Genomic DNA, 54,507 nt, shown 5'->3' with positions numbered 1-54,507 from the left:
GAGCGAGGATTTCGAGGCCGGCTTCGAGCGGATCGTCGCTTTCGATCAGCTGCAATTCGGCCGTGCCGCCGTTGAACAGGTGGGTGAACAGGCGCTGGAACTGGGCGTTGACCACGTCGAAGGCGGCGAGCAGGCGCTCGCGGCCCTCGCGGTTGAGGCTCTGGATCGCGCCGCGCAGCTTCTTGATCGCATCGATGATGTCGTCGCGCTCCTTGATCAGCGCGGCCAGCCGTTCCGACAGCTCCTTCTGCTCTTCGTCGGCCCTGAGGTTGACGGCGCCGAGGCGCTCGCGCTCGATGCGCAGGCGGTCGAGATCGCGTTCGACCTCGCGCAGATCGGGGATCTCCGAGGGATCCTTGAGCCCCGTCAGCCGGAACGCTTCGTGCGGCGGAACGGAGAGCGCCTCGTGGATGCGGGTTTCGGCCTCCTTGCGCCAGTCGCGGGCCGAGACCAGACGTTCTTCGGCGCGGCCGCGCTTTTCGCGGCTTTCGGCGAGTTCGGCCAGGGCCGCGGCGGCCTTCTGGTCGGCATCACGCTGGCGCGTCTCGGCCTCGACCAGCCGGTCGGCTGCGGCGCGGCGTGCGGCTTCGGCCTTTTCCAGCTCGTTCATCAGGGCGCGGCGCTTTTCCTCGACCTCGTCGGGCGCCATTTCGAGCCCGATCATCTCGTCCTCGGCCTCCGCCACGCGGTCGCGCAAAGTGGCGATATGCTCTTCGGCGTTTCGCGCCCGCGCCTGCCAGGTCGAGCGCTCCTGACGGATGGCGAGAATGCGACGCCTGCGGCTTTCGTCCTCGCGCGCCAGCCCCTCGAAACGGGCGCGCGCCTCGGCGAGCCGACCGCGATCGGTCGCGACCTCGGCCTCGGCCTCGCGCAGTCTGACGTCGAGGGCGGAGAGGTCCGGCGTTTCCTCGATCTCGATACGGGCGTTTTCCTCCTGTTCGAGCGCTTCCTCGATCTGCGCCTTCAGGCCGTTCACCGCCTCCTCGATGACGACACGCCGGCGGATGAGATCGCCCGAGGCGCGTTCCGCCTGGGTCAGCGCCTCGCGCGCTTCGGCAAGATGGCGGATCGACAGGCGCTGCCTGTCGCGCGCCTCGGCAAGACGGGACTCTTCGCTGCGGATCGCGTCGACCGCCTCGGCCAGACGCTCCTCGGCGTCGGTGAGCGCATATTGCGCCTCTTCGACCTCCGTCTCGATCTCGGTCAGGCGGTTCTTCTGGGCAAGTCGCAAAGCGGCCGCGCTCGGGGCTTCGGAGCCGGCGACATGGCCGTCCCAGCGATAGACGGCGCCTTCGCGGGTAACGAGGCGCTGGCCGGGGCGAAGCTCCGGCATCAGGCGAAGCGCCGTCGCGGCGTCGGCGACGACGCCGATCTGGCGCAGGCGCCGGGTCAGCGCCGGCGGCGCGCGGACATGATCGACCAGGCAGGCAATGCCCGCCGGCAGGGCCGGATCGCCGGCACCGACGCCGTTCAGCATCCAGTGGGCCGGCGCGGCCGCATCGAGCGGGCTGTCGAGGTCGTCGCCAAGGGCTGCACCGAGCGCCGTCTCATAGCCACGCGTGACGGTCAGTTCTTCCGCCACGGGGGTGAAATCGCCCGAAACGGCCGAGGCCAGCATGCGGGAAATCGTGCGCGCCTCGGTTTCGAGCGCATTGAGTTTGGAACGGGCGGCCTCGAGCGGCGCGCGCGTCAGGCTTTCGGCCCGGCGGGCCTCGGCCAGGCTGTCTTCGATCTCGGCGGTTGCTCCCTCGCTGTCGGCCAGCGCCTGTTCGGCGGCCTCGACCATCTCGCGCTTTTCGTCCGGATCGGGAAGGGCTGCGATGCGGGCGGCGATCTGATCCAGCTCGCCATTCGCCTCCGCCACCTGACGCTCCAGCCGCTGGCGGCGGTCGGCAAGATCGCGGATCAGGCGCTCCAACTGATTGCGGCCGGCAGCAGCTTCGGCGCGCTCGGCGGTCAGCGCGGCAAAACGCTTCTCGCTGTCGGAAAGGGTCGCCGCGGCCGCCTCGAAGGCGATGCGTGCTTCTTCGCCGGTGCGGCCGGAATCGGCGAGGATGTCCTCGAGTTCCGCTTCCTCCGCCGTCAGCCGCTCCAGCACTTCGGCATTCTCGGCGACCAGGCGTTCCTCGCGGCGGATGTCCTCGGAGAGCTGGGCAAGCCGGCGGGTGAGTTCGTCGCGGCGGCGCAGAAGACGGCCGGCCTCCTCGTCGAGCTGGGTGCGGGCGATCTGCAGGCGCTGAAGCGCGGCGGCGCAGCGCGCCTCCTCCTCGCGCAGTTCCGGCATCTTCAGGCTGGCGATGCCTTGCGCCTTGGCCGCCTCCATCTGGCTCTGCGCCTTTTCGGCGACGATCGAGGTCGCCTGGTTCAGCGCGCTTTCCGCCTCGCCCTCGGCCTGCTTGGCCTGGCTCCAGCGGATATGCAGCAGCATGGCCTCATGCGCCCTGATGTCGGCGGAGAGCATCTTGAAGCGGTTGGCCTGGCGGGCCTGGCGCTTCAGGCTTTCGATCTGGGTCTCGAGCTGGGCCGTGATGTCTTCCAAGCGCTCGAGATTGGTCTCGGCGGCGCGCAATCTCAGCTCCGCCTCGTGGCGGCGCGAATGCAGCCCGGAAATGCCGGCCGCCTCTTCGAGCAGCTGGCGGCGGGCCTGGGGCTTGGCCTGGATCAGCTCGCCGATACGGCCCTGGCCAACCATGGAGGGCGAACGCGCGCCGGTCGAGGCGTCGGCGAACAGAAGCTGCACGTCCTTTGCGCGGGCTTCCTTGCCGTTGATGCGATAGACCGAACCCTCGCCGCGCTCGATGCGGCGGGTCACCTGGATCTCGTCGGCATCGTTGAAGGCGGCGGGCGCGGTGCGGTCGGAATTGTCGAGATAGAGGCCGACTTCGGCGGTGTTGCGGGCCGGCCGGTTGCCGGAACCGGAGAAGATCACGTCGTCCATGCCCGACGCGCGCATGTTCTTGTAGGAGTTCTCCCCCATCACCCAGCGCAGCGCCTCGACAAGGTTCGACTTGCCGCAGCCGTTCGGCCCGACGACGCCGGTCAGGCCCCGTTCGATGATGAATTCGGTCGGTTCGACGAAGGACTTGAAGCCGAGCAGGCGCAGGCGGTTGAACTTCATGACTCCACCCTCCCCTTGAGGGGGAGGGTCGGAGCAAAGCTCCGGGGTGGGGTGATCGTCACGAGTGTCACCCCCACCCGCGCATTCGCGCGACCTCCCCCCTCAAGGGGGAGGTAAGAAACGGGCGTGCGGGTTTGCCCGCCGCCCGCCAGAATGCCGGAGCGCCGATCAGAGCATGCTGTCGATGAGCGCCGACATGGTATCAACCGACATGTCCCCCGAATAGCTCTTGCCGTTGATCAGGAAGGTCGGCGTCGACTGAATGCCGAAATCCTTGGCCCCGCGATCCCGGACTGCCGTCACATCACCGGCAAGTTTCTGGTTCGTCAAGCAGGCGTCGAAGCTCTCCTGTGTAAAACCGCCGAGTTTCGACAATTGCAGCATGGCGCCGCGCACATCGTTGTCCGCCGGGGCGGCCCAGGTCATCTGCTGCTTCATGAACATCGAGACGAAGGGGAAGAAGCGCTCCTCCGGCGTGCAGCGCGCCAGCATGAAGGCGGCAAGCGACGCGGTGTCGCCCGGGAAGGGGAATTCGCGGACGATGAAGTAGGCCTTGCCGCTGTCGACATACTTGGCCTTGATCGCGTCGAAGGTCTTGGTGTGGAAGTTGGCGCAGTGCGAGCAGGTCATCGACATGTATTCGATGATCTTGACCGGAGCGTTCGGATCGCCGAGCGCCATTTCCTTCATCGGGCCGGGCTTCAGCGCCTCGGCCATGTCGATGTCGCGGTCGGAGGTCGGCAGTTCGACCTTGGCGGCCGGAGCGGCCGGTTCGGCTGCGGGCGCCGGTGCCTGGGCAGTTTCCGTGGCGGCCGGAGCCGGTGCGGCGGCCGGTGCAGTCGTGGCCGCAGGCGCCGTTGCTGTTTCGGCCGGAGCTGCGGGCGTGGCCGGAGCGGCAGGCGCCGCCGTGCTGGTTTCGGCCGGCTTCGGCGCCGCGTCGGCAGCCTTCTTTTCGGTGTCGTCGCTGCAGGACGCAAGTACGGCGGCCATGGCGATGACGGCGGCGCCACCGAGCAGGCGGCTCTTGGAGAGGATCGGATCGAGTTTCGGCATCAATGCACCCTGATGACTGTTTTTGACGTTGCCCAACCGTTATCGCGGCAATCGGCAGCAAACAAGGCGGGCATAGGCCCGATGCATCAAAGAATCGTGACTTCAGGAGGCTAACGCATTAAATCTTCTTCATGTTCGCGGCTGGGCGGCTATTTGCGCCGCGCCGACATGACGCCCGTGCCGAGACGCTCGATTGCCAGGCGAAGCTTGTCGTCGGTGATGCCTTCCATCATGCCGGCGAGCTTCTTGGCCTTTTCGCCCTCCAGCTTGCGCGGCCGCGGACGCTTCAGCGTCGCGGTCGAGACCGGCTTCTGGACGATGCGGATCTGGCCGATCGCCGGATAGCCGAAGAAGCCGTTGATGCGTGCGATCAGTTCGCCCTGGGCATGCGAGAGAAAGAGCGCGCGGGCGCCCTCGCAGGCGATGGTCAGTACGCCGGGTCTATGGCCGCCCTCGTCGCCCGGATCGCCATGGCGCGGCCAGGCGATCTTTTCCGGCCTCGTGCAATCGGCGAAATTCTCGCCGGCGATCTCGTCCCAGGAACCGAGCAGCGCCGTGTTGATGCCGGCGCGGCGGGCCAACATCGGATCGATGATGCCGTTCGCCACCTCGGAGATCTGGATCACGCCTTTTCTGGGAGCACGCATGGAAACCGTCTGAGCCTTTCACATCACCCCTTGAACGGCCGGGTGATTTAGCCAGATATAGGGCACTTCCCCCATGAGCAGCAAATGACGAGCGTGACAATCCAGAAGAAACCCGCGGCCGCGCCTCTGCTCTCCTGGTATGATCGCCACCACCGCGACCTGCCCTGGCGCATCTCGCCGGCAATGGCCAGACGCGGCGTGACGCCCGATCCCTATCACATCTGGCTGTCCGAGGTGATGCTGCAGCAGACCACGGTCGCGGCGGTGAAGGCCTATTTCGCCAAGTTCGTCGGGCTCTGGCCGACCGTCGCCGATCTGGCGGCCGCTCCTTCGGAGGACGTGATGGTCGCCTGGGCGGGGCTTGGCTATTACGCGCGGGCCCGCAACCTGAAAAAGTGCGCCGAGGCGGTGGCGTCGGCGCATGGCGGGCGGTTTCCCGACACGGAGGAAGGCCTGAAGGCGCTTCCGGGCATCGGCGACTATACGGCGGCGGCCGTCGCCGCGATCGCCTTCAACCGCCCGGCGGCGGTGATGGACAGCAATGTCGAGCGGGTGATCTCACGGCTCTTTGCCATCGACGCCCCCCTGCCCGGCTCGAAGCCGCAGATGAAGGCCCGCGTCGCGATGATTACGCCGCAGGACCGGCCGGGCGACTTCGCCCAGGCGATGATGGATCTCGGCGCGACGATCTGCACGCCGAAGCGGCCGGTCTGTGCGCTCTGCCCGTTCAACGATGTCTGCATCGCCTTGGCAAAGGACGAGCCGGAGCGGTTTCCCGTCAAGGCGGCGAAGAAGGAAAAGCCGGTGCGGCTCGGAGCGGCCTTCGTCGCGGTCGACACGGACGGGCACCTGCTCTTAAGACGCCGGCCCGACAGCGGCCTGCTCGGCGGCATGACCGAGGTGCCGACCACCGCCTGGACCTCGCGGGTGGACGGAGAGACGGGCATGAATGCCGCGCCCTTTGCCGCCGGCTGGCAGGCCTGCGGCACGGTCACCCATGTGTTTACCCATTTCGAGCTCCGGCTCGGCGTCTACCGGGTGCAGGTTTCCCGTTCGGATGCCGGCGCGGTTCACGGCTTCTGGGCGCCGGTCACAAATCTTGACGGCGAGGCGCTGCCGACTGTCATGAAAAAAGCAATTGCCGCCGCTATTCCGACCGCGTTTTCGATCGACAAAGGATAAGACATGCCAGAACCCATCCGCCATATCGTCTTCGACATCGGCAAGGTGCTGATCCACTACGATCCCAACCTGCCCTATTCCCGCATCATTCCCGACGAGGCGGAACGTCGCTGGTTCTTCGACAATGTCTGCACCCACGACTGGAACATGGAACAGGACCGCGGGCGCGGCTGGGCCGAGGCCGAGGCCGAGGTCATCGCCCGTTATCCCGAGCGAGAAGAGCAGATCCGCGCCTTCCGGCTGAACTGGCGCGAGATGGTGCCGCATGCCTATGAGGACAGCGTGGCGCTGATGACCGGGCTGATCGACGCCGGCCGTGACGTCACCATGCTGACCAATTTCGCCGCCGACACGTTCCAGGAGGCGCGGAAACTCTATCCCTTCCTCGACCTGCCGCGCGGCGTGACCGTGTCCGGCGAGGTCGGCCTGCTGAAGCCGGACGTGGCGATCTACCAGCGCCACGCCGCCGATTTCGACCTAGATCCGGCCGCCTGCCTGTTCATCGACGACGTGACCGTCAATGTCGAAGGCGCCCGCGCCGCCGGCTGGCAAGCGGTGCAGTTCCTCGGAGCGGACAAGCTGCGGGCGGACCTGAGGGATTTCGGCGTCGAGGTCTAAGGTCGGGCGCGGGTCATCGCGACAAAATGCCATTGAAATCATATGCGCTCCATGTCATATTTTCGCATGACCTGGAGCGTATTGCTGCATGAAGCCTTCGATCCGGAATTCGAGGCCCTGCCCGAGCCGGTCAGGGACGAAATCTTCGCGAGCCTGCCGCTGCTCAAGACCTATGGACCGCAGCTCGGGCGCCCATGGGCCGACACACTGAAAGGCTCTCGCCACCCGAACATGAAGGAACTGCGCTTCAAGGCCGATGACGGCGTCTGGCGGGTCGCCTATGCGTTCGACCCGAAGCGGCAGGCCGTGCTGCTTGTCGCTGCGGACAAGTCCGGCGGGAGCGAAAAGCGCTTCTACAAACAGCTGATCGACAAGGCGGACCGGCGCTTCACGCAGCATCTGAAGGATCTGGAAGGAAAAGACGATGGCAAGAACGCTTGACGAGGCTCTGGCGACCCTGCCCGAGGAAAAGCGCAGGGAACTGGAAAAGCGCGGCCAGGAGCGGCTGGATGAGTACAGGACCTTGCAGGACCTGCGCAAGGCACGCGACCTGACGCAGGAAAAGGTGGCCGAAATTCTCGGCGTCAATCAGGAAAACGTTTCGCGCATGGAGCGTCGCAGCGATCTGCTCCTGTCGACCCTGCGCGACTACATCACGGCGATGGGAGGCGACCTCGAGATCATCGCGCGCTTTCCGGACAGGAAACCCGCGGTTCTCACGAGCATCTTTGCTTCCGAAGACGGCGGCGAGGACAAGCCGAAACGAGCGGGCAACCGATAGGACCGATCAGCTCGCGGCGATCTCGAGGAACTTCTCCTCAAGCCGGCGGGTGAAGAGTTCCGTGTCGAACAGCGGCGCGGTCAGGCGCGCCTCGATGAGATTCTGGCGCAGGCGGAGATGGCGGTCCCCGTCCTGCGCCAGTTCGACCGCCAGGCGGACGAATTCTGAAAGGTTACCGGCAGCGAGCTGCGGCTGTCCGACGGCGGAAAGCAGGCTATCCGACACGCGGCTGGCAAAGCTCGTGCCCTTGACGGTCACCACCGGCACGCCGCACCACAGCGCGTCCGAGGTCGTGGTGTGGCCGTTATAGGGTGCGGTATCGAGGGCGATGTCGGCCTCGACGAGGCGGCGCAGATGCTCGGCCAGCGGCATTTTCGGCGCAAAGACCAGGCGGTCCGGGTCGATGCCGTGCGCTTTCGCCGCCTTTTGCAGGTTTGCCCTGATCAGCGGCGACGGGTCGGTCAGCCACAGCACCGAACCTTCGACGGCGGCCAGCACCTGCATCCAGGCGGCAAAGACATTGCCGCGAATCTTCTGCGGCTGGTTGAACGAGCAGAACACGATCCCGTCCACCGGCAGGCCATGGGCCCGGCGGGCGGCGGCGCGGTCAGGCGCGCGTTCCACCGCCTCGCGGCTGCGGTCGTTCGCCTGGTAGCTGCCGTCGAGACGGAGCAGCTTTTCCTGGTAGAAGGGGATCGAGCGATCGGGTGTGACGATGTGATCGGTGACGGCATAGTCGATGCCGACGCCGGAGACCGAGCCCGGAAAACCGAGATAGGTGACCTGCACCGGCACCGGACGGAGGCAGAAGATGCCGAGCCGATTGCCTTGGGTAAAGCCCTTGAGGTCGACGAGAATGTCGAGATCGAGCGAGCGCACCAGTTCGGCGGCGGCATCGTCGTCGAGGGCGAGGATGTCGATGTAGAAATCGATGGCCTCGAGGAAACGTTCGCGCACCGGGCCTTTGCGCTGGTCTTCCGCCGTGTGGCAGATGCCGTAGACGGCAAACCGGTCGCGGTCATGGGCTTCCAGCACACCGGCGAACAGCGCCATGGTGGCATGGTCGCAGAAATCGGACGAGAGATAGCCGATGCGGATCGGGCCGGGCGCACGCTCGGTGCGCGACCATTTTGGCGCAACCGAGGGAAAGACCGCTTCGGCCGTGCGGCGGGCGCAGCGGGCGTGATATTCCTCGTCGCCGGACCAGACCAGCGCGCGGAAGGCGTTTTCGCGGATGTCCGCGGTCGCGCCTTCGCGGGCATAGGCTGCCTGAAGTTCGGCCTGCAGGCGGTCGGCAAGGGGGAAATCGCAGAGGTTTCCGGCACACCAGAAGAGTTCGGACAGCGCCAGCCGCTCCTCGGGGGTCGCCGCATAGGCCTGAAGCAGCGGCGGATAGGCTTCCTCGTAAAGGCCGAGCCCGGACAGAACGATGCCGGCATTGAGGAAATTGCCAAAGTTCTGGCCCTTGACCGCCAGCGTGCGCGCATAGGGCAGCGCATCGGCATAACGGCCGGCTTCGCGATGAAGGCTGCAGATCGAATGGACGAGATCGAGATCGTCCGGCAGATGCTTTTCCAGCATCAGCATGGCGGAGAGCGCCGCATCGCCGTCGCCGACGGCGAGATAGTGGGAGGCGGCGCGGAAGGCGACTTCGCGCTTGAGGTTCGGGGTCAGATCGATGGCGCCGGCATAGAAGGTCGCGGCCATGGCCCGATCGCCCAGCCGCTCGTGAATGGTGGCGGCGAGGATCATCGGCTGCGGATCGCCGCGCTCGGTCTCGAACAGCGAATAGAGCGTCGCGAGAGCGGATTTGAGATCGCCCTCGTTGAACTGCTGCTTCGCCTGATCCAGCAATGCCGTCACGTCTTCGTCATCCCCATGTTTCGCCGCCATGGTTAGGCGGACCGACTTGTCCGAAACTGTCGGCTGGGCGAAGGTGGTGCCCAGCCGCGGCGATCCGCCACAAGCGCCAAAAATTTCCCCCGTGCCTCCTGGAGCCTTCATGACCTTCGACCCTGTCGCCGCCGCCAAGCGTTATCTCGACGCCGTCAACGATCTCGACTTCGCCGTGATCGAGGATTTCTACGCAGACGATGCGGTCTATGGCTCGGTGAAGGTCGGAGGGCTTCAGGGCCGCGACGCGATCCTGGCGGCGTTTCGCCAGTATTTCAAAACCTATCCCGACCAGCAGGCGGTTGACGAACTGATCGAGGCGGTCTCGCCGCTGGCCGCCCGGGCCGTCTGGCGGCTGAAGGCGACGAATGCCGAGACCGGCGAGCCGCTCATCCGCTTCGGCGAGGAGACCATCACCTTCAATGCCGACGGCAAGATCGTCTCGGTCGAGGTGACGGACTACAAGGTCTAGAAGAAGTCATTCCCGAAACGGATGACGCCCGGCGCTTTCGCACCGGGCGTCAAGGCTCTCCTGCCGGGACTAGAGGTACAAGACCGGCCGGAGAAACTCCGGACTGGCAAAGCTGGGCGGATCGTCAGTCCAGCTTTGCCAGCCCACTGCGGATGATCGTCCGGAGTTCATCGATCGGACGCAGGGATTGCCCGTCATCGATGTGCCAGAAGGTCCATCCGTTACACGCATCAACGCCCTGCACCTTCGCGCCCAGACGGTGAATGGAACCGGCATCGCTGCCCGAAGCGAGCGTGCCGTCGGCGCGCACCACGGCCGAGTGGCGGCGCCTGGCGCAGGTGAGAACCTGGCCCGGCTTGACCATGCCGCTCTCGACCAGCGTATTGAAGGCGACGCGCGGCTCGGCCTTCTTGCCGGTCAGCACGGTCAGTTCGGTCTTGCCGAGCGGGGTCACGGCCGCGATGCGGGCCGAGGCCGCGTCGATGTAATCCTGCTCGCGCTCGATGCCGACGAAGTTGCGGCCGAGGCGCTTGGCGACTGCTCCGGTGGTACCGGAGCCGAAGAACGGGTCGAGCACGATGTCGCCCGGCTTGGTGGAGGCCATGATGATGCGGGCGAGCAGGGCTTCCGGCTTCTGGGTCGGATGGACCTTCTTGCCGTCGTCGCCCTTCAGGCGTTCGCCACCCGAGCAGATGGGGAAGAGCCAGTCGGAGCGCATCTGCACATCGTCGTTCGAGGCCTTCAGCGCATCGTAGTTGAAGGTGTAGCCCTTGGACTTGGCGTCGGGCGAGGCCCAGATCATCGTCTCGTGGGCGTTCTGGAACCGCCGGCCCTTGAAGTTCGGCATCGGGTTGGTCTTGCGCCAGACGATGTCGTTGAGGATCCAGAAATTGAGATCCTGCAAGGTCGCACCGACGCGGAAGATGTTGTGGTAGGAGCCGATCACCCAGATCGTGCCGGTGGGCTTTAGCACGCGGCGGCAGGCCAGAAGCCAGGCGCGGGTGAAGGCGTCATAGGCCTCGAAGGAGGCGAACTGGTCCCATTCGTCATCGCACGCATCGACAAGGCTCTGGTCCGGGCGGTGCAGCGCGCCGCCGAGCTGAAGGTTGTACGGCGGATCGGCGAAGATCGCGTCGACGGACTTGTCGGGCAGCGCTTCCAGCGCCGCGACGCAGTCGCCCTTGATGATCGAATTGACCCAGGAGAAGGGATCAGTGGAACGGCGGAGATCGGCGAGCGGGAATACGGAAGCCATCGGTTACTCACTCTTACGCTGACGCAGCACGGGATAACGAGGCTTATGGTTACCGAACTTGGTTACCAAAGGCTGAAGGACGGCGGAGAATTTCCGTTGGGTGCCGGCCATGCGTGCCGAAAGAGGCCACCGAAGCGGGGACACGGCAAAGGGCGACCGCCCGTGAGGCACGCCCGTCCGGCCGGAGTTTTTCTGCGGCGTCTCGCTTGTCGCACGATGATCCCGCTGGATCCGACCGACGATCGCCGCGTCGGGAAAACAGGTCCAGAGTCCAAAAACAGTCAGCATTCGCTCGCAAGCCGCATATTTTAGAAAAACTTAATTTACAAATATGCCTGATGGTGGATCCGCCAAGCGCCACTGCCATGACGAAGTGAACCCGGATCCCAAGGGACGGGCCTGCGCCATCGCGGCGGCGTACCAACGACAAATATGAGTCTGCCAGATGTGCCTCGACTGCGATAACCAGCGCCTCAATCGCCGCAACCTGATGAAGCTCGCCGGCATCGGCCTTGTCGCCTCAACGGTCGCCCTCCCGGCCGTGGCCTCGGACAAGAAGGCTGCCCCCGCGGCGGCCGCGGAAGGACACGCTGCTGAAGCGCCGGTCGCCCATGCTTCAACCGCCGAAGCTCCTGCCACCGAAGCCCATGCCGCCGACCCGCATGCGGCAGAGGCGCCCGCTCTCTCGCCCAAGCAGGCGCTGGCCAAGCTCAAGGAAGGCAATCGCCGCTTTGTCGAGGATGCCAATGCCTGCGCCGCCGATCTCGCCCAGCGCCGCGAGGAACTGGCCGGTGGCCAGCACCCCTGGGCGATCGTGCTCACCTGTTCGGACAGCCGCGTGACGCCGGAGCTGATCTTCGGCGGCGTGACGCTCGGCGAACTCTTCGTCATCCGCAATGCCGGCAACGTGCTCGACACCGGCGCGCTCGGCACCATCGAATACGGCGCCGAACACCTGCATGCGCCCTTGATCGTCGTGATGGGGCACAAGAAATGCGGCGCGGTCTCGGCCGCCTGCGACGTGGTGAAAAAGGGCGTCGAGCTTGAAGGTTCGATCGGCAAGATGGTGCAACCGATCCTGCCCGTCGCGCTCGCCGCCCTGTTCAAGTCGGAGGATTTCGTCGGCCAGACGGTGCGCAACAACGCGGTGTCGGGCGCCAGGCGCATCGCCGAGGAAAGCCACATCGTGTCGCACCTCGTCGAAGAGGGCCACGTCAAGATCGTCGCCGCCGTCTATGACATCGCCACCGGCGAAGTGGAATTCATCGACAAGATCAGCTGAGGCGGACTGGCGCGCCGAATTGGGCGGCGCGCGGGTAGGTCTCGCGGCCAACACCTCACGTCTGCGTCTGGTGGAAGATTGACGCAGCGCCTTCCGCCGGGAGATCGCTTGCAGCTGCTCCTCAGGGAGCCCCTCCCCGGCACAGCACGAAGATCCCCTCCCCAACCCCTCCCCACAAGGGGGAGGGGCTTTCCTCCGTCTGCACAGGAGCCCGGGCGCCGCCACGCGTCGTCTCCCCCCTTGTGGGGGAGATGGCCGGCAGGCCAGAGGGGGTTTTCCGGATCCGACACCGGCCTCCGGCGCTGACATTTGGCCAGCTCGCCGAGCTTTCCCCGCCGCGAAACCTACTGCTCCGCATCCCAGGCCCTGACCGCAGCCTTCTTCGCCTGCGCGCGCCAGACGCGGGTGAGGTTGGCGCGGACCCATTCGATGGCGACGCGGTCCGGGCGGGCGAGCACCAGCGGATGGGGGCGGTGGTGGTCGGTGGTGAAAAAAGTGTCGGGATCGATGTCGATCAGATGGTCGCGCTCCTCGAAGGGAACCTTGAACACCGGGCAGTCATGCGTCGGGTTCCAGAAGACCATGGCCTTTCCGTTGACCTTGAAGGAGGGCGACCCCCAGGAGGTGGTCTCCTCGGTGCCCGGCAGGGCGAGAATGATGTCGCGCAGGGTGTCGAGCGTGATCATGACGGCGCCTCCTTTCGGCAGTCTGCCAGAGGTCGCGGGACGTGTCATCCGCTTCGGGCTATGCTCCTCATCCGGCGCTTTCGCGCCACCTCCCCCAGCCGGCGGGGAGAAGGACGGCCGCCTATGGCGCCACCCGCGCGCCGGCATAGCCGCCGTCCGCGACGCCGTCGCAGAGGTCGGACCATTCGCAGCCGGAACAGGCGGTGCGGATCTCGCCGGTCGCGAAGGTTTTTCGCAGGCGGGAAAGGAGACTGGCGCTCGGCGTGATGCGGGCGCCGGGGCCAAGGGGGCTGCCGAGCAGGCGGGCGACGGCCTCCACCGCCGCCCGATCCCGCTCCACGACGCTCTCGCCATGGCAATGGGCATCGGGGTTTGCGGTGAGCGGCCCGCAAATGTCGTCCGGCCCCGCCACCAGCTCGATCTCCTCACCGGCCGAAAGACGGGCGGCGATCGCCTCGTAGTTCTCGACGAAGGCGGGGGAATAGCCCTTGCCGACATAGGTCAGCATGCAGAGCAGATGGTGGGCACGGAGCCGGACGGTCACGGGTTCGGTGGTCCCTGTCTCAGAGGTCGAGCGGTTTGCCCGTCCGACGACCGAGCGCCATCAGCAGGGCGGCGGCGAGCGCGGACTTGATGACGGCGCCGAGGATGAAGGGCACGACACCGAGCGCAAGCCCCTTCTCCACGCCCAGCAGGTAGGCGAGCCATGCGCCGCCGATGGCCAGGCACAGCAGGTTGGACAGCAGATGCGCCGAGAAGCTCAGCACCACCCGCTCGCCGGTCCAGCCTTTTTCCGCCAGAAGACCGGCCAGGGCCGCGATGATCGGGAAGGAGACGAGATAGCCGGCGGTCGGACCGACGAAGGGCGTCAGGCCACCACCGCCGTTGGCGAGCACCGGCAGTCCCATCATCGCCTCGCCGAGCCAGGCGAGAACCGTCAGGACGCCGAGGCGCCAGCCGTAGAGCACGCCGATCATGGTCAACGCGAGGGTCTGCAGGGTGATCGGCACCGGCACCATGGGTACGCTCACCTGCGAGGCGAGCGCCAGTACGGCCGTGCCGAAGACCAGAAGCACGGACTGGGTGGCCAGCGAGCGGCGGCCGATGCCGAGCGGATCGAAGCCGCGAGCGGCGGTCGTGAGGACAGACATCATTGCAATCTCCATTTTATAGATAATTTGATGCACGACGAATCTTTTATCTATTATTTTGAGATCTGCCAAGGCGAGGTGAATTGAGACCGGCGAGAAATCCGTGGATCCAGGAGCCCGCCAGCGCGCGATGAGCGTAACAACACATGTCCTGCAGGCATTCCGCAGGATTCGCATTTAATCTATAAATTGGGAAAATTCAGCCGACGATGGCAAAACCTTCGGTCTCGGGGCGGCCGGGAAGCGGCACCGGCGCACGACCGATCCACTGGACGTGCCGCTCGAGAATGCGGCAGGCCTCGCCGACATCCCCTTCCCTCAGCGCCGTGAGGATGGCGCGATGGTCGTGGTCGGTGCGTGCCTCCCAGGTGGCGCGCCAGGCGACGAAGAGAAAGCGGGCGCTGACGGCATGCAAGTCGTCGATGACGGAGAGCAGGCGCGGCATGCCGCAGGTCGAGACGATCAGGCGATGGAAGCGACGGTTTGCTTCCTCCCAGGCGCGGACATCCTTGGCGTCGTCGGCATCGGTTGCCGCCTGCTCGGCCGCGTCGAGCACCTCGCCCGTCAGATGGGGCGCGGCATGGCGCAGCGCCAGCACCTCGAGGGCTGCGCGCATTTCGGCGACCTCCCGCACCTGCCTAAGGTCGAACGAGGCGACGCGCACGCCGCGGCGGGGAATGCTGACGACGAGACCCTGCGCTTCGAGCCGCCGGAAGGCCTCGCGGACCGGCACGTGGCTCGCCCCGAACTCCTCGGCGATATGGTCCTGGGCAAGGCGCGCGCCGGGCGTCAGTTCGCCATGGATGATGCGCTCCGCGAGGGCACGGCTGATGCGGCTGGCGATGGTGTCGTCGTGTTCTTTCTCCATGCCACCTGCATAGTCAGCAGCCGGGGGATTGTCGAGACGAACGCCCCATCGACCCGCCGGCGGGACGTCATCCATGGACGGCCCGGCTGTCGGGCGGCGCCTCCTCCCGCTCACGAAGACCGTAGTCGCGCAGCACGTGGGCGACGCGCAGGCGATAGTCGGCGAAGACACCGCCGCGTCCCACCTGTTGTGCCGCCCGGTGCTCCTCCGTCTCGCGCCAGCGGCGCACCGCCTCCTCGTCGCGCCAGAAGGACAGGGACAGAAGCTTGCCGCGCACCGTCAGGCTTTCGAAGCGCTCGACGGAGATGAAGCCGTCCATCGCCTCCAGTTTTGCCCGCAGCTCGCCGGCCAGGTCGAGATAGCGGTGTCGCTCGCCGACATAGGGCGTCACCTCGAAGATCACCGCGATCATGGCTGCACCATGTTGGCCGGGAGCCCGGACACACATTTGAGGAACAGCCGGTCCTCCTTGAGGATGAAGCGGGCATTGCGGGCGAACTCGTAATTGGCCTTGCCGAGCGGGTCTGCGGCGAGCCGGGCGCGATAGGCTTCGTAGGCCGCAAGGTCCTTGACGTGGTAGATGCCGTAAGCCGTGGTGGCGGAGCCTTCGTGCGGGGCGAAATAGCCCACGAGATCGGCGCCGCAACGCGGGATCGCCTCGCCCCAGTTGCGGGCATAGGTGGTGAAGGCGTCCTTCGCAAAGGGGTCGATCTCGTAGCGGATGACGCAGGTGATCATGGGTTTTCCTTTCATGCTGTAGCCATGTCGATGTCCCCTCCTCGCATATTGCCCGACGGCAATGCTTCGATTACGATCGAAGCATGAGTGAAGGACCCGACATTGCCCGCCTCGCCGCCCTGATCGGCGACCCCGCCCGCGCCAACATGCTGCTGGCGCTGATGGACGGGCGTGCGCTGACCGCCACCGAGCTTGCCGGCGCCGCCGGCATCGGTCTGCCGACGGCCAGCTCGCACCTTGCCAAGCTCGAGGAGGGCGGACTCTTGGCCCAGCGCAAGCAGGGGCGGCACCGATATTTCACGCTGGCCGACCTGGCGGTGGGCCGCATGATCGAGGGCCTGATGGGCTTTGCCGCCGCCCGCGGCCATGTGCGCCACAAGGCGGGGCCGAAGGAGCCGGCGCTGCGCAAGGCGCGGATCTGCTACGACCATCTCGCCGGCGACTACGGTGTGCGCATGCTCGACAGCCTGCGGATTATGGGTGCCATCGTCGGCGAGGAGGAACACCCGCAGCTGACGCCCGCCGGCGAAGCGCTGGTCTGCGACAACGGCATCGACCTGGCGGGCCTGAAAGCGCAGCGCCGTCCGCTCTGCCGCGCTTGCCTCGACTGGAGCGAGCGGCGCATCCACCTCTCCGGGGCGCTCGGCAAGGCGCTGCTCGACCACTTCCTCACACACGGCCATGCACGGCGCGCGCCCGGCAGCCGCGCGATCGTCTTTTCGCCCGAGGGCGAGCGGCGTTTTGCGGCAATGTTCCCGCTCGCCGGCTGAGCGTCCCCTGCCGGGAAGCCATCGGCCAGAGCCTCCCAGACAGCCCCTTCCCCGGCCCTTTGCCCATAATCGCCGGCCGCCTCATGATCCGGACAGCTCGCAGCATTCCGCAGGCTTGCAAAGAAACCGTCCAGACGGTATGTTTATGACCTGACCTTTCCCGATGTGAGATTTTCGATGAACCCTTTGTTTCTTGCCTATGGTTCGCTGGGCGGCGCCATTGTCTGCGAAGTGATCGCCACCACCCTGTTGCAGAAATCGGAGCAGTTTTCGAAGCCGCTGCCGACGGCGGCGATGGCCTTGTTCTACATCGTCTCGTTCTACCTTCTTTCCCAGGCGCTGAAGGGCGTGCCGCTCGGCATCGCCTATGCGGTCTGGGGCGGGCTCGGCATCGTGCTCACCGCGATGATCTCCGTGCTGCTGCTCAAGCAGTCGCTCGACCTGCCCGCCATGGCCGGTATCGGCATGATCGTCGCCGGCGTCATCGTCATGAATGTCTTCTCCAACTCGGTTTCGCACGGCTGATGACCAACGCCCATATGCGCAAGAAGGAGCCGGACAAGGTCCGCCGCTCGCTGCTCGACCGAACCGCCAAGATCGCGGTCGACCAGGGTCCGTCCGCGATCACCATCCAGGCGGTCGCCGAGGCGGCCGGCGTGACCAAGGGCGGCCTGCTACATCATTTTGCCAGCAAACAGGCGCTGATCGAGGCGGTATTCACGGATCTTTTGCAACAGTTCGGGGACGAGATCGATCGCTACATGGCTAAGGATCGAGAACCGGTCGGACGGTTCACCCGCGCCTATGTGCGGGCCGCCTTCGCCGACCACAAGCTCGGCATGAGGAGCCCCTGGGCCGCGCTTTCGGTGACGATGGTCGCCGATCCCGGCATGCGCCGGCTCTGGTCCGATTGGCTCGACGAACGGCTGGAGGCGCATCGGGAGACAGACGGCACGGCCCAGATGGAGATCGTCCGGCTCGCCGCCGACGGCGTGTGGATGGCCGACATGATGGGGCAGGACCGCGCAAGCCTCCGCGACCTGTCGGCTCTCGAGCCACAATTACTGGCGCTCGCCTCACCCGGGGCGGCCGGCTGAAGCGGGCCGCAACCAACTCGCGGATTGTCCTTTGCCGGATCATCGTGTAGGTGAGGCGCCTTCCCAAGACGATTAGACGGATCTCCCCCATGAGCGGCTTCGACCTCACCATCTTCGATTGCGACGGCGTGCTCGTCGATTCCGAAATCATCGCGGCCAAGGTCGAATCCAAGCTGCTCAACGAGGCCGGCTATCCGATCTCGGTCGAGGAAATGGGTGAACGCTTCGCCGGCATGACCTGGAAGAACATCCTGCTCGCCGTCGAGAAGGAAGTCGACATTCCGCTTTCGGCCAGCCTGCTCGACAAGTCGGAAAAGCTGCTCGACCAGCGGCTCGCGCGCGAGGTCAAGATCATCGAGGGCGTGCAGTTTGCGCTTGCGCGCCTCAAGGGCCCGCGCTGCATCTGCTCCAATTCCTCGCTGGCGCGGCTCGACATGATGCTGACCAAGGTCGGCCTGAAGGAGCTCTTCGCGCCGCATATCTATTCGGCCAAGGATCTCGGCGCCGACCGCGTCAAGCCGAAGCCGGACATCTTCCTGCATGGCGCCGCCCAGTTCGGCGTTTCGCCGGACAAGGTCGTGGTCATCGAGGACAGCGTGCACGGCGTGCATGCGGCGCGCGCCGCCGGCATGCGGGTGATCGGCTTTACCGGCGCCTCGCACACCTATCCGTCGCATGCCGACCGGCTGACCGATGCCGGCGCCGAAACGGTGATTTCCCGCATGGTGGACCTGCCGGCGGTGATCGCCGCCATGGAAGAATGGGCCGGCGCATTCTGAGCCGGTCGTCGGACCAAGGGCGACCGTCGAAAGCCCCCTTCCCTACAAGAGCAAAGCTCAGATCTTCAGGCTGAGGGCCGAAGGCATGACCTCGACGTGCAGACGGTCGAAGGGCAGCGTCTCGCCATCCGCCTCGATCGAAAGCGTCGCCCCGCCACACGGCTCGACGTCGACGACACGTCCGCGATGGAAGCTGATCAGCGGGTGGCCGATATGCGAGGCGGAATAGAGCCGCGCCAGGATGCCGAGCACGCCGGTCTTGCTCGCGCCGCGCAGGATGCCGATGTCGAGCAGGCCGTCGGCCAGATCGGCGAAGGGCACGACATGCATGCCGCCGCCGAACCAGGAGCCGTTTGCCACAGCCGCCACGGTCACCGGGCCGCTAAAGACCTCCTTGCCATCGATCACCACGCGCACGCCCTCGGGCCTGTAGCGGAGGATCTCGCGCACCGAGCACAAGAGGAAGCGCAGAGAGCCGCTCGCCACGCGCCGGCCACGGCCGTTCACCGCCTGGACGATGCGCCCGGAAACGCCGACGCTGGCAATGTTGGCGAAATGGCGTTCGAGCATCTTGCCGTCGGCCGACAGGCCACTGATGCGGGCGATGTCGATCTGGCGTACGGGCGCCTCGGCGATCCGGCGCACCAGGGCGTCCGGTTCGCTCGGCAGGGAAAAATTGCGGGCGAAGTCGCAGCCAGTGCCAGTTGACATGAAGGAAAAGGCGGTCTGCGGCCTGGCCGAGCGCATGATCCCGTCGACCACCTCGCCGATCGTGCCGTCGCCGCCGATGGCGATGATCAGGCCGCAGCCTGAGGCGATCAGTTCGATCGTCAGCCGCCCCGCATCGCCGACGCCCGCGGTTTCGCGAACGTCGCACTCGGGAAAGTGTTCGGCCAATACGTTGCTGATGACCCGCCACCGCGCGTGGCCTGACTGGCCACCCGAGACGGGATTTCTGACAATTCCGATTTTCACCCATGCCCCCCGGCATCTGGTGAGATCAACGACCGAGTGGCAACGTTCCAGGACAATCCTTGTGGAACGCGGCGCCCGGCGGCCGTCCCTTTGCTAATTTGCGCCGACCTGGCTGGTTACTTCTTCTTGACCGGCCCCTCGTCGAAACCGACATGAACCTTGGTGAGACCGCTGACATTGCCTGGAACCGGCACGTCCTTGGTGAAGACGAACTGGCTTGCCTGAGCGACGTCGGCCAGCGTCACGGGAAACTGCGTCAACTCGGAATAGACAACTGTCTCGCCGTCCGTCACCGCGACGCGGATCGGCAGCATGACCTGCCCGGCCTTGCCTTCGGGCCCGGCCACCAGCCGTCCCTGGACCATGGCGGTGATCGTCATGCCGGTTTCCGAGCGCGTGCACGAGCGTGTCGTGTCGGCGAGCGATGCCTGGTAGACGATCTTCGTCGCATCGTCCTTGGCGCCCTTGGCATAGGTGCGATGGTAGGCCGTGCCGTCTCTCAGCGTGATCGGCGGGCAGAAGCCCTGCACGGCGGCGGCCGCATCGGCGGCGGGGCTGGCAGCCGGGGCGGCGGTGGGCTTGTCTGCGGCCGAGCCGAGCACCCCTCCGGGATTGCCGGCATTGCAGCCTGAGAGAACCATCAACAAGGATGCGGCCAAGACCCCGCGCGATACCATTACAGACACGATACTCACACCTTCCGCATTGCTGGCTTCGAGGAAGCCAAAAGCCATTCGAATTGAGGCTTTTCATGCCCCTTGCCGATGGTCTATACCAGCGGCGCAGCGAAAAATCGATTGGGTCGCCGGTGTTTTGGTTTAATTTTCAACGCCTGCGGGGTGACGGTGCCCCGGTCTTGCCGGTCGGTGTCGATCCGCACCCGGCGCTGAGCCTGGACCAGCCCGTCACGACCGGAGCGAAAAGACGACCGACGGCGCCCTGAACGGCGTAGTCTCCGGCCCGACAAGCCCCTCCCTTCTTCAAGACCAAGGACAAGCATCGTGGACTACATCTCGACCCGCGGAGAGGCAAAGAGCCTCGGTTTCTGTGACGCTCTTCTCGCCGGGCTTGCCCGCGACGGCGGCCTCTACGTGCCGCGCAAGTGGCCGCATATGAGCAAGAAGGAAATCCGGGCGCTGCGCGGCAAGAGCTACCAGGACATCGCCTTCGAGGTGCTCTACCGGTTCACCGGCGGCGAGATCGAGGCCGACCTGTTCCGTGCCATGATCGACGAGGCCTATGCCACCTTCCGCCATCCGGCCGTCGCACCGCTCGTGCAGACCGGGCCGAATTCCTTCATCCTGGAGCTGTTCCACGGCACGACGCTCGCCTTCAAGGACGTCGCGATGCAGCTGCTCGCACGGCTGATGGACCACGCGCTCGCCCAGCGCGGCGAACGGGCGACGATCGTCGGCGCCACCTCGGGCGATACCGGCGGGGCGGCGATCGACGCCTTTGCCGGCCGGGCCCGCACCGACGTGTTCATCCTCTTCCCGCATGAGAAGGTTTCGCCCGTCCAGCAGCGGCAGATGACCACGTCCAAGGCCGAGAACGTGCACGCGCTGGCCATCAAGGGCAATTTCGACGACTGCCAGAACCTGGTGAAGGCGATGTTCAACGACATCGACTTCCGCGACCGGCTGAAGATCTCCGGCGTCAATTCGATCAACTGGGCGCGCATCATGGCGCAGGTGGTCTATTATTTCACCGCGGCGATTTCGCTCGGCAGCCCGGACCGCAAGGTCTCCTTCACCGTGCCGACCGGCAATTTCGGCGATATCTTCGCCGGCTACGTCGCCAAGAAGATGGGCCTGCCGATCGACAAGCTGGTGATCGCCACCAACGAGAACGACATTCTCGCCCGCACGCTGAAGACCGGCCGCTACGAGATGAAGGGCGTGTCGGCCACCACCTCGCCGTCGATGGACATCCAGATTTCGTCCAACTTCGAGCGCCTGCTGTTCGAGGCCTGTGACCGCGACGACAGCGCCATCCGCGCGGCGATGGAAAGCCTCAAGCAGTCCGGCGGTTTCGAGATCAAGCCCGGCGCGCTGAAGGCGATCCGCAAGGAGTTTCGCGCCGGCCGTGCCAGCGAGAAGCAGGTGGCCTCGACCATTCGCGACACGCTGGCTGAGACCGGCTATCTGCTCGATCCGCACACCGCCGTCGGCGTGTTCGTCGCGCAGAAGTTCGAGAAGCCGTCGACCCCCATGGTGACGCTCGCCACCGCCCATCCGGCGAAATTCCCGGCCGCGGTAAAATCGGCGAGCGGTATTGACCCCGCGCTTCCGGCGTGGCTTGCTGATCTGATGGACAGGGAGGAGCACTTCGATATCCTGGACGCCGAGCTTAAAGCCGTCGAAACCTTTATCGGCGAGCATGCCCGACGGGAAAATTAAGAAGTGCAGAAAGACAGATCTATGAATGTTGAGTGTACCCGGCTGCCCTCAGGGTTGACGGTCGTAACCGAGACCATGCCGCATCTGGAAAGCGTGGCGCTCGGGACCTGGATCAAGTCCGGAGCCCGCGACGAGACGGAGGGCGAGCATGGCATCGCCCACCTGCTCGAGCACATGGCCTTCAAGGGCACCAACCGCCGCAGCGCGCGCCAGATCGCCGAGGAAATCGAGAATGTCGGGGGCGAACTCAATGCCGCCACCTCGACCGAGACGACCTCCTACTATGCCCGCATCCTGAAGGACGACGTTCCGCTCGCCGTCGACATCCTGGCCGACATCCTGACCGATTCCGTCTTCGACGAAGAGGAACTGACGCGCGAGAAGCATGTCATCCTGCAGGAAATCGGCGCGGCGAACGACACGCCGGACGACGTGGTGTTCGATCGCTTTTCCGAACTCGCCTATGCCGGCCAGCCGCTCGGCCGGCCGATCCTCGGCACGCCGGACACGGTGCAGTCCTTCACCAGCGCGGAGATCCGCGCCTATCTCGACCGCAACTACACCACCGACCGCATGTTCGTCGTCGCGGCCGGCGCCGTCGATCACGACGCCTTCGTCAAGCAGGTCGAAGATCGCTTCTCGTCGCTCAGAACCCAGCCGGAAGTGAGCCCCGTCACGCAGGCGGCCCGCTATACCGGCGGCGAAGCCCGCGAGGAACGCGACCTGATGGACGCGCAGGTGCTGATCGGCTTCGAGGGCCGCGCCTATCATGCGCGCGACTTCTACGCCTCGCAGATCCTGGCCAACATCCTCGGCGGCGGCATGTCCTCGCGGCTGTTCCAGGAAGTGCGCGAGATCCGCGGCCTCTGCTATTCGATCTATGCCTTCCACTGGGGCTTCTCCGACAGCGGCATCTTCGGCATCCATGCCGCGACCGGCGGGGAAAACCTGCCGGAACTGGTGCCGGTCATCATCGACGAGCTGCGCAAGGCGTCGCAGTCGATCGACATGCAGGAGATCGACCGCTCGCGTGCGCAGGTGCGCGCGCAGCTTTTGATGGGCCAGGAAAGCCCGGCCGCCCGCGCCGGCCAGATCGCCCGCCAGATGATGCTTTACGGCCGCCCGATCTCCAATCCGGAAATGATGGAACGGCTCGCCGGGATCACGCCGCAGCGGCTGACCGACCTTGCCGGACGGCTGTTCTTCGAGACGGCGCCGACGATTTCGGCCATCGGTCCGCTCGAGCACCTGGCCCCGATGCACGAGATTTCCGGCGCGCTTTCGGCCGGTCGCACCGCGTCGTTCAAGGCCGCCGGCTGACGTCGCGCCGGAATTGAACTAGAATTATCGCCAGCGGGCGCGTTCCCGCCGGCTGAGGCTTCAGGGGGTTCGATGACACGTTCGGTCTTTCGGTTTCTGTCGCGGCAGCCGGAAACACCGGACCTCAACAGCGCATCGCATCGCCTGCGCCTGCCACGCTATGACGATTTCGAGCAATGGCACGCGTTGCGCCGCGACAGCCGGGCCTTCCTGCAGCCCTGGGAACCGACCTGGCGGTCGGACGAGCTGACCGAGCGCGCCTTTCGCGCCCGGGTGGTGCGCAACGGTCAGGAATACCATTCCGGTCTGGCCGTTCCGTTCTTCCTGTTTTCCCAGGCCGATCACGCCCTGCTCGGCGGCCTGACCATCGGGCTGATCCGCCGCGGCGCGTCACAGAGCTGCATGATCGGATACTGGATGGGCGAGCGGCATGCCGGCAAGGGCCATATGTTTGCCGCACTTCAAATGGCTATTCCCTATATCTTCGGGGGGCTTGAGTTGCACCGGATCGAAGCAGCCTGTATTCCAGACAACGAGAAAAGTATCCGGCTCCTCGAGAAAGCCGGCTTTGAGCGGGAAGGTCTCTTGCGGGAATATCTGAAAATCAACGGGCAGTGGCGCGACCACGCGATATTATCGCGCTTGAGCGACCGTGCCTCGGGGAACGGGAACAAAGAGAACTCATGACGTCTGACCGGAACAGGCAAGCGGCAGCCGGCCAATGGCTGGCGGCCGTGTTGGCCATGGCGATGCTTGCGTTTGTCGGTCTCTTCTCATCGCTCGCGCTCGCCGCCGAGCCGGTGAAGATCGCCCGCGACGACACGGCGCTCGACCTGACCGCCACGACCGAGATCTACGCGAACCAGGGCAACGCCTTCCAGGTTTCGACGGCAGCCGGCACCGACGGCATCCGCCGCCGCATCGAGGTGCGCGCCTCCTCGCCCGAGCATCAGGGCGACTGGGCGGTGTTCGCGCTGGCCAACGTCTCGGAAGAGCAGCTGGAGCGCGTCATCGTCGCTCCGCATTTCCGCCTCGCCGGCTCGCGCATGTTCTGGCCCGACCTCGGCTCGCAGCGCATCATCTCCATCACGCCGTCGGAGGGCTTTGCCCTCGACCGCGTGCCGAGCCCTGACGCCGACGTCTTCCGCATCACGCTCAACCCGGGCTCCGTCATCACCTTCGTCGCCGAACTCGCGACGCCCAACCTGCCGCAGATCTATCTGTGGGAGCCGGACGCCTACAAGGACACGGTCAACGCGTTCACCCTCTATCGGGGCATCGTGCTCGGCATTGCCGGCCTGCTGGCGGTGTTCCTGACCATCCTGTTCGTCGTCAAGGGCACGTCGATGCTGCCGGCCGCGGCGGCGCTCGCCTGGGCCGTGCTCGCCTATATCTGCGTAGACTTCGGCTTCCTCGAAAAGCTGATCAGCATCACCTCGAGCGACCAGCGCATGTGGCGCGCGGGCGCGGAGGTGGCGCTCGCCTCGAGCCTCGTCATCTTCCTCTTCACCTATCTCAATCTGAACCGCTGGCATGTCCATCTCGGCTATGCGACCTTCGCCTGGATCCTCGGCCTTGCCCTGCTGTTCGGCGTGGCGATCTACGATCCCTCGATCGCCGCAGGCATCGCCCGGCTTTCCTTCGCGCTGACCGCGACCGCCGGCATCGCGCTGATCTTCTATCTCGGCTTCAACCGCTATGACCGCGCCATCCTGCTGATCCCGACCTGGGCGCTGATCCTCGTCTGGCTGTTCGGCGGCTGGCTGACCGTTACCGGCCGGCTCGACAACGATATCATCCAGCCGGCGCTCGGCGGCGGCCTGGTGCTGATCGTGCTTCTGATCGGCTTCACCGTCATGCAGCACGCCTTTGCCGGCGGCGCCTACCAGCAGGGCCTGTTCTCCGACCTCGAACGCCAATCGTTGGCGCTCACCGGTTCGGGCGACACGGTCTGGGACTGGGACGTGGCCCGCGACCGGGTCGTTACCAGCCCCGACATTTCCTTCCGCCTCGGCCTGCAGCCGGGCACGATGCACGGCCCGGCGCGCAACTGGCTGCCGAGGCTGCATCCCGACGACCGCGACCGCTTCCGCGCCACGCTCGACGTGCTGCTGGAACACCGCAAGGGCCGCCTCAACCACGAATTCCGCATCCGCGCCGAAGACGGCCATTTCCATTGGCTGAAGATCCGCGCCCGGCCGGTGCTCGGCTCGAACGGCGAGGTCATCCGCTGCGTCGGCACGATCATCGACGTGACCGAGCAGAAGAACTCGATCGACCGGCTGCTGGTCGATGCCATGCATGACAACCTGACCGGCCTGCCCAACCGCGAGGTCTTCCTCGACCGGCTGCAGTCGGTTCTGACGCTGGCAAGCGGCACGGAGACCGTCCGTCCGACCGTCATGGCGATCGACATCGACCGCTACAAGCAGGTGAACGACAGTCTCGGCATCGCCGCCGGCGACAATATCCTGATCGCGCTGACGCGGCGGCTGCGCCGCCTGATGAAGCCGCAGGACACGCTGGCGCGGCTCTCCGGCGACGAGTTCGGCCTGATCCTCGTTTCGGAACGCGATCCGGCCAAGATCGCCGACTTCGCCGATGCCGTATCGAAGGCGATCATGGTGCCGATCAACTTCGCCAATCGCGAGATCATCCTGACCGCTTCGATCGGCCTGGTTTCCTGGGTCGACCAGCAGGAAAACGCCGCCGGCCTTCTGTCCGACGCCGAGCTTGCCATGTACCGCGCCAAGCGATCGGGCGGCAACCGGGTCGAGCCCTTCCGCCCCGCCTTCCGCGGCGCCGGCACCGACCGCCTGCAGCTCGAGACAGACCTTCGCCGCGCCATCGAGCGCAAGGAGCTGTCGATGGTCTACCAGCCGATCGTGCGTCTCGCCGACGGCGAGGTGGCAGGCTTCGAGGCGCTGATGCGCTGGGACCACCCCAAGCGCGGCAATGTGCCGCCATCGGAATTCATCCCCATTGCGGAGATGTCGGATCTGATCGAGCCGCTCGGCATGTTCGCGCTGGAAAAGGCGACCAGCGACCTGATGGAATGGGAACGGCAGACGGGCGAGATCCCGGTCTTCGTCTCGGTCAACCTGTCGAGCGCCCAGCTTCTGTCGAGCGAACTCTACACCGATGTCCGCGCCATGCTGACGAAGACGCAGTGCGATCCGCACCGCATCAAGCTGGAACTCACCGAGAGCGTGGTGATGGAGAACCCGGAACAGGCGCGCCTGGTGCTCGCCAAGCTCAAGGAGACCGGCATTTCGCTGGCGCTCGACGACTTCGGCACCGGCTATTCCTCGCTCGCCTACCTGACCCGCTTCCCCTTCGACACCATCAAGCTCGACAAGGCACTGGTCAACGACCGCTCCGACAAGCGCGCCGTGCTGCTCAAATCGGTCATCGCCATGGCCTGCGGGCTGGAGATGCAGGTGGTGGCCGAAGGCATCGAGAGCGACGCCGATGCGGAGGAACTGGCCAAGCTCGGCTGCGATTTCGGCCAGAGCTACCTGTTCGGTGCCCCGCTCGGCGCGGAATCGGTGCAGCGGCTGCTGAAGGAACGCTTTCCGCTGACCAAGCGGGCTTGAGGGGCAAAACGCTCAACTGCGCTGGCCCTTATGTGCGCCGCCCTTCAGGTGCGCTGAAAGGCGACATGCAGGCCAAGGCTCACCAGGACCGCGCCGCCTGCCCTTTGCAGATTGCGCTGCAATGAGGAGACCCGCGACAGTCTCTTCGTGATCGCACCAGCGGCCATGACGCAGGCGATGTCGGCAACCGTGAACATCGCATTGACCACCATGCCGAGAATCAGGAACTGCAGCCAGACGGGAAAACCTGCCTTCGCATCGATGAATTGCGGCAGGAAGGCCAAGAAGAAAATCGCCGTCTTCGGATTGAGCACTTCGACCAGCATGCTTTCGACGAATGCGCGGCGGGCCGATTTCCGCGCCTGCACAACCTCGCTCGCGCCGGTGGCCGTCCGGGCAGCGAGAAACATGCGAAAGCCAAGATAGATCAAGTAGGCCGCGCCTGCGAGCTTCACCCCCAGATAGAGCGTCGGCACAAGGTGGAAGAGGATCGACAGTCCTGCGGCCGCCGCGACCACATGCACATAGCAGCCGACGTGGATGCCGAACACCGCCATCAACCCCGCCCGGCGATCCGCCGCCAGCGTCCGGGCCGCGACATAGAGCATGGCCGGACCCGGAATGAAGGCGAAGACCGCGGTGGTGACGAAGAAGGCGATGAGGATGTCGACGGAGGGCATGGGATGGACCTCGGGGAAGTGTCGGACCACGACGGTCCTTATCACCGACAATGACCGCCCGCGCCAACGCGTGCAAGCGCGAATGATTGCAGCCTATCCGTCTTTCCTTCAGGCGTGGCCTGCTTCCATCGACAGCATGGCCGGGCTGACGCCCATCAGGGCCAAAGCTCGATCATATTTGTTGTCGAGCGAGCGGTCGAAGATCAGGTCCTCGGTTGCCCCGCAATTCAGCCAGCCATTGTTGGCCAGTTCCAATTCGAGCTGGCCCGGACCCCAGCCGGCATAGCCGAGCAGCATGGTGGCGCGGCGCGGGCTGCGGCCCTCGGAAATCGCCCGGACGATGTCGAGCGTTGCAGTCAGCGAAATGTCATCGCTGACCGGGATGCTGCTGTCGCTGGTATAGTCGTCGCTGTGCAGCACGAAACCGCGGCCGGTCTCGACCGGGCCGCCGTTCTGGATGGGGAAATCGCGGGCGTGCTGGGGCAGCATGATCGCATCGGTCTTGTCGATCAGGCCAAGATGCAGAAGCACGTCGGCAAAGGTCACCGGCTGCGACCTGTTGATGATGAAGCCCATGGCGCCGGCCGGCGAATGGGCGCAGATGTAGACGACCGAGCGGGCAAAGTTGTCATCGGCTATGCCCGGCATGGCGATCAGCAGCTGGCCGTCGAGAAAGCCCCGTTCGCGATCCTTTTTCAGCGTCGAGAAAGCCATATTCCACCCTCCACTGGCCCGGAGCGGGGCGCTGGTACGAGACCGGATGGTCCAGCGCGCATCCCGTCTGTTCAACAGAAGATGGGGCAGGAACGCCGATCAATCAACTAAAAATGATCCCGGTCCCGCAAGCGTTACTGGTGGAGCGGCGAGGCTTGGGCTAAACGGCTGGACCATGATGTGTCCCGAGCCTGCGAAAATGCGCCGACCTTTCCTCGCCCTGATTGCACTGAGCGGAGCCCTGCTCGGCTTCGTTGCCGCTGCAAGGGCGGAGAGCAGCGATTGGGCGCTGAACGAGGGCGGCCGCATGCGCCTCGTCGTGCTGCCGGCGGATGCGGACGGCAAGCGCGCCGCCGCCTTGCAGATCGAACCGTCGCCCGGCTGGATCACCTATTGGCGAGAGCCCGGCGATGCAGGCATACCGCCCTCCATCACCCTTGCGCCGGGCAGCGGCTATACGCTGAGCGACATCGGCTATCCCGTGCCGAAGCGGATCGACAATGGCGACCTGCGCGACATCGGCTATGACGCGCCGGTGACCCTGCCGCTGGTGCTCTCGGGGCCTGCCGGTGGTTCGTCTTCCGGCGAATTGAAGGCCTCCGTCTTCATCGGCCTCTGCCGCAATATCTGCATTCCCTTCCAGGCCGAATTCCAGCTGTCGCTGACGCTCAGCGAAACGGCAAAGGCCGAGGAGGCGGAGATCGTGGCCGCGGCACGCAAGACCCTGCCCGAGGCCCCCTCCCCGAATTTTTCGGTCCAGTCGCATGCACTGTCGAGCGACGGCAAGCAGCTGTCGCTGACGCTGACCGTGCCCGAAGGGACCACTCCGGACGGTGCCGAGATCTTCGTCACGGGTCCGAGCGGCCATGTCTTTTTCGGCGACGGCGAGCGCCGGCTCGAAGGCAATGCGCTCACCGCCGCCCTGCCGATCAGCGGGCTGCCGCGCAAGTACGACATCCATGGCAAGCGCTGGGGTCTGCTGGTCAAGGCCGGCGGGCGGGCCATGGAAACCACCCTTGCCTTTGACTAGCGTCAATCTATATTTCGCCGCGAACGGCGCGCCGAACCCGGCCCGCCCGAAACCAGCGAGGAGAATTCCATGACCATCGCAATCGGCGACCGCCTGCCCGAGGCTACCTTCAAGGAGAAGACGGCGGACGGCGCGGTCGAGCTTTCGACCGACGATCTGTTCAAGGGCAAGCGGGTCGTGCTGTTCGCCGTGCCGGGCGCCTTCACCCCGACCTGCACGCTCAACCACCTTCCGGGCTACCTGGAAAACCGCGACGCGATCCTCTCCCGCGGCGTCGACGACATCGCAGTGATCTCGGTCAACGACTGGCACGTCATGGGCGCCTGGGCGCAGCAGAGCGGCGGCATGGGCAAGATCCACTTCCTCGCCGACTGGAACGCCGCCTTCACCAAGGCCCTCGGCCTCGACGCCGACCTCTCGGCCGGCGGGCTCGGCGTGCGCTCGAAGCGCTATTCCATGCTGGTCGATGATGGCGTGGTGAAGTCGCTCAACGTCGAGGAGAACCCCGGCCAGGCGACCGTCTCGGCGGCCGCGGCGATGCTGGAACAGCTGAACGGCTGAGGCAGACGAAGCTGCAAACGCCCCGCCGCAGCTGCGGGGCGTCACGCCCTAAGAACCTGCCGACGCATCCGAACCCAGGCCAGTATGCGAATGACAAGCGCAGCCGCGATCAGCAGCATGGCCGGCCAATAGGCCGGGTCGATCGCCGCGCGGCGGCCGAAGGCGACGGCAAAGGAAAGCCAGATATACCATGCGCCCACCCGATGCAGCAGCGACCAGGCACGCGTGCCGATCAAGGCCGAGGCGCGGTCGAACGAGGTGGCCGCCATGGCGGCGATGAACAGATAGGCGAGACCGCCGGTCACCACCATGGACATGTTCGTCACCTGCCAGAAGGCAACCGGATCCAGCCGCGCGAAGGCGACGATGGCTACAAGATGCAGGCCGTGAGACACGGCAAAAGCCAGTCCGAGATAGCGGCGATTCCGCCTCTGCCAGCTGGTTAGCCAGCCCGGAAAGACCCGGACCATGGCCGAGGCCACGAATGCCATCAGGAATAGCAGCAGGGAGGTGCGGGCCGTTCCACGGATGATCAGGCGCGCGGCCGCCACCACATCATCCAGAAAGATAAACGGCACCAGCACCGCGGTGAGAAGAATGATGGTGATAGTGAGGGTCAGACGACCTCCTTCGAACAGATATCGCATGTGTTCCGCGCTCCTTGGTTCATTGAATGTAAGCAATGATTACATGTAAAGTTTCCTTCATCAAGGGATGTAAGCACCGCTTACGAAATCGTGATCACGTGCTAGGATGAAATCATGACGAATCGCAATGCCTCTCCGCGCGAGGCCGGAGCATCCGGGCGCTATCACCACGGCAATTTGGTCGAGGCGCTGATTGCCGCCACAATCGAGCTGATCGAGGAAAAAGGCGTCGAGAACGTCTCCGTACGTGACGTCGCCCGAAAGGCTGGTGTGTCGTCCGGTGCGCCGTTCCGACATTTCGCCAGCAAGACCGCTCTGCTCACGGCCGTCGCCGAGCAAGCCATCTCGCGACTGACCGCAGCCGTGGCGGATGCTTTGGCCGAGGCGGGCGAGCGCTCCCCGCTGGAACAATTGCGCGCCATCGGGCGCGGCTATCTGCGCTGGGCGACGGAGAACCCGACGCATTTCCAGATCGTCAGTTCACGGACACTGATCGACTTCCAGTCGTCGGCGCGGCTGGTCGACGAAAACGAGGCCATCCGCCTGCTGATGGTCGACCTGATCGACCGTGCCCGCAGTTGCGGCGAGCTCTCCCCCGACATCGACGCCGACGACCTGATGGTGACATTGCGCGGCTTCGCCTACGGCCTTGCCCGGCTGTGGATCGACGGCCATTATCCCGAATGGCAGGTGCGACGACCGCCGGAAGAGCAGATGGTGCGTTCGCTCGACCTGTTCATGGACAGGCTGCGAAGAGATCCGGGGCACTCCAGGCCCCGCGTCGATTTGGACGGTGACCCCGGCTAGATTTCCATGTCGAAGACGAGCACGCCGGACAGCCCGCCGTCGGTCGCCTTGACGATGCGGTCGCCGGCGACGACGTGGTCGGGGTGCTTGAGATAATAGTCCCGCACCATGGCGTCCTCGAACGTGATGATGAAGCCGTCGAGATAACCGCCGTTCAGGCCCTCCGGCGAGACATTCGGGCCGAACTTGACGTCCAGCATGCCCGGAACGACGTCTTTCAGCGCCGCAATGCTGTCATAGATCGCCTGCTTCTCGGCCTCTTGTGTCGCCGCCTTGAAGCGCAGGAACACGCAGTGCTGGATCATGATGTGTCTCTCCCTGTGTGGTCTTTTGCCAAAGCAGGATAGGGCCAACGGGCGAGATGACAAGGCGGGAAAGCGAGGCTATGCCCGAACACGGGAGAAGGTGCAGATCCAGACGACCGCTCGTCACTCAAGACCGGGCAACAACGCCTGCCCTCACCGGCCCTGCATCAGGGCGCGCCCGAGATTGGGTTTCTTGAAGGGTTCCATGCCCTTGCGGGCAAGCTCGTCGGCGCGTTCGTTCTCCGGGTGGCCGGCATGGCCCTTGACCCAGTGCCACTTGACCTTGTGGCTCTGGTTGGCGACGTCGAGCTGTTGCCAGAGTTCGCCGTTCTTGACGGGCTTCTTGTCGGCCGTCCTCCAGCCGTTTTTCTTCCAGCCGAAGATCCACTTCGAGATACCGTCCATCACATATTTGCTGTCGGTATAGAGGTCAATCTCGCACGGCGTCTTGAGGGCCGAAAGCGCAGAGATCGCCGCCATCAGTTCCATGCGGTTGTTGGTCGTGTCGGCCTCGCCGCCGAAGAGTTCCTTTTCGGTCTCGCCATAGCGCAGGACTGCCCCCCAGCCGCCCGGACCGGGATTTCCCGAACAGGCGCCGTCCGTGTAGATATCGACATGCTTCATGGGGTGAGCCCGTATTCGGCGCTGGTCGCCACCTGCCGGTGGAAGCGCAGTTTCTTCAGGTATTCGAGCGGGTCCTTCTTGACCACCAGGGCGCCGGCCGGCGTGGTCAGCCAGTCGTAGAGCCGGGTCAGGAAGAAGCGCAGGGCCGAGCCGCGCGACAGGATGGGCAGGGCTTCGATCTCGGCCGTGGAGAGCGGACGCACGGACTGGTAGCCCTCGATCATCGCCATGCCCTTGGTGATGTTGTAGGCGCCGTCCTTCTCGAAGCACCAGGCATTGAGGCAGATCGACAGGTCGTAGACGAGGAAGTCGTTGCAGGCGAAATAGAAGTCGATCAGGCCGGACAGTTCGTCGCCGAGGAAGAAGACGTTGTCGGGAAAGAGGTCGGCATGGATGACGCCTTGCGGCAGGTCCGCCGGCCAGTGCGCCGCCAGAAAGGCCAGTTCATTGCCGACCTCGGCTTCGAGCCCGGTCTCGACCTCGTCGGCGCGGTCCTTTGATTTCGCCCAGAGCGTCTTCCAGCCGTCGAGCGACAGCGCGTTGGGACGCTTGAGGTCAAAACCTTCGCCGGCCACATGCATGGCGGCCAGCGCGCGGCCGACTTCCCGGCAATGCTTCGCCTCGGGCTTGCGCAGCCACATGCCTTCGAGGAAGGAGATCAGCGCCGCCGGGCGGCCGGAAAGCTCGCCCAGCAGCGCGCCGTCCTTGCGCGGCAGCGGCAGCGGGCAGGAAAGGCCGCGATCGGCGAGATGGTGCATGAGGCCGAGGAAGAACGGCAAGTCGTTCTTTTCCACGCGCTTCTCGTACAGCGTCAGGATCAGCGGCGCCTTGGACGTGTGCAGCAGGAAGTTGGAGTTCTCGACCCCTTCGGCAATGCCCTTGTAGGACAGGAGTTCACCGGCGTCGTACTGCTGGAGAAAGGCCTTGAGGTCGATTTCGTTGATGTCGGTGTAGACTGCCACGTCAAAAATTCCCGCGCTGCGTTCTCTGTGCCGCCGATGATAGCGCAAGCCATACAGCGGGGGAAAACGGAGTGCCAGTGCCGAGGGAGAAATGGGCACAGGAAATGGAGGCGGGGCGCGAGGGGTGCTTGGCGGTGTGGGCTAGGCGGAAAGGGCATAGCCGCGAATATTGCCGGAGTTTTCCTCGCCTCTCGTCTGGCGCAAAGCAGCCTGGGCGAGAAATCCAGACCGGGTCAGCCCATGGGCTTCAGCGTAAGCATCGATTTCCCGCAAGACATCCTCCGGCAGAGTGATATTCAGCCGCACGGCCTTCTTTGCCGCAGACCTCAGGGGAATGAGAACCGCCACGGCCTCCCTGTGGGCCGGATCGCTCATAATCGCCTCAAGCGAAGACGGTTCAGGAATCGCCTCGCCATCCTCGATCATGCCTTCGACATGCAGAACCAGAGCCTCCTCAGCCATCCGTCGCGCATCATCGAGATCGGTTCCAGCCGTCACCACACCGGGGAAATCGGGAAAGGAGACGCCGAAATCGCTGTCTACGTCCTTGTGGATCAAGCCGATGTAGTGCTGCATGCCGTTACCTCAATTTCAGACCCGATTGCTTCTCGATACTCTTCAGCGTGCCGAGTGGGATATCACGCTTCGGGTGGGGAACTGTAACGCGTCCGGGCTTTTCAGGATGCTTGAACTGGTGATGGCTGCCCTTGGTCGCGACCAGGAGCCAGCCGTCACGTTGCAGGGCCGAGATCACGTCCGCGCTTCTCATGCGGACCTTTATACACATTTTGTGTGTATTTATCAAGTTGGCTGTTGTTCGTGGCAGTGCCAGCGCTTCGCTAAGGCTCAGCGCGTTCGACGCTAGAAACGATTCGCCGGATCGATTGCTCGGGTCTCGTCGAATGGGATATGCGGAAAGGTATCCCGGCCCGTCGCTTTAGGCTCCGGGCGTTCGTCACTGCAATCGATTCACTGGATCGATTGCTCGGGCGTGCCTTGCACGCCCGACCGTTCCTCACCCATTCACCCAGGCCATGTCGTCGTGGGTGAGTTCGATGTCGCGCAGTTCGCGGTTGACGAGGAAATGCTCGTTCTCGATCGAGAATTCGGCAAGCTCGATGGTCGCGGCGTAGCGGTCCTTAAAGGCCTCGATGATCTCGTTGACGATCACTTCCGGGGCGGAGGCGCCGGCAGACAGGCCGAGCGTGCCGATCGGGCCGATGTCGTCCCAGTCGATCTCCGCGGCGCGCTGCACCAACAGCGAGCGTTTCGCTCCCGCCTTGAGCGCCACTTCGACGAGACGCTTGGAGTTGGACGAATTGGGGGCGCCGACGATGATGAACAAGTCGCAGCCGGGGGCCGCCTGCTTGACCGCCTCCTGGCGGTTGGTGGTCGCATAGCAGATGCTGTCGGCCGAGGGCGCCGTCAGATTGGGGAAGCGCTCCTGCAGGCGCTTGATGACGCCGGCGGTGTCGTCGACCGAGAGCGTCGTCTGGGTGACATAGCCGAGATTGTCGGCATCGACCGGCTCGTAGCGGTCGGCGTCCTCGATCGTCTCGATCAGCGACACCGAGCCTTCGGGCAGTTGTCCCATGGTGCCGATGACTTCCGGGTGGCCGGCATGGCCGATCAGCACGACATGGCGGCCAAGGCGCTGGTGACGCATCGCCTGCTTGTGAACCTTGGAGACCAGCGGGCAGGTCGCGTCGAGATAGAAGAGATTGCGCGCCTGGGCATCCGCCGGCACGGATTTCGGTACGCCATGGGCGGAGAAGACGACCGGCTTCTCGCGGTGCTCGGCGGGGATCTCGTCCAGTTCCTCGACGAAGACCGCGCCCTTGGCCTCCAGCCCCTCGACCACATAACGATTGTGGACGATCTCGTGGCGCACATAGACCGGGGCGCCGAAGCCCTTGAGCGCCAGGACGACGATCTGGATGGCGCGGTCGACGCCGGCGCAAAAGCCGCGCGGGCCGCACAGGCGGATCGTCAGGGGTGGTCGGGACACGGTCTCATTCATCATCAGGCAGCCAGCAGGACAAGGATCAAGGCGAGCACGGCGGGAAGCGCCTGAATGTAGAGGATCTTCCGCGATGCCGTCACGCTTCCATATAGGCCGGCGACGAAGACGCAGCCAAGGAAAAACAGCTTCAGCTGGAAGGCGAAATCGGGGTTCGGCTGGGCAAGCGCCCAGAACAGCCCGAGCGCCAGGAAGCCGTTGTAGAGGCCCTGATTGGCGGCGAGCACCTTGGTCGCCTCGGCCTGCGGCAGCTTCATGCCGAAGGCTTTCAGGCCGGCGGGCCTGGTCCACAGGAACATTTCCAGCACCAGAATATAGACATGTTCAAGCGCCACCAGGGCGACCAGCAGATCGGCAATCAGTTTCATCAGTCCTCCTTGGGCGCCCCGGACGCGCCGCACTTAAGAACAGGCCGGCGAGGCATTGTGCGCCCCGCCCCGCCTGCGGGTTCAGGTCTTGCGGCGAAAGACCGCGTAGAGGACGACGCCGGCAAGCGCCAGCGCCAGTCCATACCAGGTGATCGCATATTGCAGGTGGCTGTTGGGCAGGTCGATCTCGGTCACCCCGCCTTCCGGCATGCCGCCCGGAACCGGGGTCGCGTCGGCATCGAGGAAGAAGGGCAGCACCTTGTCGGCCGCAAGCCCGGTGCTGGCCGCCATGCGGTCGAGGTCCTTCCAGTAGAAGACGTTCTTGCCCTCGTCATTGTCCGGCACCAGCGAGGACGGCTTTTCGCTCAGCCGGGCGCGGGCCAGCCCCTCGACCGATTGCGGACCGACCAGCAGCCCCTCGGGGCGCTTCGCGGGTTCTTTCAGTTCATAGGGCACGAAGCCGCGGTTGACGAACAGGTAGCGGCCGTCTGCCAGCTGGAGCGGCGTGTAGACGTAGAAGCCGGCGCGACCGCGGAAGGTGGCGAGAAAATGCCGCTCCTTGTCGTTGAGATAGGTGCCTTCGGCCTCCGCTGCCCGGTAATCGACGTCGCCGCCCTTGGCCAGGACCGCCTCGATGCCGGCCAGATCGAGGGGGGCTGCGTTGCGGCGCACCTCGATGTCGGCGATCAGCGCCTCCTTCCAATGGAGCCGCTTTACCTGCCAGGTGCCGAGCGACAGCAGGATCGCCATCGCGGCGGCAACCGCCACGACGGTGAAGACGAGCCGGACAGGGCCGCGGCGCGTCGTCTCAGCCATGGTCGATCGTCCCCTGGGACGCCTTGTTGCGGTATTGCAGGGCGATCAGCATCGCCTTGATGGTGCGCAAGAGCCACAGCGAGACGATGATCGCCATCGGGCCGAACAGGACGAAATGCAGCCAGACGGGCGGCTGGTAGGTCAGTTCGGTCCAGACCGCGAGACCGACCACGAGGAAGTCGGCGAGCAGGATGACGAAGATCGCCGGGCCGTCGCCGGAGTCGGCGAAGGAATAGTCGAGGCCGCAATTGCTGCAGCGTGGCTTGACCTTGGAGTAGCCGTCGAACAGGCGACCCTGGCCGCAGCGCGGGCACGAGGCGGTCAGTCCGGCCTTGACCGGATCGACCGGCGCGAAATGGGCGTTGTCCTCGTTCATGATCTTCCTTTCAGCTGCGCGTTGACCGGCCTTGCCGCCACCAGCCGCGATATCCTGATCCTGGCTTATACGCCCCGATCGACGAACGGCAAATGCGTCGTGGCTTTGCCTTGCGGTAGAGGACGGCTGTCCCCGGCTACAAAAAAAGCGGCACCCGCAGGTGCCGCCTGTGTCTCTTGCCGTCTCGTCCGGATCAACCGTGGGCGAGCGGTGCGCCCCAGCCACCCCAGACATAGATGGTGAAGAACAGGAAGAGCCAGACCACGTCGACGAAGTGCCAGTACCAGGCGGCGGCTTCGAGGCCGAAATGCTGCTTCGGGGTGAAATCGCCCTTCATCGCGCGCAGCAGGCAGACCGTCAGGAAGATCGTGCCGACGAGCACGTGGAAACCGTGGAAGCCGGTCGCCATGAAGAAGGTCGCACCATAGATGCTTTCCTTGAAGCCGAACGGGGCGTGGGCATATTCGTAGGCCTGAACGGCCGAGAACAGGACGCCGAGCACGACCGTCAGCACCAGACCGCTGACCAGACCCTTGCGGTCATTGTGCAGCATCGCGTGATGGGCCCAGGTGAGCGTCGTGCCCGACAGCAGCAGGATGATGGTGTTGTAGAGCGGCAGGTGCCAGGGATCGAGGACTTCGATGCCCTGCGGCGGCCAGTGGCCGCCGGTGAACTCGACGCGGCTCGCCTGGATCGCTTCGTTGGCGAACAGGCTGGCATCGAAGAAGGCCCAGAACCAGGCGACGAAGAACATCACTTCGGAAGCGATGAACATGATCATGCCATAGCGCAGGTGCAGCGACACGACGCGGGTATGGGCGCCTTCGTGGGCTTCCTTGATGGTGTCCGACCACCAGCCGATCATCGTGTAGAGGACGATGGCCAGGCCGATATAGAACAGCCAAGGATTGGCCAGTTCGAGACCGAACATCTTGAACGATCCGCCCGACAGATAGCGCATGTAAGCCACGCCGCCGAAGGTAAGGATGAAGGCGCCGATCGAGGCCAGAAGCGGCCAGGGGCTCGGATCGATGATGTGGTAGTCGTGATTCTTCTGATGCGCTTCGGCCATGTCAGCAATCCCCGAATGTCAAATTTCCTTAGAGCCCGGCGGACCGGACCCCTCCTCTCACAGTTTCGGCTGTCCCTTGTCACCCTGCTGCGGCAGCGATGCCACAGGCTTCTCCCCCTCATGCGGATAGAAGGTGTAGGACAGCGTAATCGTTCCGATGTCCTTCGTCTCGGCGGCCTCGACAATGGCCGGATCGATGAAGAAGACCACCGGCATTTCCAGGCTTTCGCCGGGCTTCAGCTCGGTTTCGGTGAAGCAGAAGCATTCGACCTTGTTGAAATAGGCCGCCGCTTCCATCGGCGTCACGTTGAAGATCGCCTGACCCGTGGTCGCAACCGGAGAACGGTTGGTGGCGGTATAGTTGATCTGCACCGTCTCGCCGATCTTCGGCGTGATAGACCGGTCGACCGGCTTGAATTCCCAGTTGAGGCCCGAAGACACATTGGCGTCGAACGTCACCTTGATCGACTTGTCGAGGATCACATCGGAGACCTGCTCGACGCGCTGCGTCGTGCCGTTATAGCCGGTCACCTGGCAGAACAGCCGATAGAGCGGAACCGACGCGAAGGAAACGCCGAGCATGCAGCCGACGAAAACAACGCAGGCAACCAGGATCCTCGCGTTGCCGCGCGGTGTCGCCGTCGTTTCGTTGCCTGTCATCGCCACGCGCGTCTCCCCTGCTCTCAATTGCCGACCGCGCCGAACTTGATCAGCGTCACGACGTAGAAAATGGCGACAAGCGCGGCGAGCACGATGCCGAGCGCGATGTTGCGTCCGCGGCGCGACTTCTTCTGCGCATCATTCAGCTTGATGGTTTCCATCAGGCGGCACCTCCGAAAAGCGTCGCGAGGGTCGCGACGTAATGATCGACCAATAGGGCCGAGAAAATCGCGAAGAGATAGACGATCGAATAGGCGAACAGCTTCTTGGCCGGGACCATCTTCTCGTCGCCGTCCGGCATGCGCCAGACGGCGATGGAACAGATGACGAGACAGACGCCGAGAGCCCCGGCAAACAGGCCGTAGTAGAGCGATGCGAGACCGGTGACGGTCGGGATGACGGCGGTCACAGCAGTCAGCACCGCGTAGAGCGCGATCTGGTGCTTGGTGACGCGCTCGCCCGACACGTTCGGCAGCATCGGCACGCCGACGGCGCCGTAATCACGCATCTTGAACAGCGCCAGCGCCCAGAAATGGGCCGGCGTCCAGAGGAAGATGATCATGAAAAGCACGATGCTGTCGAGCGACACGCCGCCCGTCACGCAGGCCCAGCCGACCATGGGCGGGAAAGCGCCGGCGGCACCGCCGATGACGATGTTCTGCGGCGTCGAGCGCTTCAGCCACATCGTATAGACGACGGCATAGAAGAAGATGGTGAAGGCGAGCAGGCCGGCCGAGAACCAGTTGACGGTGAGGCCGAGGATCGAGACCGAGAAAACCGACAGGATCAGGCCGAAGGCGAGCGCTTCTGAAGGCGCGATGCGGCCGGCCGGGATCGGGCGCGAGGCCGTCCGCGTCATGACGGCGTCGATGTCGGCATCGTACCACATGTTGAGCGCGCCGGAGGCTCCGGCGCCGACGGCGATGCACAGGATGGCGATGAAGCCGAGAAAGGGATTGATGTCGCCCGGGGCCAGCACCAGGCCGGCAAAGGCGGTAAAGACGACGAGCGACATGACGCGCGGCTTCAGAAGCGCGAAGAAATCGCGCGCAGTGGCTTCCGAAAGGCGGACTTCGCCTTCGAGCCCCGCGAGGTCGCGACTATCAATTACGGTCATTGTCTCCGTCCCATGCTTGTCTGTTCTTTTCGGATGCCGCGCCACCGAAGGGCGCGGCATCCGCTATGCGTTGAGGCCAGGCCTGCCGCTTACTTGATGCGCGGCAACTGCTCCCACTGGTGGAACGGCGGCGGCGAAGACAGCTGCCATTCGAGCGTGGTCGCACCCTCACCCCACGGATTGTTGCCGGCGATGCGCTTCTTGGCGAAGGCTTCGAAGACGCCGACCAGGAAGATCAGCACGGCAAAGGCCGAGATGTAGGAGCCGATCGACGAGACATAGTTCCAGCCGGCGAATGCGTCCGGATAGTCGATGTAACGGCGCGGCATGCCGGCGAGGCCGAGGAAGTGCTGCGGGAAGAACACCATGTTGACGCCGACGAACATCACCCAGAAGTGCAGCTTGCCGAGGAATTCCGAGTACATGTAGCCGGTCATCTTCGGGAACCAGTAGTACCAGGCGGCGAAGATGGCGAACACGGCGCCGAGCGACAGAACGTAGTGGAAGTGGGCAACCACGTAGTAGGTGTCGTGCAGCGAGCGGTCGAGACCGGCATTGGCCAACTGTACGCCGGTGACGCCACCGACGGTGAACAGGAAGATGAAGCCGATCGCCCAGACCATGGGCGTGCGGAAGGACAGCGAACCGCCCCACATCGTGGCGATCCACGAGAAGATCTTGATGCCGGTCGGCACCGCGATAACCATCGTGGCGAACAGGAAGTAACGCTGGGCGGCGAGCGACAGGCCGACCGTGTACATGTGGTGGGCCCAGACGATGAAGCCGACGGCGCCGATCGCGACCATGGCGTAGGCCATGCCGAGATAGCCGAAGACCGGCTTCTTCGAGAAGGTCGAGACGATGTGGCTGATGATGCCGAAGCCGGGCAGGATCAGGATGTACACTTCCGGGTGACCGAAGAACCAGAACAGGTGCTGGAACAGGATCGGGTCACCGCCGCCTTCCGGCGCGAAGAAGGTCGTGCCGAAGTTGCGGTCGGTCAGAAGCATGGTGATGCCGCCTGCCAGAACCGGCAGCGAGAGCAACAGCAGGAAGGCGGTGACGAGCACCGACCAGGCGAAGAGCGGCATCTTGTGCAGCGTCATGCCCGGGGCGCGCATGTTGAGGATGGTGGTGATGAAGTTGATCGCACCGAGGATCGACGAGGCACCCGAGATGTGGATAGCGAAGATCGCCAGGTCGACGGCCGGACCGGGCTGGCCGGAGGTCGCAAGCGGCGGATAGAGCGTCCAGCCGCCACCGACGCCATAGGCGCCGGCCGGGCCTTCGACGAACATCGACAGCACCAGCAGCAGGAAGGCGGGAATGACCAGCCAGAAGGAGATGTTGTTGAGGCGCGGGAAGGCCATGTCCGGAGCGCCGATCATGATCGGGATCATCCAGTTGGCGAAACCGCCGATGAGGGCCGGCATGACCATGAAGAAGATCATGATCAGAGCGTGCGCGGTGGTGAACACGTTGAACATGTGCTTGCCGCCGTCGATGGCAGCATCGCCCTCGAAGCCGTAAACGATCGAGGCCAGACCATGGAAGATCTGGATGCCGGGCTCCTGCAGCTCCATGCGCATGGCGACGGAGAGCGCACCGCCGACGAGGCCGGCGAAGATTGCGAAGATCAGGTAGAGGGTGCCGATGTCCTTGTGGTTGGTCGAGAAGAACCAACGGGTGAAGAAACCGGGCTTGTGGTCATGATTGTCGTGATGCGCGCCGTGACCGTGGGCGTGATCGTCGTGGGCAACAGGTCCAGCCATTGTCCGCACTCCTCTTCCTTAGTTCGAAACGTTGTCGGCGAGCTGCACGGACTTGTCCGCACCGTCCACCGCAGCCATGAGTGCCTTGTTGGCACCGGCGAGATCCGACGCAGCAGCCTCGAGCCAGGCGGCATACTTGTCAGCCGACACGACACGGATGGCGATCGGCATGAAGGCATGGTCCTTGCCGCAGAGTTCCGAACACTGGCCGTAGTAAAGGCCTTCGCGATCGGCGCGGAACCAGGTTTCGTTCAGACGTCCCGGAACGGCATCGATCTTGACGCCGAAGGCCGGCATGGCGAAGGCGTGGATGACGTCGGTCGGCGCGGCGGTGACGAGCATGCGCACGGTCTTGCCGACCGGAACGATCATTTCGTTATCGACGGCGAGCAGGCGCGGATAGACGCTCTTGTCTTCCTTGCCGGCGGCAGCGCGGTCTTCTTCCTTCAGCATGTAGCTGTCGAAGGCCACTTCCGTGCCGCCCTGGTATTCGTAGTTCCACTGCCACTGGGTGGCCGTCGCCTTGACCGTCACGTCCGGATTTTCCGGCTGGGTGAGCTGGGCGGAAAGCAGGTTGAAGGACGGGATCGCGAAGAACAGCAGGATCAGAACCGGACCGACGGTCCAGACAATCTCGATCGCCGTATTGTGGCTCGTCTTCGAGGGAACCGGGTTGGCGGCGGCGCGGAAGCGCACGGCGACCACGACCAGGAGAAGGAGGACGAAGACCGTGATCGGAACGATGAACCACAGGGTGTAGTTCTCAAACCAGCGAATCTGCTCCATGATCGGCGTCGCCGCCTGTTGCAAGTCCATCTGCCACTCGGTCGGCTGGTCTGCAAAGCTGCCGGAGGCGAAAAGCAGACAGGCCAGGGCGGCCAAAGCTGCAAAAGCTCTCTTTATCACGATGTCTCTCCCACAAGCGTTTGATCCACATCAAATCAATACGCGAAATTCATGCTATCATCAGCGTTTAAAATCACAGATTGGCCGCATTCGCAATACGCCCGGGCAAATGCCACGGCCGCATTTTTGCTGTTCATCAATTCCGCTCGCGAGCCATCCACCGACAATCCGGCCTGCATTGCCCGTGGCGGCCGGCACGGCTGCAACAGCGGTCGCAATTAAGCCTCACTCCCTTGGAAAACACGGGTCGGGGCTTTCATTTTGCCCGCCCGGACGCCATGAATGTCAGGGATGATTCGATTTCCAGAGGTACCCATGGGTCTTCCTAGACTTTACCGGTCGGGCCTGATCGCAAGCGCCATCGCCGTTGCCGCGCTCGTCGCTCCGGTTAAGGCCCAGCAACAGCAGCCCGGAACCATCCGTTCCAATCATGGTGCGTGGTCGGTGATCTGCGATACGCCGGCCGGCGCCTCCACTGAGCAATGCGCGCTGATGCAGAACGTGATCGCCGAGGACCGGCCCGAAGTGGGTCTGTCCGTGGTGGTGCTGAAGACCGCGGACCGCAAGGCGAAGATCCTGCGCATCCTCGCCCCGCTCGGGGTTCTGCTGAAAGACGGCATGGAGCTCTATGTCGACGGCAACAATATCGGCCGCGCCTATTTCACCCGCTGCTTCTCCGAAGGCTGCTATGTCGAAGTCGAGATCGACGAGGAGCTGATGAAGATCCTGCGCGCCGGCAAGAACGCGGTCTTCGCGCTGCGCGAATCGGCCGACCAGGACCGGGTCGGCATTCCGATCGAGCTCGCGGGCTTCGCCGAGGGCTACGACAAGCTGCCCTGAGAACATCCGCTGCCTTCATCATTATAAAGTGACGCGCGACCGGGGCCATGGCTCCGGTCGAACCTTGTCCGCAGGTCGCAATGCGCCTACATCGGAACGAGCACTACAAGGAGATTTCCATGACCACCGACCTTCTCGGCCTCTTCGACTGCGACGAAATGACGCTGCGTCAGCATGTGTCGAAAGCACTCGCCGGCGCCGATGACGGGGAGTTGTTCGTCGAGCACGCCCAGGCGGAATCACTGACCTTCGACAACGGGCGCCTGAAGGGCGGCAGCTTCAACACCGACCAGGGATTCGGCCTGCGGGCCGTCGCCGGCGAAGCGGTCGGCTATGCCCATGCGGGAGAGCTTTCGCTCGCCGCACTGTCGCGCGCCGCCGATGCGGTCGGCGCCGTGACCCACGGTTATTCCGGCTCCTATGCCAGCGCCCCACAGCGCACCAATGCCAAGCTCTACGGCGAGGGCAATCCGATCGGCGCGCCGTCCTTCGAGGAGAAGGTCAAGCTGCTCGCCGAGATCGACGCCTATCTGCGCGACAAGGGCGATACCGTCCGCCAGGTCACCGCCTCGATCGCGGCGAGCTGGCAGGTAGTGGAGATCCTGCGCGCCGACGGTCACCGGGTGCGCGACATCCGGCCGATGACGCGGATCAACATTTCCGTCATCGCCGGCAAGGGCGACCGGCAGGAAAGCGGCTCCTATGGTACGGGCGGCCGCATGGCCTTTTCCGACTTCCTGACGGAAGAGAGCTGGCAGCACGGCGCCGACGAGGCGCTGCGCCAGGCGCTGGTCAATCTCGAGGCGATCGACGCGCCGGCCGGCACCATGGACGTGGTGCTCGGAAACGGCTGGCCGGGCGTCATGCTGCACGAGGCGGTCGGCCACGGGCTCGAAGGCGACTTCAACCGCAAGAAGACCTCGGCCTTCGCCGGCCTGCTGGGCGAGATGGTCGCCGCCCCCGGCGTGACCGTGGTCGACGACGGCACGATCGACGCGCGGCGCGGCTCGATCACCATCGACGACGAGGGCACGCCCTCAGCCTATAACGTGCTGATCGAGAACGGTCGCCTCGTCGGCTACATGCAGGACCGCCAGAACGCCCGGCTGATGGGCATGAAGGCGACCGGCAACGGCCGCCGCCAGGGCTATTCGCACCAGCCGATGCCGCGCATGACCAACACCTACATGCTCGGTGGCGACAAGAGCCCGGAAGAGATCATCTCGTCCGTCAAGAACGGCATCTATGCCGTCTCCTTCGGCGGCGGGCAGGTCGATATCACCTCGGGCAAGTTCGTCTTCGGCTGCACCGAGGCCTACATGATCGAGAACGGCAAGATCGGCGCGCCGGTCAAGGGCGCCATGCTGATCGGCAACGGTCCCGAAGCGATGAAGCGCATTTCCATGGTCGGCAACGACATGGCGCTCGACAAGGGCATCGGCAATTGCGGCAAGGCCGGCCAATGGGTCCCGGTCGGCGTCGGCCAGCCGCATCTGCGGATGGACCAGGTGACGGTGGGCGGAACGCGGGCTTAAGGCAGCTTGCGGAGACATCTGCCGGTCGTGCCTGACGCGGACACGCGGAATTGTTGACACCGGGACCGACGCGGAACATCATTTCGCGAGTTGGATGGGACGAGCCATGGGCAAGAGCAGCATTCAAGTGACGCTCAGCGACGATTTGCATGAGCATGTCCGTCGGCAGGTCGCCAAGGGCGGTCCCTATCGGGATGCCGACGACTATATCCGTGCGCTGGTCAGCCGCGACCGGCAGGCGCAATCAGCGGCATCTGCCTGGATCGGCGAACATTTCACAGAGGCGATGCGGGCGGACGAGGACGTGTACGTCTCCGTCTCGGCCGAAGATGTGATCCAGCGAAACAAGAAAGCCTGACCGAATGGGCTATCTGTTCTATCCGGCGGCGAATGCGACCCAGGATAGGATTTGGCGAGCGCGACAAGATCGGCGTCATGAGCATCCTGCACGAACGCATGGATGTACCGGCACGGCTTGTCGAAGAGCTTGGGAAGCTGGCCCGCGACCTCACTGGGAAGACCAGGGCTAGCGAAGCGGGGGCACGGCATGCGCCCCTCGGTCAGCCCCTCGCAGGCATCAGCACGCAGTCGTAGCGGTTCTTGACCAACTTGTCGCAGGCCGAGCGAGCCTCGGTCTTGCTGGTAAAGCCGGTGAAGCGGGCGCGGTAGAAGGTCGAGCCGTCGCGGGTCACGGCCTCGGTATAGGTGTCGCGATCGTTCAACGGGCCGCCGATCTTTGCCTTGGCGTCGGCGAGAAGATCCATCGCGGCCTTGGCGCTGGCGGCGGCGGCGATCTGGATCTGCCATCCGCCAACCATCCGGGCCTCCGCCTTCGGCGCGGCGAGGGGGATTTCCGCCTCAGGCGTCAAGGCGGGGACGTCGCTCGAGACGTCGGCCGCGGCCATTTCCACCGGCTTGGCATAGGCCGTTCCAAGCATGGAGGCGGCGACCGGACTTGCGTTTGCCAAGCCGATCACAGCGGCCACCGCATCCTGGCGGGGTGCCGGAACCGGGACATCGTCACCCAGGCGCGCCAGGTCCATGCCGACGCGGGTCGAATTGCTGGCCAGCAGCGTTGATCCGCGCGAGGCCTTGGCAATGTTGCCGGCGATCAGCTTTTCCATGACCTTGTCGCGGCTTGCCGCCGAGCGGCCGCCCATGACTACGCCGATCACCCGGCGATCGCCATCTCTCACGGCGCTGACGAGGTTGAAGCCGGAAGCATTGGTATAGCCGGTCTTGATGCCGTCCATGCCCTTGTAGCGGTACATCAGATTGTTGTGGCCGTTGATCGTGCGGCCACGGAAGGCGAAACTCTTGGTGTTGAACAGCTTGTATTCCTGCGGGAAGTCCCGCAGCAGCGCGATGCCGAGGGTGGACATGTCGCGCGCCGTGGTGATCTGCCGGTCGTCGGGAAGGCCGGAGGCATTGACGAAAATGGTCTTCGACATGCCGAGCGAGCGGGCTTTCGTAGTCATCATCGCGGCGAATTCACTCTCGGTGCCACCGAGCTTTTCCGCCATCGCGGCTGCGGCGTCATTGGCCGACTGCACGATCATGCCGAGCACCGCTTCCTTCACGGTGACGGCATCGCCCGCCTTGACGCGGAGCTTGGTCGGCGGACGCGAAGCGGCATATTTCGAGAAGGGCACGCGGCTGTCCCAGGACAATTCGCCGCGGCGAATCGCGTCGAACGTCATGTACAGAGTCATCATTTTCGTCAGCGAGGCCGGGTGATTGAGGCTGTCGGGGTTTTCCGACGCCAGAACCTCGCCGGTGCGAGCATCGAGGAGAAGCTGGGCGCTTCCGGCTGTCGCGGAGGTGGACGATGATGCGATCGCAACGAGGAACGTCAACGCGATCAACAGCTTGTTCATGAATCCTCCAAGGGCAGGCTTAACGTAACGGAGCGTCGAAATCCGGCGGCGAGTTATGCCGCCCGGTAGACGACGGCTTCACTAAAGCAGAATTGGGGCGAGAGTTTTGCGGTGCAGCGCCCTCAGTACGAAAGTTAACTAAAAGTTTCATGAAGAGAGTAAACAAAGGGTAAATGACACGAGGCTGGATCTGCCGACAAAAGCAGCCTCATGCAGCAAGAAATCCACCATCCGCGGCCAGAACATGACCGACAATATAGGAGGTTGCGTCCGAGGCAAGCCAAAGGACGGCCTCCGCCACTTCCTCAGGCTGCCCCATGCGCCGCAAGGGCAGGCCGGCGGCCACGGTCGCCACGTCGCCGACGCCGGCAGCCAGCATCATGTCCGTCACCACCCTGCCCGGCGCCACGGCATTGATGCGCACGCCGCGGGCGGCATTCTCGATGGCGGCGGTGCGCATCATGGCGATGACGGCGGCCTTCGAGGCATTGTAGAGCGCGAAGCCGGGGTTCGGATTGCGGATGCCGCTGACCGAGGCATTGATGACGATCGCGCCGCCGCCGGTCTTCCGCATGGCCGGGATCTGATACCGGAGGCAATGGAAGACGCCGCGCACGTTCGTGTCGAAAACGGCGGCATAGGTGGCGTCGTCCTGGTCTTCGATCGGCGCGCGGCGCTCCTGAAAGCCGGCATTGTCAAAGGCCACGTCCAGCCGGCCGAAACGGTCGAGCGTCCCCGTCACCATCGCCTCGACATCCGCTTCGCGCGTAACGTCGGCCATCAGGAAGACCGCCTGCGAACCCAGATCACGGCAGGCGGCCGCTACCGCCTCGCCCTCCGGCTCGCGCCTGCCGGCGATCACCACGGCCGTGGCGCCTTCGCGCGCCATCTGCAACGCGGCCGCCCTGCCGATGCCCGTTCCGCCGCCCGTGACCAGGCATATCTTTCCATCCATGCGACGCGCAGACGTCATGCTTGTCGGACCTCCTGTGGTGTGCCACGGCAGTCTAGATATTTACTTGACGGAGTCCAGCAATTTTCGCGCGGGATGCTCCGGAAGGCGGTTGGAGGATGCATGGGATGGGTGGCGGATGGATGCCCATCCTGTGGCGGCCCAATCCTTATGATAGAGAAGTGGATGGATCGAACGGGAGCGCCGCCGCCCTGGTTCTCTTGTCCGTCGTCGAGCCTCTGCAAATTCTTCAACTTGCCTCTTTACCTCAACCTAAGTTGAGATTGTAGGTTCCGATCCGACCGCAATCCAGGACGAGGAAACAGGATCCATGCTGCCAGAGACAGAAGTGCCGAACGTCGCGGGATCGCCGGCTGCCGCCAACTCCAGCCCTGTGCCGGAGAACGAGGCGAGCGGCCGCTGGGCCGAACTTCTCGCCCCGCGCTATCTGGCGACGACGACGATGCTGTGCATGGGGGTGGCACTCTATGCCTTCAACGGCTTCCTGGTCAGCACCGTGTTACCGACGGCGGTCGGCGAGATCGGCGGTGCGGAACTGTTGCCGTGGTCGATGACGCTCTATCTGGTCGCGTCGATCGTCGCGGGCGCCAGCGCCGCCCTGCTCAAACAGCGCTACGGCGCAAGGACCGTCCTTTTCGCCGCCGCCCTGCTCTTCCTGGCCGGCACACTGGCGGCCGCCTTCGCCTCGGACATGAATACCGTGCTCTTCGGGCGGATCTGCCAGGGCATCGGCGAAGGCATCATCGCCGCCATCTGCTACGCGCTGATCCCCGAAATGTTCCCGCCCGCGCTGGTGCCGAAAGTGTTCGGCGCGGAAGCGAGCGTCTGGGCGATCGCCGCCTTCGGCGGTCCGGTGCTGGCCGGCTCGCTGACGGAAGCCTTTTCCTGGCGGGGGGCCTTTCTCGTCAATGCGCCGCTCATTGCCCTCTTTCTGCTGCTCGCGCTCATCCTCGTACCGTCAGGTTCCGAAGCGGGTCGGCGGCTGCAATTTCCCACACTCAGGCTGAGCCTGCTGTCGGCCGGCCTCGTCGCCATGCTGGTGGCGGGGCTTGCCGGCTCCGCCCTCGCCACGGCGGCCATGATTGCCGGATCGCTGGTTCTGGTGCTCGGCGCGGTCCGCCTCGACCGGCGCGCGGAGGATTCGATCCTGCCACAGGGTGCGTTTTCCACCCGCTCGCCTCTCGGTCTTGGCCTCTGGGTCATCCTGCTCATGCCGCTCTCGCAGGCAACCAGCAGCGTCTATCTGGTCTATTCGCTGCAATATCTGTTCGGCTACCGCCCGACGCTCGCCGGCGCGCTCGGCGCGCTGATGGCGATCAGCTGGAGCATGACCGCGATCGGCGTCGCCAACCTCAGGGCCGAGCGGTCGCGGCAGACGGCGATCTGGCTCGGCCCCCTGCTGCTGGTCCTCGGCTTTGCCACGCTTGCCGGCGCGATCGGGACGGTGAACATCGCCATGCTTGCCGTCGCGCAGGTTACCATCGGCGCGGCCTTCGGCTTGAGCTGGGGTTATCTCAGCCAGATGCTGATGGAGGCGACGCCAGGTCATGAACGCGACAAGACCTCGGCGCTGCTGCCGACGCTGCAATCGGCGGGCTTCGCACTCGGCGCGGCCCTTGCGGGAATCAGCGCCAACGGCGCGGGACTGGCCGTGGCGCAATCCGCCGAGGCCATGCGCGGCGTGCTGACGCTCACCTTCGCCATAGCGCTCATCTGGGCGATCCCCGCCTCGCTGGCGGCGCGCCGTGCGGTGACGCTCATGCGATAACCGCCCCCGGTCGCATCGGTCGAGGCCGCACGACAAAAACAGGCAGACGCCATTCAGCAAGGCTTAACGCCACCCGCATAGTCTGGAGAGCGATATGTTGCGACGCAAAACCGGGCGAGGACAATGAAGGCCAACCTGAAAGGCTTCGTGCGCAAGGCCGCGATCACCGGCGGGCTGGAAGCGTCCCGGCTTCTCAGCCGGCTCGGCACCATGCGTGCGGCGCGCGGTCGCGGCGCGATCTTCACCCTGCACCATGTGCGGCCGCACCGACCGCCGCCGCTCGATGCGAACGGTCATCTCGAGATCACGCCGGACTTCCTGGACGCGGCGATCCGGCAGCTGAAGGCCGAGGGCTACCAGTTCGTAGCACTCGACGAGGTGCCGCACCTGCTCGCCGCCGCGCCGGACGGAGCGCCTTTCGCCGTTTTTACGCTGGACGACGGCTATCGTGACAATGCCGAACATGCCCTGCCCGTCTTCGAACGGCACGGAGTGCCCTTCACCGTCTTCGTCACCAAGGGGTTCAGCGAACGCAGCCACACCCTGTGGTGGGAAACCGCAGAAGCCCTGCTCAACGCCACCGACCGCTTCACCATCGAAACCGACAGCGGCCCGAAGACCCACGCCGTCACTTCGATCGCGGCGAAGCGGGCGGTTTGCGATCTCATCTGCGACGCGATCTGCGGACCTGAGGAAAGCCTGGCGATCGCCCGGCTCGACGCGGCGGCGCGTAGCGTCGGCATCGATCCGAGGGCAATGGTCGCGCAATTGGTGATGACGGCAGAGGAACTGAAGACGCTGGCGCGCCATCCGCTGGCCAGCCTCGGCGCCCATACGCTGAGCCACCGCGCCCTGGATTTTCTCACCGACGCGGAAGCACTGAACGAACTTTCGGGCAGCGCCGACTATGTCGAGACGCTGACGGGCCGGCGGCCGACCAGCTTCGCCTATCCATACGGCGATGCGCGCAGCGCCACGAACCGTATCGCGGCACTCGCCGCCAGGGCCGGCTTCACCCTTGCGGTGACGACCCGGGCGGGGACGGTCGATGCCGCGGCGCTTGCCGCGCCGTTGCTCCTGCCGCGCATCTCGCTCAACGGCTATTACCAGAAGCCGCGCTATGTCGCGGCGCTTGCCTCCGGCATTCCCTTCCGTCTGACCGGCTGATCCGCCCGGACGGCCAGGCCGGCGAGAAACCCGCCGCCCAGGCCATGGCGATCAAGGATACATCCGCACCTTGTGCCAAGGCGCATCCGGCGTTTCGCGGCGAAACTCGATGCGGTCGTGCAGGCGAAACTTGCGGTCGTGCCAGAACTCGATCGAAACCGGCCTGATGCGGAAGCCGGACCAGTGCGCCGGCCGCGGAACCTCGCCGAACGCATAACGGGCGGTGTATTCGGCCACGGCCTTTTCCAGGGCGAACCGGCCTTCCAGCGGGCGCGACTGCTTCGAGGCCCAGGCGCCGATGCGGCTGCCGAGCGGCCGGGAGCGGTAATAGATGTCGGCTTCCTCATCGGAAACCACCTCGACCTCGCCGCGCAGGCGTACCTGACGACGCAGCGATTTCCAATGAAAGCACATCGCTGCCTTCTTCTGGCCGAGAATTTCCTGTCCCTTCTGGCTCTCGAAATTCGTGTAGAACACAAACCCTCGGGAATCGAAGTCCTTGAGCAGGACCATGCGCACATTCGGCAAGCCGTTCTCATCCACGGTCGCAACCGCTACTGCGTTGGGATCGTTGATCTCCGAGGCCTCTGCATCCTTCAACCACGTACCGAACAGCGCGAAAGGTTCGTTTTCCTCGGTGAAGTCACTGCTTGTTAACCCAGTCTCTGACATATTGATTCAAATGCTCCCGAACTTCATCATGATTGCCCAGGTCTTAACACTGGACAGGACGCCCATTGAGAGACATAGCAAAGTCGAACGAGCGCAAAAAGGGCGGGCCTTTGGGTAAAAGCAGATTGCTCATCGTTCTCGCCGCGACATTGCCGATCAGCGGTTGCTTCGGTGGCGGCATGGACCTCTTCGGCTCGGATGTGGATCGGTCGATTTCCACCAATACCGTGGCGCAGAAGAATACCGCGGAAGGTCGCTCCGACGAACTGACGGTGCAGAATGCCGTCTCCTCCGCGGATCTGTCGCGGACCAGCAGCCCGCTGCCCTGGGCCAACGCAACGACCGGCAGCGCCGGCGTGGTCACGGCGATCGAAGAGCAGAAGTCGAACGGCGTCGTGTGCCGCAACTTCTCGACGACCCGTCATTCCTACGAGGGCATCGCCTATTTTTCCGGAAAGACCTGCACTGCGGGCTCCGGCCAGTGGCAGTTGATGAGCTTCAGCCGTCAGCCCTGAACTCCCTTGGCGGCAGCAGATCCGGCCCGGATCGCCGGGGTTGCCGCGTAACCACTGATTAGCATCTTCTTGCCATACTCTGAGAATTATGAAGCCGGACCGCCATGATGACTGCGGACCGGTCGGTGTTTCTTGCCTGCGCATTCGCCAAGAATGGCAATGCCGGTCTATTCTTAGTTGGTGGCCTAGATGCGCGATTTTTATTCAGTGCTCGGCGTAAAGCGCGATGCGGGAGCCGACGAAATCAAGTCGGCCTGGCGGATGAAGGCGAAAAGCGTGCACCCCGACCAGAACCGCGACGACCCCGACGCCAATCGGAACTTCACCGAGATCGGCCGCGCCTACGAGGTGCTGAAGGACCCGACAAAGCGGAGCCGCTATGACCAGCACCGCGACAAGGTCGAAGCTCTTGAGCGGGAACAGACGATCATGCAGCAGCGCCAGTCGGCCCGCGAGGCGGCCGAGAAGGCCAAGATCGCCAAGGCGAATGCCGAGCGGATCCTCGCCGAACTGGCACGCGCCGAAGCCGAGAAGGCGAAACTAGACAAGCAGACCCAGGCTCAGGCTCAGGCCGCTCAGGCCAAACCGGAAAAGGCTCAAGCCCAGACCGGCGGCGCCCAGGCACAACCTCAGCCACAGGCACAACCTCAGCCACAGGCACAACCTCAGCCACAGGCGCAAGCTCAGCCGCCGGGCCAGACGCAGAATCAGGCCAAGCCGGATGGCGCGGGCGAAAGCCCCGAAGCCGTCGTCTCACGCATCTTCGGCGATACGCCCGAAGCGGCAGCGGCGGCCGAAACGCTGAAGCGCGAAACCGAGGCTGAAGCCGAACGCGCGGAGAACAGCGAGCCGTCCGGCGCGCCCAGGCCGGTCTCCATCCTCGCGCCGATCGAATTGCTGAGCTCTTTCGTGCGTCGCATTCGCGGCATCCAGCCGCCGCCGGAAAAGGCGCCCGACCTGGTGGTCGAGGCAACAGTGACGATCGACGACCTGCTGGCGCAGAAGCCGGTGCCGATCACGCTGTCGGACGGCCGCGAACTGCGCGTTCCACTTGAAAGCGGCGTCACCCAGGGGCACGTGGTGCGGCTCAGGGGCCAGGGCCTCAAGCTGCAGGGCATGAGCCGTGGCGACGTGGCGGTCACCGTGCGCGTGGCCAAAAACGACAAATTCACCGTCGACGGCTACGACCTCAAGACGGTCCTGCCGATCACGCTTGAGGATGCGGTGCTGGGTTGCGAGGCCACCGTCGAGACGCCCAACGGGCCGCTCGCCGTGACCATTCCGGCCTGGTCGAGCTCCGACCAGGTAATCCGCCTCGACGACCTCGGCCTGCCGAATGACGAAGGCGGCCGCGGCGCGCTGGCCGTCGAACTGCGCGTCATGCTGTGGGAAAAGCCTGACGACAAGGTCACCGATTTGATGCGCGTCATGCGCGAAGGCCTGTTTTTATGAAGTATTTGTAACGATCACACCCTTTGTTACGCTGCCTTACAGTTGATGATCCGGCGCAATCTTGAACCGTGATGCCGGCTATGCCATAGGCAGGGTCAATCGAAAGTCTTAGGGAGCAAAACATGGCTCAAGGTTCCGGCCTTATGGCAGGCAAGCGCGGCATCATCATGGGCGTCGCAAACAATCGCTCGATCGCGTGGGGTATCGCCAAGGCCTGCCATGAACAGGGAGCCGAAATCGCTTTCACCTGGCAGGGCGAAGCGCTGAAGAAGCGCGTCGAGCCGCTGGCTCAGGAACTCGACGCCTTCATGGCCGGAGACTGCGACGTCACCAATCTCGACAGCATCGACGCCGTGTTCAAGAACCTCGAGGACAAGTGGGGCAAGATCGACTTCGTCGTGCACGCCATCGCGTTTTCCGACAAGGACGAACTGACCGGCCGCTACATCGAGACGACGCGCGACAACTTCGCCCGCACGATGGACATTTCCGTCTACTCGTTCACCGCGGTTGCCGCCCGCGCCGAGAAGATCATGAATGACGGCGGCTCGATCATCACGCTCACCTATTACGGCGCCGAGAAGGTCATGCCGCACTATAACGTCATGGGCGTCGCCAAGGCCGCGCTCGAGGCCTCCGTGCGCTACCTCGCCGTCGACATGGGCGGCCGCGGCATTCGCGTCAACGCCATTTCGGCCGGCCCGATCAAGACGCTGGCCGCGTCCGGCATCGGCGACTTCCGCTACATCCTGAAGTGGAACGAGTACAACTCGCCGCTGAAGCGCAATGTGACGACTGACGAAGTCGGCAAGTCTGGCATGTATCTCCTGTCCGACCTGTCGACCGGGGTGACCGGCGAGGTCCACCATGTGGATTCCGGCTATCATACCGTCGGCATGAAGGCGGTCGATGCGCCGGACATCGCCGTCGCCAAGGAATAGTCTCCAGTTCGAGGTCGCATGCCGTGCTCATCTATCTGATCCGTCACGGCCAGACCGACTGGAATGCCGAGGGCCGGCTGCAAGGGCAGAAGGACATCGGCCTCAACGAGAACGGACGACGCCAGGCGAGCGAGAACGGCAGACGTCTGGCGGAGGAACTCGCTGAACGTGCCGGCGCATTCGACTATGTCGCCTCCCCTCTCGGCAGGACCCGCGAGACCATGGAACGGCTGCGCGGAGCCATGGGACTCGACCCGCACGGCTATCGCACCGATCCCCGGCTGATCGAGCTGTCCTTCGGCGACTGGGAGGGATCGACCATTCCGGAGCTGCAGCGCGTCATGCCCGACAGGGTCGAGGCGCGCGCGCAGCACAAATGGGATTTCATTCCGCCGGGCCAGGATGCAGAAAGCTACGAGATTCTGTCATGGCGGGTGGGAGCATGGCTCACCGCGGTCGAACGCCCCACCGTCTGCGTCAGTCATGGCGGGATCGTCCGCAGCGTTTTCCGCATCGTCGGCGGCTGGAGCGGCGACAAGGCCTGCGACATGAACGTGCCGCAGGACCGTATTCTCAAGATCGATCGCGACGGCGGCCTGATCGGCTGGCTCTGACCAGGCGTTGAACCGTCATCAAACCCTTACTGAACG

61 protein-coding genes (2 of these 61 running past the window's edge) are annotated in these 54,507 nt (G+C 64.6%); 26 read left to right on the top strand and 35 right to left on the bottom strand.

Annotation, left to right across the window (positions count from 1 at the left end):
• The 3 genes from L867_RS0111130 to L867_RS0111120 form a co-directional block, all read right to left on the bottom strand.
• On the bottom strand, positions 1 to 3,118 hold the 5' portion of the coding sequence (locus L867_RS0111130) for a chromosome segregation SMC family protein (RefSeq protein ID WP_028736956.1). 350 nt of this gene lie to the left of the window's left edge; the window shows 3,118 of its 3,468 coding nt (coding positions 1–3,118); its start codon is at positions 3,116 to 3,118; its stop codon lies beyond the left edge, outside the window.
• 168 nt (positions 3,119 to 3,286) lie between these two features.
• Positions 3,287 to 4,171, bottom strand: coding sequence for a DsbA family protein (locus L867_RS0111125; protein ID WP_028736955.1), 885 nt, complete (start codon positions 4,169 to 4,171; stop codon positions 3,287 to 3,289).
• A gap of 149 nt (positions 4,172 to 4,320) precedes the next feature.
• Entirely contained in the window at positions 4,321 to 4,818 is a 498-nt protein-coding gene (locus L867_RS0111120; protein WP_028736954.1) for a DUF721 domain-containing protein, read from the bottom strand.
• An 84-nt stretch (positions 4,819 to 4,902) separates the two neighbouring features.
• On the opposite strand from L867_RS0111120, the gene mutY reads away from it, so the two are divergent.
• The 4 genes from mutY to L867_RS0111100 are packed head-to-tail and all read left to right on the top strand — an operon-like array spanning position 4,903 to position 7,399.
• A complete protein-coding gene (gene mutY / locus L867_RS0111115; protein WP_028736953.1) occupies positions 4,903 to 6,000 on the top strand; it encodes an A/G-specific adenine glycosylase in 1,098 nt (365 codons plus the stop codon).
• A 3-nt stretch (positions 6,001 to 6,003) separates the two neighbouring features.
• Complete coding sequence (locus tag L867_RS0111110) at positions 6,004 to 6,618, top strand: HAD family hydrolase (protein WP_028736952.1); 615 nt, start codon at positions 6,004 to 6,006, stop codon at positions 6,616 to 6,618.
• A 42-nt stretch (positions 6,619 to 6,660) separates the two neighbouring features.
• Positions 6,661 to 7,059 carry a type II toxin-antitoxin system RelE/ParE family toxin gene (locus tag L867_RS0111105; RefSeq protein WP_408605971.1) on the top strand — a complete coding sequence of 133 codons (399 nt, stop codon included), beginning with the start codon at positions 6,661 to 6,663 and terminating at the stop codon, positions 7,057 to 7,059.
• Positions 7,043 to 7,399: an XRE family transcriptional regulator gene (locus tag L867_RS0111100; RefSeq protein WP_028736950.1), complete on the top strand. Its 357-nt coding sequence runs from the start codon at positions 7,043 to 7,045 to the stop codon at positions 7,397 to 7,399. Before L867_RS0111105 ends, L867_RS0111100 begins: the two co-directional genes overlap by 17 nt.
• Before the next feature lie 6 nt (positions 7,400 to 7,405).
• On the opposite strand, the gene L867_RS26410 is transcribed toward L867_RS0111100, so the two are convergent.
• A complete protein-coding gene (locus tag L867_RS26410) occupies positions 7,406 to 9,403 on the bottom strand; it encodes an O-linked N-acetylglucosamine transferase, SPINDLY family protein (protein WP_084638522.1) in 1,998 nt (665 codons plus the stop codon).
• Between L867_RS26410 and L867_RS0111090 the strand changes: the two genes are divergently transcribed.
• Positions 9,402 to 9,764: a nuclear transport factor 2 family protein gene (locus L867_RS0111090; RefSeq protein WP_028736949.1), complete on the top strand. Its 363-nt coding sequence runs from the start codon at positions 9,402 to 9,404 to the stop codon at positions 9,762 to 9,764. The two genes, L867_RS26410 and L867_RS0111090, sit on opposite strands and share 2 nt — an antisense overlap.
• A 124-nt stretch (positions 9,765 to 9,888) precedes the next feature.
• Here the strand turns inward: L867_RS0111090 and L867_RS0111085 are convergent, their stop codons facing one another.
• The gene (locus L867_RS0111085; RefSeq protein WP_028736948.1) at positions 9,889 to 11,019 is read right to left on the bottom strand and encodes a site-specific DNA-methyltransferase; all 1,131 of its coding nucleotides are present in this window, start codon (positions 11,017 to 11,019) and stop codon (positions 9,889 to 9,891) included.
• 445 nt (positions 11,020 to 11,464) lie between these two features.
• On the opposite strand from L867_RS0111085, the gene L867_RS0111080 reads away from it, so the two are divergent.
• Entirely contained in the window at positions 11,465 to 12,301 is an 837-nt protein-coding gene (locus L867_RS0111080; protein ID WP_028736947.1) for a carbonic anhydrase, read from the top strand.
• Between the two features lie 344 nt (positions 12,302 to 12,645).
• Here L867_RS0111080 and L867_RS0111075 read toward each other — a convergent pair whose 3' ends face one another.
• The 6 genes from L867_RS0111075 to L867_RS0111050 all read right to left on the bottom strand — a co-directional run bounded on the left by L867_RS0111075 (position 12,646) and on the right by L867_RS0111050 (position 15,744).
• Positions 12,646 to 12,987 (bottom strand): MmcQ/YjbR family DNA-binding protein, encoded by a 342-nt coding sequence (locus L867_RS0111075; protein ID WP_028736946.1) that lies wholly within the window; start codon positions 12,985 to 12,987, stop codon positions 12,646 to 12,648.
• Positions 12,988 to 13,108: 121 nt separating this feature from the next.
• The gene (locus L867_RS0111070; protein ID WP_028736945.1) at positions 13,109 to 13,531 is read right to left on the bottom strand and encodes a DUF1284 domain-containing protein; all 423 of its coding nucleotides are present in this window, start codon (positions 13,529 to 13,531) and stop codon (positions 13,109 to 13,111) included.
• A 19-nt stretch (positions 13,532 to 13,550) separates the two neighbouring features.
• Positions 13,551 to 14,138 (bottom strand): biotin transporter BioY, encoded by a 588-nt coding sequence (locus tag L867_RS0111065; protein ID WP_028736944.1) that lies wholly within the window; start codon positions 14,136 to 14,138, stop codon positions 13,551 to 13,553.
• Positions 14,139 to 14,337: 199 nt separating this feature from the next.
• Positions 14,338 to 15,006, bottom strand: coding sequence for a GntR family transcriptional regulator (locus L867_RS0111060; protein WP_028736943.1), 669 nt, complete (start codon positions 15,004 to 15,006; stop codon positions 14,338 to 14,340).
• 67 nt (positions 15,007 to 15,073) lie between these two features.
• Positions 15,074 to 15,418, bottom strand: a complete 345-nt coding sequence (locus L867_RS0111055) for an antibiotic biosynthesis monooxygenase family protein (RefSeq protein WP_028736942.1) — start codon at positions 15,416 to 15,418, stop codon at positions 15,074 to 15,076.
• A complete protein-coding gene (locus L867_RS0111050; protein ID WP_028736941.1) occupies positions 15,415 to 15,744 on the bottom strand; it encodes an NIPSNAP family protein in 330 nt (109 codons plus the stop codon). The genes L867_RS0111055 and L867_RS0111050 overlap by 4 nt, the downstream gene beginning before the upstream one ends.
• A gap of 83 nt (positions 15,745 to 15,827) precedes the next feature.
• On the opposite strand from L867_RS0111050, the gene L867_RS0111045 reads away from it, so the two are divergent.
• The 4 genes from L867_RS0111045 to L867_RS0111030 all read left to right on the top strand — a co-directional run bounded on the left by L867_RS0111045 (position 15,828) and on the right by L867_RS0111030 (position 18,390).
• Entirely contained in the window at positions 15,828 to 16,514 is a 687-nt protein-coding gene (locus L867_RS0111045; RefSeq protein ID WP_028736940.1) for an ArsR/SmtB family transcription factor, read from the top strand.
• Between the two features lie 177 nt (positions 16,515 to 16,691).
• Positions 16,692 to 17,039, top strand: coding sequence for a DMT family transporter (locus L867_RS0111040; RefSeq protein ID WP_028736939.1), 348 nt, complete (start codon positions 16,692 to 16,694; stop codon positions 17,037 to 17,039).
• Complete coding sequence (locus tag L867_RS0111035; RefSeq protein WP_028736938.1) at positions 17,039 to 17,611, top strand: TetR/AcrR family transcriptional regulator; 573 nt, start codon at positions 17,039 to 17,041, stop codon at positions 17,609 to 17,611. The genes L867_RS0111040 and L867_RS0111035 overlap by 1 nt, the downstream gene beginning before the upstream one ends.
• Before the next feature lie 89 nt (positions 17,612 to 17,700).
• The gene (locus L867_RS0111030) at positions 17,701 to 18,390 is read left to right on the top strand and encodes an HAD family hydrolase (RefSeq protein WP_028736937.1); all 690 of its coding nucleotides are present in this window, start codon (positions 17,701 to 17,703) and stop codon (positions 18,388 to 18,390) included.
• A gap of 57 nt (positions 18,391 to 18,447) precedes the next feature.
• Here the strand turns inward: L867_RS0111030 and L867_RS0111025 are convergent, their stop codons facing one another.
• Positions 18,448 to 19,365: a diacylglycerol/lipid kinase family protein gene (locus L867_RS0111025; protein ID WP_028736936.1), complete on the bottom strand. Its 918-nt coding sequence runs from the start codon at positions 19,363 to 19,365 to the stop codon at positions 18,448 to 18,450.
• A gap of 116 nt (positions 19,366 to 19,481) precedes the next feature.
• Positions 19,482 to 20,051, bottom strand: a complete 570-nt coding sequence (locus L867_RS0111020) for a hypothetical protein (RefSeq protein ID WP_028736935.1) — start codon at positions 20,049 to 20,051, stop codon at positions 19,482 to 19,484.
• Positions 20,052 to 20,366: 315 nt separating this feature from the next.
• Between L867_RS0111020 and thrC the strand changes: the two genes are divergently transcribed.
• The 4 genes from thrC (at position 20,367) to L867_RS0111000 (ending at position 26,680) form a co-directional block, all read left to right on the top strand.
• On the top strand, positions 20,367 to 21,764 hold the full coding sequence (thrC, locus tag L867_RS0111015; protein ID WP_028736934.1) for a threonine synthase: 1,398 nt from the start codon (positions 20,367 to 20,369) through the stop codon (positions 21,762 to 21,764).
• A gap of 21 nt (positions 21,765 to 21,785) precedes the next feature.
• A complete protein-coding gene (locus L867_RS0111010) occupies positions 21,786 to 23,084 on the top strand; it encodes a M16 family metallopeptidase (RefSeq protein WP_028736933.1) in 1,299 nt (432 codons plus the stop codon).
• Between the two features lie 72 nt (positions 23,085 to 23,156).
• Positions 23,157 to 23,771: a GNAT family N-acetyltransferase gene (locus L867_RS0111005; RefSeq protein ID WP_028736932.1), complete on the top strand. Its 615-nt coding sequence runs from the start codon at positions 23,157 to 23,159 to the stop codon at positions 23,769 to 23,771.
• Between the two features lie 56 nt (positions 23,772 to 23,827).
• Entirely contained in the window at positions 23,828 to 26,680 is a 2,853-nt protein-coding gene (locus L867_RS0111000; protein ID WP_232363920.1) for an EAL domain-containing protein, read from the top strand.
• A 44-nt stretch (positions 26,681 to 26,724) separates the two neighbouring features.
• Here L867_RS0111000 and L867_RS0110995 read toward each other — a convergent pair whose 3' ends face one another.
• Positions 26,725 to 27,360 carry a LysE family translocator gene (locus L867_RS0110995; RefSeq protein ID WP_028736930.1) on the bottom strand — a complete coding sequence of 212 codons (636 nt, stop codon included), beginning with the start codon at positions 27,358 to 27,360 and terminating at the stop codon, positions 26,725 to 26,727.
• A 108-nt stretch (positions 27,361 to 27,468) separates the two neighbouring features.
• Positions 27,469 to 28,074: a YqgE/AlgH family protein gene (locus L867_RS0110990; RefSeq protein ID WP_028736929.1), complete on the bottom strand. Its 606-nt coding sequence runs from the start codon at positions 28,072 to 28,074 to the stop codon at positions 27,469 to 27,471.
• A 199-nt stretch (positions 28,075 to 28,273) separates the two neighbouring features.
• Here L867_RS0110990 and L867_RS0110985 point away from each other — a divergent pair, with 199 nt between their 5' ends.
• On the top strand, positions 28,274 to 29,104 hold the full coding sequence (locus tag L867_RS0110985; protein WP_037173127.1) for a protein-disulfide reductase DsbD domain-containing protein: 831 nt from the start codon (positions 28,274 to 28,276) through the stop codon (positions 29,102 to 29,104).
• Between the two features lie 69 nt (positions 29,105 to 29,173).
• Entirely contained in the window at positions 29,174 to 29,665 is a 492-nt protein-coding gene (locus tag L867_RS0110980) for a peroxiredoxin (RefSeq protein WP_028736927.1), read from the top strand.
• 41 nt (positions 29,666 to 29,706) lie between these two features.
• On the opposite strand, the gene L867_RS25065 is transcribed toward L867_RS0110980, so the two are convergent.
• Positions 29,707 to 30,312 (bottom strand): hypothetical protein, encoded by a 606-nt coding sequence (locus L867_RS25065; protein ID WP_051438929.1) that lies wholly within the window; start codon positions 30,310 to 30,312, stop codon positions 29,707 to 29,709.
• A 114-nt stretch (positions 30,313 to 30,426) separates the two neighbouring features.
• On the opposite strand from L867_RS25065, the gene L867_RS25060 reads away from it, so the two are divergent.
• Complete coding sequence (locus L867_RS25060; RefSeq protein ID WP_051438928.1) at positions 30,427 to 31,119, top strand: TetR/AcrR family transcriptional regulator; 693 nt, start codon at positions 30,427 to 30,429, stop codon at positions 31,117 to 31,119.
• Here the strand turns inward: L867_RS25060 and L867_RS0110965 are convergent.
• The 15 genes from L867_RS0110965 to coxB form a co-directional block, all read right to left on the bottom strand.
• Positions 31,116 to 31,424, bottom strand: coding sequence for a Dabb family protein (locus L867_RS0110965; protein WP_028736926.1), 309 nt, complete (start codon positions 31,422 to 31,424; stop codon positions 31,116 to 31,118). The two genes, L867_RS25060 and L867_RS0110965, sit on opposite strands and share 4 nt — an antisense overlap.
• A 153-nt stretch (positions 31,425 to 31,577) precedes the next feature.
• The gene (gene rnhA / locus L867_RS0110960; protein ID WP_028736925.1) at positions 31,578 to 32,048 is read right to left on the bottom strand and encodes a ribonuclease HI; all 471 of its coding nucleotides are present in this window, start codon (positions 32,046 to 32,048) and stop codon (positions 31,578 to 31,580) included.
• Complete coding sequence (locus L867_RS0110955) at positions 32,045 to 33,010, bottom strand: homoserine kinase (protein ID WP_028736924.1); 966 nt, start codon at positions 33,008 to 33,010, stop codon at positions 32,045 to 32,047. The genes rnhA and L867_RS0110955 overlap by 4 nt, the downstream gene beginning before the upstream one ends.
• 141 nt (positions 33,011 to 33,151) lie before the next feature.
• Positions 33,152 to 33,586 (bottom strand): type II toxin-antitoxin system HicB family antitoxin, encoded by a 435-nt coding sequence (locus L867_RS0110950; RefSeq protein ID WP_028736923.1) that lies wholly within the window; start codon positions 33,584 to 33,586, stop codon positions 33,152 to 33,154.
• Between the two features lie 4 nt (positions 33,587 to 33,590).
• Positions 33,591 to 33,779: a type II toxin-antitoxin system HicA family toxin gene (locus L867_RS0110945; RefSeq protein ID WP_028736922.1), complete on the bottom strand. Its 189-nt coding sequence runs from the start codon at positions 33,777 to 33,779 to the stop codon at positions 33,591 to 33,593.
• 246 nt (positions 33,780 to 34,025) lie between these two features.
• Positions 34,026 to 35,030 (bottom strand): 4-hydroxy-3-methylbut-2-enyl diphosphate reductase, encoded by a 1,005-nt coding sequence (gene ispH / locus L867_RS0110940; protein WP_028736921.1) that lies wholly within the window; start codon positions 35,028 to 35,030, stop codon positions 34,026 to 34,028.
• A gap of 2 nt (positions 35,031 to 35,032) precedes the next feature.
• Positions 35,033 to 35,398, bottom strand: a complete 366-nt coding sequence (locus tag L867_RS0110935; RefSeq protein ID WP_028736920.1) for a DUF1304 domain-containing protein — start codon at positions 35,396 to 35,398, stop codon at positions 35,033 to 35,035.
• Positions 35,399 to 35,479: 81 nt separating this feature from the next.
• The gene (locus tag L867_RS0110930) at positions 35,480 to 36,214 is read right to left on the bottom strand and encodes an SURF1 family protein (RefSeq protein WP_028736919.1); all 735 of its coding nucleotides are present in this window, start codon (positions 36,212 to 36,214) and stop codon (positions 35,480 to 35,482) included.
• On the bottom strand, positions 36,207 to 36,590 hold the full coding sequence (locus tag L867_RS0110925) for a DUF983 domain-containing protein (protein WP_028736918.1): 384 nt from the start codon (positions 36,588 to 36,590) through the stop codon (positions 36,207 to 36,209). Before L867_RS0110925 ends, L867_RS0110930 begins: the two co-directional genes overlap by 8 nt.
• Positions 36,591 to 36,783: 193 nt before the next feature.
• The gene (locus L867_RS0110920; protein WP_028736917.1) at positions 36,784 to 37,662 is read right to left on the bottom strand and encodes a cytochrome c oxidase subunit 3; all 879 of its coding nucleotides are present in this window, start codon (positions 37,660 to 37,662) and stop codon (positions 36,784 to 36,786) included.
• A gap of 57 nt (positions 37,663 to 37,719) precedes the next feature.
• The gene (locus L867_RS0110915; RefSeq protein WP_037173124.1) at positions 37,720 to 38,322 is read right to left on the bottom strand and encodes a cytochrome c oxidase assembly protein; all 603 of its coding nucleotides are present in this window, start codon (positions 38,320 to 38,322) and stop codon (positions 37,720 to 37,722) included.
• Between the two features lie 23 nt (positions 38,323 to 38,345).
• On the bottom strand, positions 38,346 to 38,483 hold the full coding sequence (locus tag L867_RS27340; protein ID WP_028736915.1) for a hypothetical protein: 138 nt from the start codon (positions 38,481 to 38,483) through the stop codon (positions 38,346 to 38,348).
• Entirely contained in the window at positions 38,483 to 39,439 is a 957-nt protein-coding gene (locus L867_RS0110905) for a heme o synthase (RefSeq protein ID WP_028736914.1), read from the bottom strand. The genes L867_RS27340 and L867_RS0110905 overlap by 1 nt, the downstream gene beginning before the upstream one ends.
• 89 nt (positions 39,440 to 39,528) lie before the next feature.
• Complete coding sequence (gene ctaD, locus L867_RS0110900) at positions 39,529 to 41,211, bottom strand: cytochrome c oxidase subunit I (protein ID WP_028736913.1); 1,683 nt, start codon at positions 41,209 to 41,211, stop codon at positions 39,529 to 39,531.
• 18 nt (positions 41,212 to 41,229) lie between these two features.
• Entirely contained in the window at positions 41,230 to 42,117 is an 888-nt protein-coding gene (gene coxB, locus L867_RS0110895; RefSeq protein WP_028736912.1) for a cytochrome c oxidase subunit II, read from the bottom strand.
• 315 nt (positions 42,118 to 42,432) lie between these two features.
• Between coxB and L867_RS0110890 the strand changes: the two genes are divergently transcribed.
• From L867_RS0110890 to L867_RS0110880, 3 genes are all read left to right on the top strand, one after another.
• Entirely contained in the window at positions 42,433 to 42,957 is a 525-nt protein-coding gene (locus tag L867_RS0110890; protein WP_028736911.1) for an invasion associated locus B family protein, read from the top strand.
• Positions 42,958 to 43,076: 119 nt separating this feature from the next.
• The gene (tldD, locus tag L867_RS0110885; protein ID WP_028736910.1) at positions 43,077 to 44,492 is read left to right on the top strand and encodes a metalloprotease TldD; all 1,416 of its coding nucleotides are present in this window, start codon (positions 43,077 to 43,079) and stop codon (positions 44,490 to 44,492) included.
• Between the two features lie 106 nt (positions 44,493 to 44,598).
• Complete coding sequence (locus L867_RS0110880) at positions 44,599 to 44,850, top strand: hypothetical protein (RefSeq protein WP_028736909.1); 252 nt, start codon at positions 44,599 to 44,601, stop codon at positions 44,848 to 44,850.
• A 202-nt stretch (positions 44,851 to 45,052) separates the two neighbouring features.
• Here the strand turns inward: L867_RS0110880 and L867_RS0110870 are convergent, their stop codons facing one another.
• Positions 45,053 to 46,369: a D-alanyl-D-alanine carboxypeptidase gene (locus L867_RS0110870; protein ID WP_028736907.1), complete on the bottom strand. Its 1,317-nt coding sequence runs from the start codon at positions 46,367 to 46,369 to the stop codon at positions 45,053 to 45,055.
• 208 nt (positions 46,370 to 46,577) lie between these two features.
• The gene (locus tag L867_RS0110865) at positions 46,578 to 47,342 is read right to left on the bottom strand and encodes an SDR family NAD(P)-dependent oxidoreductase (protein WP_037173121.1); all 765 of its coding nucleotides are present in this window, start codon (positions 47,340 to 47,342) and stop codon (positions 46,578 to 46,580) included.
• A 310-nt stretch (positions 47,343 to 47,652) separates the two neighbouring features.
• Between L867_RS0110865 and L867_RS25055 the strand changes: the two genes are divergently transcribed.
• Positions 47,653 to 49,110 carry an MFS transporter gene (locus tag L867_RS25055; protein ID WP_084638521.1) on the top strand — a complete coding sequence of 486 codons (1,458 nt, stop codon included), beginning with the start codon at positions 47,653 to 47,655 and terminating at the stop codon, positions 49,108 to 49,110.
• A gap of 123 nt (positions 49,111 to 49,233) precedes the next feature.
• Positions 49,234 to 50,277, top strand: coding sequence for a polysaccharide deacetylase family protein (locus L867_RS0110855; RefSeq protein ID WP_028736905.1), 1,044 nt, complete (start codon positions 49,234 to 49,236; stop codon positions 50,275 to 50,277).
• 51 nt (positions 50,278 to 50,328) lie between these two features.
• Here the strand turns inward: L867_RS0110855 and pdxH are convergent, their stop codons facing one another.
• Positions 50,329 to 50,949: a pyridoxamine 5'-phosphate oxidase gene (gene pdxH / locus L867_RS0110850; RefSeq protein ID WP_028736904.1), complete on the bottom strand. Its 621-nt coding sequence runs from the start codon at positions 50,947 to 50,949 to the stop codon at positions 50,329 to 50,331.
• A gap of 65 nt (positions 50,950 to 51,014) precedes the next feature.
• Between pdxH and L867_RS0110845 the strand changes: the two genes are divergently transcribed.
• The 4 genes from L867_RS0110845 to L867_RS0110830 all read left to right on the top strand — a co-directional run bounded on the left by L867_RS0110845 (position 51,015) and on the right by L867_RS0110830 (position 54,471).
• Positions 51,015 to 51,464: an RT0821/Lpp0805 family surface protein gene (locus tag L867_RS0110845; RefSeq protein ID WP_028736903.1), complete on the top strand. Its 450-nt coding sequence runs from the start codon at positions 51,015 to 51,017 to the stop codon at positions 51,462 to 51,464.
• Positions 51,465 to 51,653: 189 nt separating this feature from the next.
• A complete protein-coding gene (locus L867_RS0110840) occupies positions 51,654 to 52,916 on the top strand; it encodes a DnaJ C-terminal domain-containing protein (protein ID WP_028736902.1) in 1,263 nt (420 codons plus the stop codon).
• 122 nt (positions 52,917 to 53,038) lie between these two features.
• Positions 53,039 to 53,857, top strand: coding sequence for an enoyl-ACP reductase FabI (gene fabI, locus L867_RS0110835; protein ID WP_028736901.1), 819 nt, complete (start codon positions 53,039 to 53,041; stop codon positions 53,855 to 53,857).
• A 23-nt stretch (positions 53,858 to 53,880) separates the two neighbouring features.
• Positions 53,881 to 54,471, top strand: coding sequence for a histidine phosphatase family protein (locus tag L867_RS0110830; RefSeq protein WP_028736900.1), 591 nt, complete (start codon positions 53,881 to 53,883; stop codon positions 54,469 to 54,471).
• A gap of 26 nt (positions 54,472 to 54,497) precedes the next feature.
• Here the strand turns inward: L867_RS0110830 and L867_RS0110825 are convergent, their stop codons facing one another.
• Positions 54,498 to 54,507: the final stretch of a DUF1344 domain-containing protein gene (locus tag L867_RS0110825; RefSeq protein ID WP_028736899.1), read on the bottom strand. It continues 251 nt past the right edge of the window; only the last 10 of its 261 coding nucleotides appear in the window; its start codon lies off the right edge, out of view; it ends in the stop codon at positions 54,498 to 54,500.

Source organism: Paenirhizobium selenitireducens ATCC BAA-1503 (assembly GCF_000518785.1).
GTDB lineage: Bacteria > Pseudomonadota > Alphaproteobacteria > Rhizobiales > Rhizobiaceae > Allorhizobium > Allorhizobium selenitireducens.
Note: the sequence above shows the minus strand (reverse complement) of the source record. Positions and strands in the feature narration are given on the sequence as shown.

Excerpts from the sequence above, each read along its gene's own strand:
- L867_RS0111125 (WP_028736955.1), bottom strand. The coding sequence starts at position 4,171 with ATGCCGAAACTCGATCCGATCCTCTCCAAGAGCCGCCTGCTCGGTGGC.
- L867_RS0111120 (WP_028736954.1), bottom strand. The coding sequence starts at position 4,818 with ATGCGTGCTCCCAGAAAAGGCGTGATCCAGATCTCCGAGGTGGCGAAC.
- mutY (WP_028736953.1), top strand. The coding sequence starts at position 4,903 with ATGACGAGCGTGACAATCCAGAAGAAACCCGCGGCCGCGCCTCTGCTC.
- L867_RS0111110 (WP_028736952.1), top strand. The coding sequence starts at position 6,004 with ATGCCAGAACCCATCCGCCATATCGTCTTCGACATCGGCAAGGTGCTG.
- L867_RS0111105 (WP_408605971.1), top strand. The coding sequence starts at position 6,661 with ATGCGCTCCATGTCATATTTTCGCATGACCTGGAGCGTATTGCTGCAT.
- L867_RS0111100 (WP_028736950.1), top strand. The coding sequence starts at position 7,043 with ATGGCAAGAACGCTTGACGAGGCTCTGGCGACCCTGCCCGAGGAAAAG.
- L867_RS0111090 (WP_028736949.1), top strand. The coding sequence starts at position 9,402 with ATGACCTTCGACCCTGTCGCCGCCGCCAAGCGTTATCTCGACGCCGTC.
- L867_RS26410 (WP_084638522.1), bottom strand. The coding sequence starts at position 9,403 with ATGAAGGCTCCAGGAGGCACGGGGGAAATTTTTGGCGCTTGTGGCGGA.
- L867_RS0111085 (WP_028736948.1), bottom strand. The coding sequence starts at position 11,019 with ATGGCTTCCGTATTCCCGCTCGCCGATCTCCGCCGTTCCACTGATCCC.
- L867_RS0111080 (WP_028736947.1), top strand. The coding sequence starts at position 11,465 with ATGTGCCTCGACTGCGATAACCAGCGCCTCAATCGCCGCAACCTGATG.
- L867_RS0111075 (WP_028736946.1), bottom strand. The coding sequence starts at position 12,987 with ATGATCACGCTCGACACCCTGCGCGACATCATTCTCGCCCTGCCGGGC.
- L867_RS0111065 (WP_028736944.1), bottom strand. The coding sequence starts at position 14,138 with ATGTCTGTCCTCACGACCGCCGCTCGCGGCTTCGATCCGCTCGGCATC.
- L867_RS0111060 (WP_028736943.1), bottom strand. The coding sequence starts at position 15,006 with ATGGAGAAAGAACACGACGACACCATCGCCAGCCGCATCAGCCGTGCC.
- L867_RS0111055 (WP_028736942.1), bottom strand. The coding sequence starts at position 15,418 with ATGATCGCGGTGATCTTCGAGGTGACGCCCTATGTCGGCGAGCGACAC.
- L867_RS0111050 (WP_028736941.1), bottom strand. The coding sequence starts at position 15,744 with ATGATCACCTGCGTCATCCGCTACGAGATCGACCCCTTTGCGAAGGAC.
- L867_RS0111045 (WP_028736940.1), top strand. The coding sequence starts at position 15,828 with ATGAGTGAAGGACCCGACATTGCCCGCCTCGCCGCCCTGATCGGCGAC.
- L867_RS0111040 (WP_028736939.1), top strand. The coding sequence starts at position 16,692 with ATGAACCCTTTGTTTCTTGCCTATGGTTCGCTGGGCGGCGCCATTGTC.
- L867_RS0111035 (WP_028736938.1), top strand. The coding sequence starts at position 17,039 with ATGACCAACGCCCATATGCGCAAGAAGGAGCCGGACAAGGTCCGCCGC.
- L867_RS0111030 (WP_028736937.1), top strand. The coding sequence starts at position 17,701 with ATGAGCGGCTTCGACCTCACCATCTTCGATTGCGACGGCGTGCTCGTC.
- L867_RS0111010 (WP_028736933.1), top strand. The coding sequence starts at position 21,786 with ATGAATGTTGAGTGTACCCGGCTGCCCTCAGGGTTGACGGTCGTAACC.
- L867_RS0111005 (WP_028736932.1), top strand. The coding sequence starts at position 23,157 with ATGACACGTTCGGTCTTTCGGTTTCTGTCGCGGCAGCCGGAAACACCG.
- L867_RS0111000 (WP_232363920.1), top strand. The coding sequence starts at position 23,828 with ATGGCGATGCTTGCGTTTGTCGGTCTCTTCTCATCGCTCGCGCTCGCC.
- L867_RS0110995 (WP_028736930.1), bottom strand. The coding sequence starts at position 27,360 with ATGCCCTCCGTCGACATCCTCATCGCCTTCTTCGTCACCACCGCGGTC.
- L867_RS0110990 (WP_028736929.1), bottom strand. The coding sequence starts at position 28,074 with ATGGCTTTCTCGACGCTGAAAAAGGATCGCGAACGGGGCTTTCTCGAC.
- L867_RS0110985 (WP_037173127.1), top strand. The coding sequence starts at position 28,274 with ATGCGCCGACCTTTCCTCGCCCTGATTGCACTGAGCGGAGCCCTGCTC.
- L867_RS0110980 (WP_028736927.1), top strand. The coding sequence starts at position 29,174 with ATGACCATCGCAATCGGCGACCGCCTGCCCGAGGCTACCTTCAAGGAG.
- L867_RS25065 (WP_051438929.1), bottom strand. The coding sequence starts at position 30,312 with ATGCGATATCTGTTCGAAGGAGGTCGTCTGACCCTCACTATCACCATC.
- L867_RS25060 (WP_051438928.1), top strand. The coding sequence starts at position 30,427 with ATGACGAATCGCAATGCCTCTCCGCGCGAGGCCGGAGCATCCGGGCGC.
- L867_RS0110965 (WP_028736926.1), bottom strand. The coding sequence starts at position 31,424 with ATGATCCAGCACTGCGTGTTCCTGCGCTTCAAGGCGGCGACACAAGAG.
- rnhA (WP_028736925.1), bottom strand. The coding sequence starts at position 32,048 with ATGAAGCATGTCGATATCTACACGGACGGCGCCTGTTCGGGAAATCCC.
- L867_RS0110950 (WP_028736923.1), bottom strand. The coding sequence starts at position 33,586 with ATGCAGCACTACATCGGCTTGATCCACAAGGACGTAGACAGCGATTTC.
- L867_RS0110945 (WP_028736922.1), bottom strand. The coding sequence starts at position 33,779 with ATGAGAAGCGCGGACGTGATCTCGGCCCTGCAACGTGACGGCTGGCTC.
- ispH (WP_028736921.1), bottom strand. The coding sequence starts at position 35,030 with ATGAATGAGACCGTGTCCCGACCACCCCTGACGATCCGCCTGTGCGGC.
- L867_RS0110935 (WP_028736920.1), bottom strand. The coding sequence starts at position 35,398 with ATGAAACTGATTGCCGATCTGCTGGTCGCCCTGGTGGCGCTTGAACAT.
- L867_RS0110930 (WP_028736919.1), bottom strand. The coding sequence starts at position 36,214 with ATGGCTGAGACGACGCGCCGCGGCCCTGTCCGGCTCGTCTTCACCGTC.
- L867_RS0110925 (WP_028736918.1), bottom strand. The coding sequence starts at position 36,590 with ATGAACGAGGACAACGCCCATTTCGCGCCGGTCGATCCGGTCAAGGCC.
- L867_RS0110920 (WP_028736917.1), bottom strand. The coding sequence starts at position 37,662 with ATGGCCGAAGCGCATCAGAAGAATCACGACTACCACATCATCGATCCG.
- L867_RS0110915 (WP_037173124.1), bottom strand. The coding sequence starts at position 38,322 with ATGACAGGCAACGAAACGACGGCGACACCGCGCGGCAACGCGAGGATC.
- L867_RS27340 (WP_028736915.1), bottom strand. The coding sequence starts at position 38,483 with ATGGAAACCATCAAGCTGAATGATGCGCAGAAGAAGTCGCGCCGCGGA.
- L867_RS0110905 (WP_028736914.1), bottom strand. The coding sequence starts at position 39,439 with ATGACCGTAATTGATAGTCGCGACCTCGCGGGGCTCGAAGGCGAAGTC.
- ctaD (WP_028736913.1), bottom strand. The coding sequence starts at position 41,211 with ATGGCTGGACCTGTTGCCCACGACGATCACGCCCACGGTCACGGCGCG.
- L867_RS0110890 (WP_028736911.1), top strand. The coding sequence starts at position 42,433 with ATGGGTCTTCCTAGACTTTACCGGTCGGGCCTGATCGCAAGCGCCATC.
- tldD (WP_028736910.1), top strand. The coding sequence starts at position 43,077 with ATGACCACCGACCTTCTCGGCCTCTTCGACTGCGACGAAATGACGCTG.
- L867_RS0110880 (WP_028736909.1), top strand. The coding sequence starts at position 44,599 with ATGGGCAAGAGCAGCATTCAAGTGACGCTCAGCGACGATTTGCATGAG.
- L867_RS0110870 (WP_028736907.1), bottom strand. The coding sequence starts at position 46,369 with ATGAACAAGCTGTTGATCGCGTTGACGTTCCTCGTTGCGATCGCATCA.
- L867_RS0110865 (WP_037173121.1), bottom strand. The coding sequence starts at position 47,342 with ATGACGTCTGCGCGTCGCATGGATGGAAAGATATGCCTGGTCACGGGC.
- L867_RS25055 (WP_084638521.1), top strand. The coding sequence starts at position 47,653 with ATGCTGCCAGAGACAGAAGTGCCGAACGTCGCGGGATCGCCGGCTGCC.
- L867_RS0110855 (WP_028736905.1), top strand. The coding sequence starts at position 49,234 with ATGAAGGCCAACCTGAAAGGCTTCGTGCGCAAGGCCGCGATCACCGGC.
- pdxH (WP_028736904.1), bottom strand. The coding sequence starts at position 50,949 with ATGTCAGAGACTGGGTTAACAAGCAGTGACTTCACCGAGGAAAACGAA.
- L867_RS0110840 (WP_028736902.1), top strand. The coding sequence starts at position 51,654 with ATGCGCGATTTTTATTCAGTGCTCGGCGTAAAGCGCGATGCGGGAGCC.
- fabI (WP_028736901.1), top strand. The coding sequence starts at position 53,039 with ATGGCTCAAGGTTCCGGCCTTATGGCAGGCAAGCGCGGCATCATCATG.